The 57671-nt window shown below is 65.6% G+C and carries 41 protein-coding genes (2 of these 41 only partly in view); 24 read left to right on the top strand and 17 right to left on the bottom strand.

Annotated features, from left to right (window positions below; all coding sequences use genetic code 11):
• Positions 1-649, top strand: the end of a protein-coding gene (locus ACEN9O_RS14145; protein WP_495618160.1) for a glycosyltransferase family 9 protein. It extends 1613 nt beyond the left edge of the window; only the last 649 of its 2262 coding nucleotides appear in the window; its start codon lies beyond the left edge, outside the window; it ends in the stop codon at positions 647-649.
• 89 nt (positions 650-738) lie between these two features.
• Here ACEN9O_RS14145 and ACEN9O_RS14140 read toward each other — a convergent pair whose 3' ends face one another.
• Together ACEN9O_RS14140 and ACEN9O_RS14135 are read right to left on the bottom strand one after the other, a co-directional pair.
• A complete protein-coding gene (locus ACEN9O_RS14140; RefSeq protein WP_495618159.1) occupies positions 739-1341 on the bottom strand; it encodes a response regulator transcription factor in 603 nt (200 codons plus the stop codon).
• Positions 1331-2953, bottom strand: a complete 1623-nt coding sequence (locus tag ACEN9O_RS14135) for a sensor histidine kinase (protein ID WP_495618158.1) — start codon at positions 2951-2953, stop codon at positions 1331-1333. Before ACEN9O_RS14135 ends, ACEN9O_RS14140 begins: the two co-directional genes overlap by 11 nt.
• 337 nt (positions 2954-3290) lie before the next feature.
• On the opposite strand from ACEN9O_RS14135, the gene ACEN9O_RS14130 reads away from it, so the two are divergent.
• Both ACEN9O_RS14130 and ACEN9O_RS14125 read left to right on the top strand, forming a co-directional pair.
• Positions 3291-4265, top strand: a complete 975-nt coding sequence (locus ACEN9O_RS14130) for a VirK/YbjX family protein (protein WP_495618157.1) — start codon at positions 3291-3293, stop codon at positions 4263-4265.
• A gap of 41 nt (positions 4266-4306) precedes the next feature.
• Positions 4307-4540, top strand: a complete 234-nt coding sequence (locus ACEN9O_RS14125; protein ID WP_495618156.1) for a DUF6139 family protein — start codon at positions 4307-4309, stop codon at positions 4538-4540.
• A gap of 72 nt (positions 4541-4612) precedes the next feature.
• Here ACEN9O_RS14125 and dnaE read toward each other — a convergent pair whose 3' ends face one another.
• Entirely contained in the window at positions 4613-8167 is a 3555-nt protein-coding gene (dnaE, locus tag ACEN9O_RS14120; RefSeq protein WP_495618155.1) for a DNA polymerase III subunit alpha, read from the bottom strand.
• A 127-nt stretch (positions 8168-8294) separates the two neighbouring features.
• Between dnaE and ACEN9O_RS14115 the strand changes: the two genes are divergently transcribed.
• Both ACEN9O_RS14115 and ACEN9O_RS14110 read left to right on the top strand, forming a co-directional pair.
• Positions 8295-8477: a type II toxin-antitoxin system HicA family toxin gene (locus tag ACEN9O_RS14115; protein ID WP_495618154.1), complete on the top strand. Its 183-nt coding sequence runs from the start codon at positions 8295-8297 to the stop codon at positions 8475-8477.
• A gap of 9 nt (positions 8478-8486) precedes the next feature.
• The gene (locus ACEN9O_RS14110; protein WP_495618153.1) at positions 8487-8780 is read left to right on the top strand and encodes a type II toxin-antitoxin system HicB family antitoxin; all 294 of its coding nucleotides are present in this window, start codon (positions 8487-8489) and stop codon (positions 8778-8780) included.
• A 59-nt stretch (positions 8781-8839) separates the two neighbouring features.
• Here ACEN9O_RS14110 and ACEN9O_RS14105 read toward each other — a convergent pair whose 3' ends face one another.
• On the bottom strand, positions 8840-9469 hold the full coding sequence (locus tag ACEN9O_RS14105) for a BrnA antitoxin family protein (protein WP_495618152.1): 630 nt from the start codon (positions 9467-9469) through the stop codon (positions 8840-8842).
• Between the two features lie 324 nt (positions 9470-9793).
• Here ACEN9O_RS14105 and ACEN9O_RS14100 point away from each other — a divergent pair, with 324 nt between their 5' ends.
• Positions 9794-10684, top strand: a complete 891-nt coding sequence (locus tag ACEN9O_RS14100) for a sulfurtransferase (protein ID WP_495618151.1) — start codon at positions 9794-9796, stop codon at positions 10682-10684.
• 48 nt (positions 10685-10732) lie between these two features.
• On the opposite strand, the gene ACEN9O_RS14095 is transcribed toward ACEN9O_RS14100, so the two are convergent.
• Together ACEN9O_RS14095 and ACEN9O_RS14090 are read right to left on the bottom strand one after the other, a co-directional pair.
• Positions 10733-11020: a type II toxin-antitoxin system RelE family toxin gene (locus tag ACEN9O_RS14095; protein ID WP_495618150.1), complete on the bottom strand. Its 288-nt coding sequence runs from the start codon at positions 11018-11020 to the stop codon at positions 10733-10735.
• Positions 11010-11255, bottom strand: a complete 246-nt coding sequence (locus ACEN9O_RS14090; RefSeq protein ID WP_495618149.1) for a type II toxin-antitoxin system Phd/YefM family antitoxin — start codon at positions 11253-11255, stop codon at positions 11010-11012. The genes ACEN9O_RS14095 and ACEN9O_RS14090 overlap by 11 nt, the downstream gene beginning before the upstream one ends.
• A 270-nt stretch (positions 11256-11525) precedes the next feature.
• On the opposite strand from ACEN9O_RS14090, the gene ACEN9O_RS14085 reads away from it, so the two are divergent.
• Complete coding sequence (locus tag ACEN9O_RS14085; protein WP_495618148.1) at positions 11526-12515, top strand: acyltransferase family protein; 990 nt, start codon at positions 11526-11528, stop codon at positions 12513-12515.
• A gap of 53 nt (positions 12516-12568) precedes the next feature.
• Here ACEN9O_RS14085 and ACEN9O_RS14080 read toward each other — a convergent pair whose 3' ends face one another.
• The 7 genes from ACEN9O_RS14080 to ACEN9O_RS14050 form a co-directional block, all read right to left on the bottom strand.
• Positions 12569-12772, bottom strand: a complete 204-nt coding sequence (locus tag ACEN9O_RS14080) for a DUF6447 family protein (protein ID WP_495618147.1) — start codon at positions 12770-12772, stop codon at positions 12569-12571.
• 31 nt (positions 12773-12803) lie between these two features.
• Complete coding sequence (locus tag ACEN9O_RS14075) at positions 12804-14150, bottom strand: TolC family outer membrane protein (RefSeq protein ID WP_495618146.1); 1347 nt, start codon at positions 14148-14150, stop codon at positions 12804-12806.
• Complete coding sequence (locus ACEN9O_RS14070; protein WP_495618145.1) at positions 14147-15511, bottom strand: HlyD family type I secretion periplasmic adaptor subunit; 1365 nt, start codon at positions 15509-15511, stop codon at positions 14147-14149. The genes ACEN9O_RS14075 and ACEN9O_RS14070 overlap by 4 nt, the downstream gene beginning before the upstream one ends.
• Positions 15508-17292, bottom strand: coding sequence for a type I secretion system permease/ATPase (locus tag ACEN9O_RS14065; RefSeq protein ID WP_495618144.1), 1785 nt, complete (start codon positions 17290-17292; stop codon positions 15508-15510). The genes ACEN9O_RS14070 and ACEN9O_RS14065 overlap by 4 nt, the downstream gene beginning before the upstream one ends.
• 248 nt (positions 17293-17540) lie before the next feature.
• Positions 17541-19085, bottom strand: coding sequence for a class I SAM-dependent methyltransferase (locus ACEN9O_RS14060; RefSeq protein WP_495618143.1), 1545 nt, complete (start codon positions 19083-19085; stop codon positions 17541-17543).
• A 210-nt stretch (positions 19086-19295) separates the two neighbouring features.
• Positions 19296-23912 carry a beta strand repeat-containing protein gene (locus ACEN9O_RS14055; protein WP_495618142.1) on the bottom strand — a complete coding sequence of 1539 codons (4617 nt, stop codon included), beginning with the start codon at positions 23910-23912 and terminating at the stop codon, positions 19296-19298.
• Between the two features lie 479 nt (positions 23913-24391).
• On the bottom strand, positions 24392-25834 hold the full coding sequence (locus tag ACEN9O_RS14050) for a FecR family protein (RefSeq protein WP_495618141.1): 1443 nt from the start codon (positions 25832-25834) through the stop codon (positions 24392-24394).
• A gap of 197 nt (positions 25835-26031) precedes the next feature.
• Between ACEN9O_RS14050 and ACEN9O_RS14045 the strand changes: the two genes are divergently transcribed.
• The 13 genes from ACEN9O_RS14045 (at position 26032) to ACEN9O_RS13985 (ending at position 45552) form a co-directional block, all read left to right on the top strand.
• Positions 26032-27936: a CHASE2 domain-containing protein gene (locus ACEN9O_RS14045; RefSeq protein ID WP_495618140.1), complete on the top strand. Its 1905-nt coding sequence runs from the start codon at positions 26032-26034 to the stop codon at positions 27934-27936.
• Positions 27933-29183: a tetratricopeptide repeat protein gene (locus ACEN9O_RS14040; protein WP_495618139.1), complete on the top strand. Its 1251-nt coding sequence runs from the start codon at positions 27933-27935 to the stop codon at positions 29181-29183. The genes ACEN9O_RS14045 and ACEN9O_RS14040 overlap by 4 nt, the downstream gene beginning before the upstream one ends.
• A 68-nt stretch (positions 29184-29251) precedes the next feature.
• A complete protein-coding gene (locus tag ACEN9O_RS14035) occupies positions 29252-30034 on the top strand; it encodes a Crp/Fnr family transcriptional regulator (RefSeq protein WP_495618138.1) in 783 nt (260 codons plus the stop codon).
• A gap of 303 nt (positions 30035-30337) precedes the next feature.
• Positions 30338-30715, top strand: coding sequence for a GtrA family protein (locus tag ACEN9O_RS14030; RefSeq protein WP_495618137.1), 378 nt, complete (start codon positions 30338-30340; stop codon positions 30713-30715).
• Positions 30712-31584 carry a GNAT family N-acetyltransferase gene (locus tag ACEN9O_RS14025; RefSeq protein WP_495618136.1) on the top strand — a complete coding sequence of 291 codons (873 nt, stop codon included), beginning with the start codon at positions 30712-30714 and terminating at the stop codon, positions 31582-31584. The genes ACEN9O_RS14030 and ACEN9O_RS14025 overlap by 4 nt, the downstream gene beginning before the upstream one ends.
• Positions 31574-32365: a PIG-L deacetylase family protein gene (locus tag ACEN9O_RS14020; RefSeq protein WP_495618135.1), complete on the top strand. Its 792-nt coding sequence runs from the start codon at positions 31574-31576 to the stop codon at positions 32363-32365. Before ACEN9O_RS14025 ends, ACEN9O_RS14020 begins: the two co-directional genes overlap by 11 nt.
• Before the next feature lie 149 nt (positions 32366-32514).
• Entirely contained in the window at positions 32515-33315 is an 801-nt protein-coding gene (locus ACEN9O_RS14015) for an ABC transporter permease (RefSeq protein WP_495618134.1), read from the top strand.
• The gene (locus ACEN9O_RS14010) at positions 33315-34538 is read left to right on the top strand and encodes an ABC transporter ATP-binding protein (RefSeq protein ID WP_495618133.1); all 1224 of its coding nucleotides are present in this window, start codon (positions 33315-33317) and stop codon (positions 34536-34538) included. Before ACEN9O_RS14015 ends, ACEN9O_RS14010 begins: the two co-directional genes overlap by 1 nt.
• The gene (locus tag ACEN9O_RS14005) at positions 34535-35959 is read left to right on the top strand and encodes an FkbM family methyltransferase (protein ID WP_495618132.1); all 1425 of its coding nucleotides are present in this window, start codon (positions 34535-34537) and stop codon (positions 35957-35959) included. The genes ACEN9O_RS14010 and ACEN9O_RS14005 overlap by 4 nt, the downstream gene beginning before the upstream one ends.
• A 2-nt stretch (positions 35960-35961) precedes the next feature.
• Positions 35962-40251 (top strand): glycosyltransferase, encoded by a 4290-nt coding sequence (locus ACEN9O_RS14000; RefSeq protein ID WP_495618131.1) that lies wholly within the window; start codon positions 35962-35964, stop codon positions 40249-40251.
• Positions 40252-40254: 3 nt separating this feature from the next.
• Positions 40255-41247, top strand: coding sequence for a glycosyltransferase family 2 protein (locus ACEN9O_RS13995; protein WP_495618130.1), 993 nt, complete (start codon positions 40255-40257; stop codon positions 41245-41247).
• A gap of 112 nt (positions 41248-41359) precedes the next feature.
• Complete coding sequence (locus ACEN9O_RS13990) at positions 41360-43432, top strand: DUF7024 domain-containing protein (protein WP_495618129.1); 2073 nt, start codon at positions 41360-41362, stop codon at positions 43430-43432.
• 11 nt (positions 43433-43443) lie between these two features.
• A complete protein-coding gene (locus tag ACEN9O_RS13985; protein WP_495618128.1) occupies positions 43444-45552 on the top strand; it encodes a DUF7024 domain-containing protein in 2109 nt (702 codons plus the stop codon).
• A 69-nt stretch (positions 45553-45621) separates the two neighbouring features.
• On the opposite strand, the gene ACEN9O_RS13980 is transcribed toward ACEN9O_RS13985, so the two are convergent.
• The gene (locus ACEN9O_RS13980) at positions 45622-47619 is read right to left on the bottom strand and encodes an acyltransferase family protein (protein WP_495618127.1); all 1998 of its coding nucleotides are present in this window, start codon (positions 47617-47619) and stop codon (positions 45622-45624) included.
• A 130-nt stretch (positions 47620-47749) separates the two neighbouring features.
• On the opposite strand from ACEN9O_RS13980, the gene ACEN9O_RS13975 reads away from it, so the two are divergent.
• Both ACEN9O_RS13975 and ACEN9O_RS13970 read left to right on the top strand, forming a co-directional pair.
• The gene (locus tag ACEN9O_RS13975; RefSeq protein WP_495618126.1) at positions 47750-48913 is read left to right on the top strand and encodes an acyltransferase family protein; all 1164 of its coding nucleotides are present in this window, start codon (positions 47750-47752) and stop codon (positions 48911-48913) included.
• Between the two features lie 73 nt (positions 48914-48986).
• Positions 48987-49838, top strand: coding sequence for a class I SAM-dependent methyltransferase (locus tag ACEN9O_RS13970; RefSeq protein WP_495618125.1), 852 nt, complete (start codon positions 48987-48989; stop codon positions 49836-49838).
• Positions 49839-49857: 19 nt separating this feature from the next.
• On the opposite strand, the gene ACEN9O_RS13965 is transcribed toward ACEN9O_RS13970, so the two are convergent.
• Complete coding sequence (locus ACEN9O_RS13965; RefSeq protein ID WP_495618124.1) at positions 49858-51414, bottom strand: DEAD/DEAH box helicase; 1557 nt, start codon at positions 51412-51414, stop codon at positions 49858-49860.
• A 313-nt stretch (positions 51415-51727) separates the two neighbouring features.
• Here ACEN9O_RS13965 and ACEN9O_RS13960 point away from each other — a divergent pair, with 313 nt between their 5' ends.
• Together ACEN9O_RS13960 and ACEN9O_RS13955 are read left to right on the top strand one after the other, a co-directional pair.
• A complete protein-coding gene (locus ACEN9O_RS13960; protein WP_495618123.1) occupies positions 51728-54856 on the top strand; it encodes a ligand-binding sensor domain-containing diguanylate cyclase in 3129 nt (1042 codons plus the stop codon).
• 8 nt (positions 54857-54864) lie between these two features.
• Complete coding sequence (locus ACEN9O_RS13955) at positions 54865-55074, top strand: oxidoreductase-like domain-containing protein (protein WP_495618122.1); 210 nt, start codon at positions 54865-54867, stop codon at positions 55072-55074.
• 101 nt (positions 55075-55175) lie between these two features.
• On the opposite strand, the gene ACEN9O_RS13950 is transcribed toward ACEN9O_RS13955, so the two are convergent.
• Together ACEN9O_RS13950 and ACEN9O_RS13945 are read right to left on the bottom strand one after the other, a co-directional pair.
• Positions 55176-56879, bottom strand: a complete 1704-nt coding sequence (locus ACEN9O_RS13950; RefSeq protein WP_495618121.1) for an alkaline phosphatase family protein — start codon at positions 56877-56879, stop codon at positions 55176-55178.
• Positions 56880-57671: the 3' end of a TonB-dependent receptor gene (locus ACEN9O_RS13945; RefSeq protein WP_495618120.1), read on the bottom strand. It continues 1452 nt past the right edge of the window; 792 of the gene's 2244 nt are visible here — the last part of the coding sequence; its start codon lies off the right edge, out of view; it ends in the stop codon at positions 56880-56882.

Genomic DNA, 57671 nt, shown 5'->3' with positions numbered 1-57671 from the left:
GCCGCTGCACGAGGCGCAGCTGAACTTCAAGCTGCTGCTGCCGCTGGGGGTGGACGTGGAGCCGCCGCTGGAACAGTTGAAGACCATGTACGGCCTGGAGACGCCGCGCCATCCGGCCGCCGACGCCGTGCTGGCCGGCCCCGGCTTCAAGCTGATCCTGCATCCCAAGTCCAACGGCAACGGCCGCGAGTGGCCGCTGCAGCACTACACGGCGCTGGCGCGCCTGCTGGGCGCGGCCGAGGGCGTGCGCGTGCTGGTCACCGGCAGCGCGGCCGAGGGCGAGCTGCTGGCGCAGCAGGCGCCGGACTTGCTGGCCTTGCCGAATGTGGAGAATCTGTGCGGCCGCCTGGACCTGGACGGCTTCACCGCGCTGATCGGCGGCTGCGACGGCCTGATCGCCAGCGGCACCGGCCCGCTGCACCTGGCGTCGGCGCTGGGACGGCCGGCGCTGGGCCTGTTCCCGCCGCTCAAGCCGATCGACATCGTGCGCTGGGGCGCGCTGGGTCCGCGCGCGCGCAGCCTGTGCACGGCGCAGCCCTGCGGCCACTGCGAAGACGCGGCGCGCTGCACCTGCATGCTGGCGATCACGCCGGAGCAGGTATTGGAAGTGGTGGAATCGTGGCGCGCCGAGGCGCTGGTGCCGGCGTAAGCCGTCGTCCCCGCGCAGGCGGGGACCCATGCTGAGCTGGCGACGGACAGGTTGTATGGATTCCCGCCTGCGCGGGAATGACGCTTGGGCTAGTCCTGCATCGTAATGCGCACCAGGTCGGCGACGTTGTCGACCCCCAGCTTGACCATCAGCCGCGCCTTGTGCACCTCCACCGTGCGCACGCTGATGCCCAGCGCCGGCCCGATCTCGCGGTTGTGCCGGCCCGTAACCACCAGTTGCATCACCTCGCGCTCGCGCGGCGTCAGCTCGCTCAGCAGGCTGACGTTGCGGTTGCGCCGCTGCTGCTCGCTGTGCACGCTGCGCGCGCGCGCCAGCGCCTCGTCGATGGCGGCGATCAGCTTGGCGTCGTCGAACGGTTTTTCCAGGAAGTCCACGGCGTCGGCCTTGAACGCCGCGCGCGCCATGCTGACGTCGCCGTGGCCGCTCATGATGATCACCGGCAGCCCCCAGCCGCGCCGCTGCAATTCCATTTGCAGGCTCAGGCCGTCCATGCCGGACATGCGGATGTCGATCAGCATGCAGCCGCGCCAGGCCGGCTGCCACGATTGCAGGAAAGCCTCGCCGCTGGCGAACATCGCGGTGCGGTAGCCGCGCACGCCCAGCAGCAGGCCCAGCGCGTCGCGCACCGAGGGATCGTCGTCGACGATGAATACGGTCAAATCATGCTGCATAGTTCACCTGCTCTCCATCCTGCTCCGGGTCCAGCCCCGTATTGCGCGCCAAGGGCAACGCCACCCTGAAAATTCCATGCCCGCCCACCTCGGCCCACAGCGATCCGCCGTGCGCCTCCACGATGGCGCGGCTCAGCACCAGCCCCAGGCCCAGGCCGCTGGCCTTGGACGACACGAACGGCTCGAACAGCCGCGCCGCCAGCGCCGCCGACACGCCCTTGCCGCTATCCTCCACCGACAGCTGCAAACAGCCGTCCTTGCGCTTGCCGTCCAGCCGCTGGCCCGACAGCGTGATGCGGCGCGCGCCGGCCGGCCGCTCCTGCACCGCCTCCAGCGCATTGGCCAGCAGGTTGCGCAGCACCAGTTCCAGCTGCAGGCGGTCGGCCAGGATGGCCAGCGGCGGAATCTCGCCCACCACCAGCTCGACGCCGTGCTCGCGCAGCTGGGCGAAGAACTGCTGGCTGATGGCCGACACCAGCTGGCCGGCGTCGACCGGCTCCAGCTTCATCGCGCCGGTGCGGAAGAAATCGCGCAGCCGCCGCACCACGTCGGCGGCCCGGCCCGACTCGGCAATCATGCGCTGGATCGCGCCCTTGAGCACCTCGCCGCCCTCGCCGCGCTCCAGCAAATATTCGCAGGCCTTGCCGTAGGCGCCCAGCGCCGTCAACGGCTGGTTCAGCTCGTGCGCCAGCGCGGCCGCCATCTCGCCGGCCGCCGCCAGCCGCAAGCTCTGTTTGAGCTCGCTGGCCACCTTGCGCAGCTCGTCGACCGCGATGCCGATCGAAAAGCCCACCAGCGCCAGCACCGCGTCCAGCATCTGCAACTCGTGCACGGCGATGTTGACCGCGTGGTTCCATTTGACCAGCGCGCCGATGCCCGCCTGCAGCACAAACACCATCAGCGCCGTGCCGAACAGCCCCTGGCGGAAGGCGGCCCAGATCACCGGCAGGAACAGGAAATAAAAATGCTTGAACTCCGACGTGGCGATGGTGCCGAACACCATGTCGAGCACGCCGATCGCCAGCGCCAGGTAGGCCAGCGTCTCGGCCCGCCACACCGTCGCCCGCAGGCGCTGGCGGCCACCGGCGCTGGCCAGCATCCAGATCAGCGGCATCGACACCAGCACCCCGACCATGTCGCCGATGCCGAAGCGTAGCACCGCCTCGCCCCACTGCCCGGCCGGGATCAGCCCGGCCGCGGCCAGCAAGCTGATATAGCCGACATCGTTGACCAGGGTGCCGAGCACCACGATCAGCACCCACTGGAACATGCGGTCGCGGCTGTCGAACACGCCGCCGTCGCCGAACCGGCGGCGCAGCGCCGCGCCCAGCAGGCCGTAGCCGGCGGTCAGCCACAGCGAGCCCAGCACGCCCACCGTCCAGCCGGCCGGCATGCCGCGCACCAGCAGCTCGCCGCCCAGCAGCGCCAGGCACCACGGCAGCGCCGCGCGCCAGCCGTGCCGCAGCCAGAACACCAGGCCCAGCGCCGGATCCGGATTCCACGGCGTGATGTTCAAGCCATACAAGGGGTCGATATAGGTCGCCCAGTCGAATAGCAGGTACAGCGCTATGAAAGCGGGAAATTCCAGGTAACGCAGACGGGAGGAAGACATACGGGACGCTTTGTATCGTTATGTAGCATTATGCATTGCTGGAATTCATCGCGCATTGCTTTTTACAACTACGCGTTCCCCTTACTCCCGCGCTTTCCCCTCTATGCAACACTTACTTTTTCGAAGCAGTAATTATTAAGGGAAAAACGTAAGCCTTTACCCCAATTTACAATACGTTACACAGGATTTACGATGCCCACATGTCGTAATGGCACCTCCTATTGACGAGAAGACACTAAAGTAGCCGTGCCGCGTTACCCCGTCGGCCGTGAATGATGTCTCCCGTGCAGCTGCCGCCATACACCCCTTGCAGCCCGATTTCCATGAGAGACGTCAGATGTCGCAGTTAATCACCCTCCGCTCCGGCGTGGCCGGCTTCAGCGGCCTGAAACAGCTGCGCGAAACGTTCAAGCTGTCGCTGCGCTCCCTGCTGCACCGCCAGGCCACCGGCGGCTGGCTGCAACTGCTCAACTCCCATCCGCTGTTCATGGACCTGGTCAAGGCCCGCCCGCGCCTGCTCTACAAGATTTACCGTCCCTACCTGAGCAACACGATGAGCTGCGTCCAGCGCGTCGACCTGCTGCAGCAGCACTACCGCTTCATCTTCCGCCAGGGCCTGGGGCCGCTGACGGTGCGCGCCGCGCGCGGTGGCGTGGTGCTGGGCAGCGTCGAGGGCAAGACCGGCCTGCGCTACCAGCTCGAACTGCGCGCCATCGAGCCGATGGAGCGCGAAGGCGAACTGGTGCTGCAACTGAAGCATGATGGGGTGCTGGTCTACAGCTGCGCGTTTTCCTTCCTGCAAGGAGTGCGCGGCATGGTGCTGGGCATAGGCTGCATGCAGGGCTCGAAGAGCGAACAGGGCCTGCAAGTGATCAAGGATGCCACCCGCGAGCTGCACGGCCTGCGGCCGAAGAATATGATGGTCAAGCTGCTGAGCCAGATCGGCCACGATTACGGCTGCGTCGAGCTGCGCCTGGTCAGCAACGCCAACCGCGTGGTGTGCGGCGCCTCGCGCGAGGGCAAGGTGCTGGCCGACTACGACACGCTGTGGCAGGAGCTGGAGGCCAGCCGCCGCGCCGACGGCGACTGGCACCTGCCGTGCGAGGCCATCGCGCCGCCGGACCTGGCGGCGATCGCCTCGAAGAAGCGCTCGGAGGCGCGCAAGCGCCACGAGACGCTGATCGCCATCAGCGCCGCCATCCGCGCCGGCCTGAGCGCGCCGCGCTTCGAAGCGGTGCCGACGCCGCTGGGCCAGAACTACAGCACGCTGCCCACCGTCGCGCACGATGGCGACGAATACGCATTGGCCTGAAAAATCCGGTACCATGGGCCTTTCGTCCAAGGAGAAATACCATGCGTGTGGATATTTATTACCGAGATGAAGCAAAAGGCAAGCACAGCTACCTGGCTGTGCCCGAGGGCAAACCCATCCCCGAGGAAGCCACCAACACCGACTGGCACCCCGAGGCCAGCCACGTCGAAGTCGACGATGGCCGCGACGACCTTTCCCGCTATCACATCGTCCACCCGCTGGAGCAGATAGGCGCCAAGGGCTATGCCATCACCAGCCTCGACGGCCAGATGTGACGTCATTCCCGCGCAGGCGGGAATCCATACTGAGCCAGCGTTCTATGGACTCCCGCCTGCGCGGGAGCGACGTTAGTACTCGATCGCCACATCCCTGGCGCCCAGCACCTGCTGCAGCGCCAGCTGCAACTCGTCCGACGGCGCCACGCGCCAGGCCTCGCCCAGCTGCACCACGCAACCCACGCCCTGCGGCGTGATGCGCGCCGACACCGGCAAGCCGTCCGCGTGGCGGTGCGGCGCCAGCACTTCGGCCATCTTGCGCACGTCCACCGAGGTCGGCAGCGCCATGCCCAGCTGCTTGCCGTAGTTGACGCGCGCCGTCACGATGTCGAACACCTTTTCTGCCGAGATGCGCAGGCCGCCGGAGAAGCGGTCTTCCGACACCTTGCCGACCACGGCCAGGAACTCGTCGTCCTTGAACATGCGCTTGTTCTCTTCGAACACTTCCGAATACACGGTCACCTCGACCACCGCCGTCTTGTCGTCCAGCGTGACGATCAGGATCTTGCCGCGCTGCGTCATCTGCGGGCGGATGCCGGTGATCACGCCGCACAGCATGCGCGGCTCGCGCGACGGCTCCAGCTCGGACAGCTTGGTGCGGGCGAAGCGGCGCGCCTCCGGCGCGTACGAGTCGAACATGTGGCCGGACAGGTAGAAGCCCAGCGCGATCTTTTCCTCGGCCAGCTTCTGGCGGTCGGTGAACGGCGCGGCCTTCACGTATTCGGGCGGCGCCACCAGGTCGGAATCATCGCCGCCGAACAGGCTGACCTGGTTGGCCGCCTTGGCCTCCTGGTCCGCGCATTCCATCGCGAAGCTGACCGAGGCCAGCAGGATGGCGCGGTCGATGGCCAGGCAGTCGAAGGCGCCTGCGCGTATCAGCGATTCGATGGTGCGGCGGTTAATCTGCTTCTTGTCCACGCGCTTGCAGAAATCGAACAGGCTGGTGAACGGGCCGCCGGCGCTGCGGGCGGCGATGATGGCCTCGATCGCGTTCTGGCCGGCGCCCTTGCAGGCGCCCAGGCCGTAGCGGATCTGCGTGACCTTTTTGCCGGTCACCGAAGGCGGCGGGCCGTCCGGCATGAAGCGGAAGTCGGACTTGTTGATGTCCGGCGGCAGGATGGTCAGGCCGCAGATGTCGATCGAATCCTCGACCAGGATCTTGACCTTCTCGGTATCCTCCATCGCCAGCGACATGTTGGCCGCCATGAACGCGGCCGGATGGTGCGCTTTCAGATAGGCCGTGTGGTAGGACAGCAGTGCGTAGGCGGCGGCGTGCGACTTGTTGAAGCCGTAGCCGGCGAACTTTTCCATCAAGTCGAAGATCTCGTCGGCCTTCTGCGCGGACAGGCCGTCCTTGGCGGCGCCGGCGCGGAAGATCTCGCGGTGCTCGGCCATCTCCTCGGCCTTCTTCTTGCCCATCGCGCGGCGCAGCATGTCGGCGCCGCCCAGCGAGTAGCCGCCGACGATCTGCGCCATCTGCATCACCTGCTCCTGGTACACCATGATGCCGTAGGTTTCGGACAGAATCGATTCGGTGCGCGGATCGGGGTAGTCGAACTTCTCGCCGTGCTTGCGCTTGCAGAAGTCCGGGATCAGGTCCATCGGGCCCGGACGGTACAGCGCCACCAGCGCGATGATGTCCTCGAAGCGGTCGGGACGGGCGTCCTTCAGCATGCCCTGCATGCCGCGCGACTCCAGCTGGAACACGGCCACGGTCTTGGCCTTGGTCAGCAGCTCGTACGAGGGACGGTCGTTCAGCGGCAGGCGCGCCAGGTCGAACTCGGCCTCCTTGGGGTCGAGCATCTTGATGTAGCGAACCGCGCGGTCCAGGATGGTCAAGGTGGTCAGGCCCAAAAAGTCGAACTTGACCAGGCCGACGGCCTCGACGTCGTCCTTGTCGTACTGCGACACCACGCCGCCGTCGCCGCCCTGCGTGTACAGCGGGCAGAAGTCGGTCAGCTTGCCCGGCGCGATCAGCACGCCGCCGGCGTGCATGCCGATGTTGCGGGTGATGCCCTCGACCTGTTGCGCCAGGTCCAGCAGCTGCGCCACCTCCTCCTCGTTCTGCTGGCGCTCCTTGAGCATCGGCTCTTCCTCGATCGCCTCGGCGATCGACACCGGCTTGCCCGGCTTGAACGGAATCAGCTTGGAGACGCCGTCGCAGAAGTTGTAGCCGAAGTCCATCACGCGGCCGACGTCGCGGATCGCGCCCTTGGCCGCCATGGTGCCGAAGGTGGCAATCTGCGACACCGCGTCGCGGCCGTACAGGTCCTTGACGTGCTGGATCACGAGGTCGCGCTTTTCCTGGCAGAAGTCGATGTCGAAGTCGGGCATCGAGACGCGCTCGGGATTGAGGAAGCGCTCGAACAGCAGATTGTATTTGAGCGGATCGAGGTCGGTGATCTTCAGCGCGTACGCCACCAGCGAGCCCGCGCCCGAACCGCGGCCCGGCCCGATCGGCACGTCGTTGTTCTTGCCCCACTGGATAAACTCCGCCACGATCAGGAAGTAGCCGGGGAACTTCATGTTGATGATGGTGTTGTTCTCGAACTCCAGCCGCTCCTCGTAGCGCGGGCGTTGTTGCTCGCGCTTGACCGGATCCGGATACAGCTGCTCCAGGCGTTCCTCCAGGCCCTTCTTGGTTTCCGCGCGCAGGAAGTCGTCGATGGTCATGCCAGGCGTCGGGAAGTTCGGCAGCTGCGGCTTGCCCAGGGTCAGCGTCAGGTTGCAGCGCTTGGCGATCTCCACCGAGTTCTGCAGCGCGGCCGGCAGGTCGTGGAACAGCTCGCGCATCTCGGCCTGCGACATGAAGCACATCTGCTCATTGAAGCGGCGCACGCGCTTGTTATTGGCCAGCATCTCGCCCTCGGCGATGCAGGTGCGCGCCTCGTGCGCGATGAACTCTTCCTTGCGGATGAACTGCACCGGATGGGTCGCCACCACGGGCAGGCCCAGCTTGGCGGCCAGCGCCACCGAGTGGCGCACCTGGGCCTCCTGGTTGGGCTGGCCGGCGCGCTGGATCTCGATATAGAAATGGCCGGGGAAGATCTGCGCCCACTTCTCGGCGTTCTTCTCGGCCAGCGCCGGGTTGCCGTTTTCAATCGCCATGCCGACGTCGCCGAAGTGCGCGCCGGACAGCGCGATCAGGCCGTTGGCCGGATTGACGTCGGGCAGCAGCGGATAGGTTTTAGAGGTCAGCTCGACCAGCCACTCGGTGCGGATCTCGGCGCGGCCCTTGTACTGGTTGGTCAGCCAGGCTTGCGACAGCAGCTCGCACAGCTGCAGGTAGCCCATGTGGTTCTTGGCGAACAGCATCAGGCGGTGCGGCTTGTCGCGGTTGTCGTCGTTGGTGATCCAGACGTCGACGCCCACCACCGGCTTGATGCCCTTGCCGCGCGCGGCCTTGTAGAACTTGACCATGCCGAACATATTGGCGAGGTCGGTGACGGCCAGCGCGGCCTGCTTGTCCTTGGCGGCGGCGCCGACCAGGTCGTCGATGCGCACCAGGCCGTCGACGATGGAATACTCCGAGTGCACGCGCAGATGGACGAAGGCCGGTCCCGCGGGGACAGCCGCCGCCGGCGCCACTTCTTGTTCGTTTGCTACCACGTTTGCTGCCATATTCATACGCCGCTCAATGCTGGTTCAATAACCAGCTATTTTACCGTGCGGCGGCCGGGTGCGATGAATCTGATTTGCAGCCCCGTTTGCGCCAGGTCGGCGTCCGGTGTTACGCTGTAAGTACGATAGGCAAATGAACAGTGTAGACCTGATCAGGCAGCTTGAACGAGCGGGCTGGCTACTCCGCAACATCAGGGGTTCCCACCACATCTATGTGCACCCTTTGCGGAGTGGGCACATCAGCGTGCCCCACCCAAGAAAAGACCTTGGAACCGGCTTGGTTCACAAGCTGCTTAAGCAAGCTGGACTGAAATAGGACATCACTATGAGGTATCTGATCGCAATCGAACCCGGTGACGCAACGCATGCATTTGGCGTTGTAATACCCGATCTTCCCGGTTGCTTCTCAGCCGGAGATACTTTGGATGAAGCAATCGACAGCGCTTGCGAAGCCGCGGAACTCTGGCTGACCACAGTGATTGAGGACGGTGGCGGCATCCCGCAGGCACATTCTTTTACGGAACACCACGCAAATCCTGAGTTTTCCGGCTGGATTTGGGCGGTCATATCCATCGATGTGACCGCACTGACACCTAAGAACACCAGCCACGCCGCTTAAAGTCATGCAGTTAAACCATACCCGCTCACACGCAGCAGGAAGTCATCGAACCGCGAACATCACTTGTCCCGGCCACCGCGCGGAACAAACGGTTGCGCCTGCTCACGCGATTCCGCCAATGACGCCAGCGATTCCGCAACGAAGCTGACCGGCAAATCCGGGTTGTCCAAGGCCGCGCGTCCCGAGCTATTGACCGCGTCCCCCTGCTCACCAGGATGCAATACCAACCAGTCCCTCAAGGCTTGGTTGATACGCGTCTGCCAGCCAGGTCCCTCTACCTTGAAAGCAGCGACGATATCACGATCCAGGCGAAGCTTAACTGCGACCTTGGTAACGGCTTGCGGGGGGCGTCCGCGCTTAACCAATACCCCCCCACGATACAGGCTCGCTTCAGCAAACCAGGCTTCACTCAATGCTGGAGCGTCATCCTCGTCAGCCAAGGGATCTTTTGAATAGGGCAACTTCTTTTTCATTCGCATACCTCGCGCACGTCGACGCCAAGTCCACACCAGCACGACAGTCCGGCTACGCAACAACCCTATCGTTATGAAACGATCCTCGCCATATTCAACACGCTCATCGAGCCAAGTGAACGTATCACCATCAAATATCAGAGACGCGTCGGCAAAATCCAGTCCCCGGCTGACCAGGGTCGCAGCGCGCTTTTCAGGATCAAATTCGATCAGCATATTTATTGTACCCCCAATAAATATTGACGGTATTGACGCGGCCTATTTTTCGACACGCATGACTGACAACATACCCCGCCCAGAAAAGCTCACATTGGCGAATCAACATCAGGGACCTCGAAATACCCGTCGTTCCCGCGCAAGCGGGAACCCATACGCCGCATGAGCAGAAGCTCAACATGGATTCCCGCCTGCGCGGGAATGACGAATTGGTGGTTATTCGAGGTGCCCATCAGCATCTGCACATTTTTTAAGCACGAAAGAGTCATTCACAGCAAGCTCGCGTATAATATCGGCTCGTTACTTTTTTTGATCCTGCCCACCATGCACGCTAATACTGCTTTACAAGCTGAAGCGCATGCCGCCGCCGTCGCTGCCGCTGCCGCTCACGTCAACATTGCCGCCTACAAGTTCGTCACCTTCGACGACACCGAAGCGATGCGCCCGCTGTACCAGGACATTTGCCAGCGCCTGGCGCTGAAGGGCACTATCCTGCTAACGCCGGAAGGCATCAATATGTTCCTGTCCGGTCCGCGCGCCCGCATCGACGAGTTCCTGGCCTGGGTCCGCAGCGACGCCCGCTTCGCCGACCTGGAAGTGAAGGAAAGCTATTCGGTCGAGCAGTCGCACAAACGCATGCTGGTCAAGATCAAAAAAGAAATCATCACCATGCGCATGCCGCTGATCAAGCCGGAGGAAGGCCGCGCGCCCTTCGTCGAGGCGCACACCCTCAAGCGCTGGCTGGACAGCGGTGTCGACGACAACGGCCGGCCGGTGGTCATGGTCGACACCCGCAACGACTTCGAGGTCGATGTCGGCACCTTCGACAACACGGTCGACTACCGCATCAAGAAATTCACCGAGTTCCCGGAAGTGATCGCCGCCCACAAGGACGACTTCGCAGGCAAGACCGTGGTCACCTTCTGCACCGGCGGCATCCGCTGCGAAAAGGCCGCCATCCACATGCAGAACATCGGCTACGACAACGTCTACCAGCTCGAAGGCGGCATCCTCAAGTACTTCGAGGAAGTCGGCGGCGCCCACTACACCGGCGACTGCTTCGTGTTCGACTACCGTACCGCCCTCAATCCGAAACTGGAACCGACCGAGACCGTGCAATGCTTCGTCTGCCGCTCGGTGGTCACGCCGCGCCAGCAACTGGCGCCGGAATACGTGTATGAGGTGTCGTGCCCGCACTGCTACGGCAAGAAGTAAGGAAAACGGCGCCCGATGTGGCGCCGGAACCGGCCGGCGACTGGATCCTCAGGCCAGCCGGTCTCTTGCCTCGGCGTACACGCGACCGCGCTCCCGCTTGCCCACCGCGATGACAGTCACGTAGACGACGTCGTCCTCGACCCGATAAATCAAACGGTAGCCTGCGGTCTTGAGCTTAATTTTGTAGCAATCGACCATGCCGGATAACGCCGCGCTGGGCACTCTCGGCTGCTCAAGTCGTTCCGCCAGCTTTTTCTTGAAGGGCTCCCTGACGCTGCCGTCAAGCTTTTGCCATTCAGCCCAGGCCAGCTGATGAAAGCGCAGCTTAAAGGTCATGCAAGGTGACCTCAACAAAGGGGCCATCTTGCCGCTCTCTCACCAGTTGAGCGTCTTCCAGATCCTCCATGCGCGCCAATAACTGCTCATAGTAATCAGCGGACAATAGGTACGCTTCCGGTCGGTTGTGATTGAGGACCGCGACCGGCGTGTTTTCCATTGCTTTCAGAATATTGGAATAGTTGCGCTTCAACTCCGTCACACTAACGGTAATATTGGTAAGTACGGTATCCATCGCCAAATCCCATCACCAAATTAAATGCTGATTAAAACATCTAATATAGCACCGTTTATAGACCCTCTTTTCGACCCCATTGCCTGGACCACGATAAATCCGCATAATCCGCCATCGTCGTCCAAGCGCGGCCATGCCAAAAACAGGCCGCGCAGTAATGCCGTTCAGTTAAGCTTGAGTCGCCCGCCGTCATTCCCGCTTTCGCGGGAACGACCACCCTTAACTGAACGGCATTAGGCCGCGCAGGTCTGTTTTCACGTAGAGGGCAATATGGGTATATATCGGTTGATCCTGGCGATGCTGGTTGCCATTTCGCACGTGGGCGTCACGTTCTGGGGCTACAACCCGGGCGTGGTGGCCGTGGTCTCGTTCTTCCTGCTGAGCGGCTACGTGATGACCATGTTGATCGGCAAATACTACGACAGCCCGGCCGCCGTGCCCGCCTTCTATCTGGACCGCGCCGCCCGGCTGTTCCCGCAGTTCCTGTTCTACATGCTGCTGGCCGCGCTGTGCATCCACTTCCTGCATCTGGAGTCGCCGTCCTTCCTGAGCCAGCTCAACGGCACCAAATGGCTGCTCAACTTCCTGATCCTGCCGCAGGGCTTTTATATGTACTGGGCCGACGGCGCGCTGGTGCTGCCGCAAACCTGGTCGCTCGGGCTGGAGCTGACGTTTTACCTGGCGATCCCGTGGATCCTGATCCAGTGGCCGCAGCGCGGCGTCTACCTGCTGTCGGCCGCCTCGCTGCTGGTGTACTGCTGCGCGTATTCCGGCGTGATCAATTCCGACCACTTCGGCTATCGTCTGCTGCCGGGCACGCTGTTCATGTTCCTGTTCGGCGCCTCGCTCAACAACGCCAGCGCGGGCGCGCGGCGCTACCGCGGCGCCGTCTACGCCGTGCTGGCGCTGCTGTATGCGGGCCTGTTCTTCAGCCCGCGCCTGTACGGACTGAACTTCAACAAAGAGGTGCTGGCAGGACTGTTGATCGGCATTCCGGTGGTCATGGCGATCCGCAGCCGCGCCTTCTCGCGCATCGACGAGTTCCTGGGCAACCTGAGTTACGGCGTGTTCCTGAACCACTTCCTGCTGATCTGGGTGATCCAGAAATTCACCGGCCAGGCTATCGAGCAGACCAGTGTGCCCTTGCTGCTGGCGGCGTCCACGCTGCTGGCCCTGCTGTCCTACCTGCTGGTCGAGCGGCCGGCCTTGCGCTGGCGGCACGGGATACGCCAGGGCAAAGCGGCGCCCGCCCTGGCTTAAAAAAAAACCTCGGTCCGCAATGAACCGAGGTCTTTTTTTATTGCCGGCCGCGCTTATTGCAGCGAACGCGGCAACGCTTCCCGCAGCGCATTCTCGTAGGCGATCTTGGCCGTCGTGTAGACCGCCAGCTTGGCGTTCAAGCGGGCGATCTCCCCTTCGACAAATTGCAGATTGCTGACCTGGCTGCGAGCTTCGTCGCTCAGATCGGCAACCCGGTAGCTGGTGCCATTGACGGTTACTTCAAGGTCCGGTTCCATCGCGCCTCCTGTCATCCCGAATGTGCTCCACTCAACGGAAATACGCGGCCATCGTTCGCACATCGTCGGCAGACAGCGTACCGGCCGCCGCGCGCAATTTCATCTGCGCCAGCACATACGTGTAGCGCGCCTGGGCCAGATCGCGCTCGGTGGCACTCAGCTGCCGCTGGGCGTCCAGCAAATCCAGATTGATGCGCACGCCACCCTTGATGCTCTGCTCGGTCGCCTTGACCAGCAAGCGCCCCGAATCGACGGCCTTCATCAGGGCGTCAATCTTGGCCACGCTGCTGATGACGGAATCGTAATCCTTGCGCAACTCCAGCATTGCCTTGTCCGTTTCCGTTTGCAGGTCGGCCTTGGCTTTTTCGCGCCCGGCCACGGCCTGCCGGGTGGCCGCGTTGACCGACCCGCCCGAATACAGCGGAATGCTCAGCTGAAAACCGATGCTACGCGAGGTGATAGTCTGGTCGATGGTGTTGGTCGAATCCGAGGTGCTCTTGCCGTAGGTGCCCACCAGGTCGAGTCGCGGAGCATGCCCCGCGCGCGACTTGTTGACCTCTTGCTGGTTGATGTCGACGGCAAGCTGTTTGGCCTTCAGGTCTGGATTGCGCTCCAGCGCCACCCGTTTCCACGCATCAAAACTAAGCGTGTCACCCGGGCTGCCACGGAAATCGGGTGCCAATTTTTCCAACTCACCGACATCGCCGCCGATAATGGCTGCCAGGCTTTCACGAGTGGCGGTCAAGTTATCCTGGGCCTCCAGCAGGGCCGCCTCAGCGACGTCGAGGCGGGCACGGGTTTCCAGCATATCGGTGCGCGTACCCTCGCCCTTGGCGAACATCAGATCATTGACCTTCATCCGTTCGACGTAGGTATCGCGCTCAATCCGAGCCAGCGCCAGTTGATCTTCCTTGAACAGCGCCTCGATGTAGGCGCCGACGACGCGTAGCACCACTTGCTGCTGTTCGCTGAGATAGACGGCACCGCTGTAGTCAGTCTGCAGAATTCCTTCCTTGTAGCGCGCCCATGCGTCCAAGTTGAATAGCGTTTGGCGCACCTGTATGTTGGAGGAGCGGCTGTAGTAAATCGGGTATCGTGGTGCGGTACCGGTTTGCAGAATATCGGTGCGGTTCTTACTATCGGAAAAACTGGCCTGTATATTCGGCAGCAAGCCCGACAAACCCAGCTCCTTGTTTTCCTTGCCGCTTTCATTCGCGTAGTAGGCCGCACGGAAGACCGTATCGTTTTTCAACGCCGCGTTGTAGGCTTCCATCAAGCCCAGCGCGGAGGCGCTGGCACCGTGCAGCATGGCGCCGGCGCCCAGCAGCGCCGCCAGCAGCGCCGCCGGTTTCAGACGTGGAATACGCATCGCCATCATTCCTCCGTCATCGAAGTCTTGGCGCGGTCAAAGACCGGCTTCAGCAAGTAGCTCATCATGGTGCGTTCGCCGGTCTTGACGAACAACTCCACCGGCATACCGGCCCGTACCGCCAGTTTCTTCTCCTGTATCATCTTCATGCCTTCAGGAGTCACGCGCGCCTGTACGCTGTAATACGGCGTGCCGTTATGTTCATCCACCAGCCGGTCAGGCGACACTTTGCTAATCACGCCAGCTATATGAGGCGTCGTGTTGGTATTGAAGGCGGAAAAAATCATCTCCGCCTTCAAGCCAACATGGACCTTGTCGACCAAATTCACAGGCAGTCGGCCTTCGACGACCAGGGCGTCATCTTGGGGGACTACATCCATCATACGGAAGCCGGGCTGCACAACGCCACCCCGCGTGAAAACCGCCATACCGATGACTACGCCATCGACCGGCGAGCGCGCTTCGGTGCTGTTGACCGCATAGTTTTCCGCAACCTGACGGCTGCTCAGAGCAGCTACCTCTTTTTGCACGTCCGCCAGTTGAGTCCGTACTTCGCGCTGGTACTCCTGAACACGCTGAGCACGCTTCAAATTCAATTCAGCGATCTGGCGCTGGATACGTCCGATATTACCGACGTCCTCTGCAATCGAACCGCTGATCTGCGAATAGGTACGATCATAGTCCAGCACCTTGCTACGAGCGACATAGCCTTCACGTTCCAGATCGCGTAAATTATCCACTTGCTCCTTCAGGATTTTCAACTGATCCTTCTTGCTGTCGCGCGAAGCATAAAATCCCTCAAGCTGATACTTCAGTCCAGAGACGGTCTCAGCAACCGCAGCCAACTCGGTTTCCAGCGCCGACTGGCGAGATTGCAATAACTGCGTTTGTAAGCTGACGTTCTCGATCACGCGCGGATCGTTCTTCGCCGCTTCAAACTGGGGTGGAATGACCAAGTTTTTCTTATTGTCCCGCTCCGCCAGCAGACGGGCTTCAACCGCCAGATCGGAAATCAGCTGGACATGACTGACAGCGGCCTGCGCTGATACCTGGACGTCATTCATCTTGACCAGGAGTTGTCCCTTTTTAACGAAGTCGCCTTCCTTGACCAAGATGTCCTCTATAGTGCCGCCATTCTGGAACTGGATCGATTTACGATTGCCTTCCTTGGCGACGCTGCCAGACATAGGCACGCCCTTATCCAGAGGCGCGAAACAAGCCCATAACAGGCTGCCTACCACGCCCACCAGCACAATAATCCAACCCAGACGGCTGTATGCCCGCGCATCGGTATTGACCGTCAGCGGCGTAACGTCATGAGTGATGACATCGCTCGCTAATGCTTTAGTGTCTAACAGTTTCATGTTCATTCTTGCTCCATAGTAGCCGCGTCACCTGCTGCCTGTGCCGCAGCCGCTGCCGCCTGCTGTGCCTGCTGCGCTTGCTGTTGTGCCAGGGCCTGTTTCTGATTGTTCTGCTGCAAGGCAGCCAACACCTGGTCGGTCGGTCCGAACATTTCGATCACGCCATCACGCAGCAGCAATAATTTATTCGTGATCCCGATAGCATTAGTCCGGTGAGTAATCAGAACAATGGTCTTGCCCTGTTTCCGCAACTCGGCCAGCGCGTGCAGCAAAGCCTGCTCGCCCACGTCATCAAGATTCGAATTCGGCTCGTCGAGCACGATCAACGAAGGATCGCCGTACAGTGCGCGAGCCAGGCCGAGGCGCTGACGCTGACCGCCGGACAGGCCGGCACCGCCATCACCCAACTTACTGTCGTAACCGCCAGGCATGTGCAAAATCATGTCGTGCACACCGGCGCGTTTGGCGGCCACGACGACTTTTTCCGCGTCGATTTCGCCAAAGCGGGCGATATTTTCCGCTACAGTTCCACCAAACAATTCGATGTCTTGCGGCAGATAGCCGATGTTCGGTCCCAGTTCAGCCTTGTTCCAGCTATAGATATCGGCGCCGTCGAGGCGCACCTTGCCGCTGGCGGCAGGCCAGATGCCGACCAACAAACGGGCCAGCGTCGATTTGCCCGAGCCGCTAGGGCCGATAATGCCGAGTACGTCGCCAGGCGCGATCGCGAAATTCAATCCCTTGAGCAGGGCAGTCTTCGCGCCCGGAGGCGAGGCGATTAACGCTTCAACCGCCAGATGTCCCTGTGGCTTGGGCAGCGCCATGCCGGCGCTGCGGGCGGGGTTCGCTTCCAGCAGGGCAGACAGGCGCAGGTACGCGCTGCGGGTGCTGCTCCAGCTTTTCCATACGCCGATCACCTGCTGCACTGGCGCCAACGCGCGGCCAACCAGTATGGAAGCGGCAATCATCATGCCCGAGGTGATTTTCCCGTCCAATACCAGCAAAGCACCAAAACCCAGCACCAACGACTGCAGGGACAACTGGACGAACTTGGTCAGCGCGCCTACCAGCCCGGCTTTTTCGCTGGCTTCGGCCTGCAGGTGCAGGAATTTGCCATGCAGTTTGAACCAGCGGCCCATCAAATTGGGCAGCATCCCCATCGACTCGATCACTTCGGCGTTACGCAGATTATTGGTGGCCAACTGGTTAGCGCTGATCGACATGGCGTTTGCCTCACCCAGCGGTTTTTTTGAAACCTTTTCGTTGACGTAGGCGAGGATCACCAGCAATACGGTGCCACCCAGAGCAAACAGGCCCAGCATCGGTTCGAAGGCGAAGATTACTAACAGGTAAACCGGGAACCACGGTGCATCAAAGAACGCAAACAGGGCATTACCGGTCAAGAACTGGCGCAGCGAGGTCAGATCCTGCAGCGCTTGGCCTGCATTGCCGCCGGCTTGCTTCAGGTTTTGCTCAAAAGCGGCCGTGTACACCCTGCGATTCAATTCCATGTCGAAGCGCGCGCCAACGCGCACCAGCACGAAGCTACGGATTAATTCCAGTGCGGCCAACAGCACGTAGGCACCCAGCATCATCAGCGTCAACATCAGGAGGGTGATTTCGTTGCGACTCTGCAACACGCGATCGTACACTTGCAGCATGTACAGCGACGGCGCCAGCATGAGCATATTGGAAATCGCGCTGAAAGCACCAACGGTATAAAAGGTGCTCTTAAAACTGAGCAGCGCCTGCTCGATTTCGTTTTTCGGATTCAGTAGTGGTTTCATAGGATCGGACTTACTAAGTACGGCGGGGTGACGCAAGGATATTGACGAATCGGGATAGCGAGACCTCGTCCATGCGGGCAAGTGCGCTGAACATAGTCATGGCGCAATTATTTAAAGACGAGACATTATCGCCGATAAACGGCGAGAAATGTGATGTGCATCACATTTTTTTCAAGGTAACGAAAATTAGAATTGCTATTGCAGCAACAAATCCGCAGAGGGGGGGCATCGCGCCCCGGGCAGGCAATTTAAATCATGTTTAACTGCCGCCAGCGGGGCAGTGTATCACGAACAACGATTTCTATTGCCGACCGCAATTCGGCGATATTTTCGTCCTCGGTCTTTAATGAAACGCCATCCTTCACCATGCAACGCCCCAACGCGTGCAGGACGCCCCAGCCATCTCGCACCATCATGCCGAGCTCCACTTCACACTTATGGTGCACCAACCAGTCGAAGACCAGCAACTCGACGAGCCCCGCCGCAACACCGGTACCCAACAACGGAGAGCACAATGCCAGGTAGTCGTGACCATGCGTTATCCTTGACGCGACAGCGCCATTTATAGCCTTGGCTGTGGCTGGCGGCGTGACACCTCCACCAGCAGGATATAGCGCCACCTGACCCGAGGCGCATAACAAGGCTGCGGTCTGCACCACATCCTCAAAATGACGACCTTGCAGCGCGGGCAGCGCCGCCAGTTCAGCCAGCGTATGCGGTCCTACCGCAAGTGCATCGCAGAACGACTCATAAACGTCGGAGGCGCCAGTAACGCTGCCGATCGCCAAGGACATCGCAAACTTAACTTTCTCACGCGGCACGATTAATGCGACACCGATCTGGCTCAGCCATTCCTTGCGCCGCAAGCTCGACATTTTGCGCGCACCGCGCACGAATACATCTTTCCGGAAACTGGTGTTCTGGAAGTAGTCCTTCAGCGTCTCGCGCATGACCGGGTCAGGCATCTTGGCTAACAGGGCTTTCTTTTCTTCGCTCAAATACAGCTGCGGATAAGCGAAGGGCAGTTCCGCCGCCCCCGCAAACTGGAGCTTGGCGCCAGCCAGATCGCGCGCGACATCGGCATGGTACAAGGGCTGCCAATGCTTGTGCATATACTCATGCACAAGGTAGTTGCGATTGTGCTTTTTCAGGCCATCGAAACGCGTGGTATTGGAAGGGTGGGCATGGAAATAGACCGCACCAAGGTCTGCCATCTCTTGCATGAAACTGGCGGCCTCACCGATCTGAACATCGCTGCGATTGGGGAAGGCATCGCCATATTCGACCAGCAAACGCTGCATCGGCCCCACGGCAGCCCAGCCTGGCATAGCGTTGTAGCTGATGTAGACGATACCCCCAGGCTTAAGGAAACGGCCTATGAAGTCGACGATATGCTGGCGGTTTTCCCCGGTAATCCAAGTGTAAATACCATGCAGGGTAATGAAATCTAACTGTGGCAGGTCCGCAACGGCGCCCTGGGCCAGTTCGGCGAAGCTGTGCTCAAGCAGATGCACGTTTCCCAGTCCAGCATCTCCAGCCAAAGCGCGGGCATCGGCGACATGGGCGGGGTTGAAGTCGGCCGCGTAGAACGTGCCACCAGGGTTCGCCGCAGCCAGAAGGTTCACCGTCAGACCACGCCCAAATCCCAACTCGAAGTAGTTGAAGCCCTCCTCCATAATCACAGGCTCCACCCCGTTCAAGGCGCAGACAAAATTAAGGAAATGCGGACTTTGCTCGGGATAAAACCCAGCGGTGTATTCCACGTCCGATGCATAACCGGAAGTCCAATCCATCTTTGAACCCCTTCTCTTTGACGAGCATCAATGCCCTGACATTTGAGTATAGCGAATTGACATACTATCCGCACAATATTTCAGTCGTATCCGCCATCATTTCTTCCGGACAAAAAAAGGCCCGATTTGCATCGGGCCTTTCTCATACCACTATGGAACTCTCACTTGCCACCTTACTAGCGTAGCTACATGAGAGCGTATTCCAATTTCTTACACGATGGTGATGACGTGACCGCCATTGACCAGGGTGCTGTTGGACAGATCGATCGTACCAACCAGTTTGATGACGGTATCAGCAGCGCCAGTGAAGATTGCAGCAGCCGAATTGTCTTCCACGATGTAGGTGTTGCCACCGGTCTGGAACCAGCTGACAACGCCCACGCCTTGGCTTGCAGCCGAGTTCAGGAAGGTCTGGTAGTCGTCAATGCCGCTCACCAGTTTCGCGCCGAGTTTGCCGGTAGCATTGGCGAACACAGTCGAAGGCAGGGTGATCGTATCGCCAGCACCGATGTCGGTGATGGTGGTGAAGATCGCGCTCGACTGGTTGACTGCGCTCAGCACGAAGCTGTCGGCGCCGGCGCCCAGGGTAACGGTGTTGCTGCCGGTACCCACGGTGACGGTGTCAACGCCAGCACCAGTGCTGATCGTGTTGTTGCCGTTACCAACGGTGATGAAGTCAGCGCCGCTGCCAGTGGTAACGATGTTGTTACCGGAGGAAGCGCTGAAGTACAGACCTTTGGTGCCGGTATCGGTAACGGTGTTGTTACCGGAGAGAACGGTGATTGCACTACCGCTCGCACCGTTGACAACAGCAACTGCGCCGCTCGAAGCCAGGGTGATGGTGTTGTTACCGGTCGAAGCGCCAGCAACGATGCCATCGCCAGCACCCAGGTTCAGGGTGTGGTTTTGAGTCGATGCACCCAGGGTGATCGAATCGGTACCCGAACCGCCGGTGTAGACGTCAGCCTTGGTTGCGTTGGTCAGCGTGATGGTGTTGGTGCCAGTCGCGCTACCTTTAATCGTCGCTGCCGAAGTGGTTGCACCCGAAGTCCAGGTGAAACCGCCAGCGGTGATGCCGCTAGCGTCAACGTTGGTTACGCCAGTGCCGGTGAAGGTCAGGTTCAGACCGTCGGTACCTGCCACGGTGACGTTCTTCGCCGAGTTACCAGCGTCGGTCAGCGTGATCAGATCCAGCACGTTGGTTGCCGTGGTTTGCGTATCGGCCGTGGTGATCGCTACGGTTTCGGTATTGGCAATGGTTACGCCGCCGGTCGCGAAGTTGATAGGTGCGCCGGTGCCGTTGCTGGTAACGATGTTCAGAACGTCAGTGGTGCTTGCAATTGCGGCGCCGATCAGCGACACGTCGTAAGCCGCACCAGCTGCGGTCAGTTCCAGGGTAGCGCCGGTGGTCAGGCCGGTAACCGTCAGAGCAGTTGCGCCTGCGGTCTTGATGTAGTTGTAGTTACCCAGAACGGCAGCTGCAACAGTCAAGGTACCTGGCGTGGTCAGTTGCAGCTTCTCGAAGCCCGAAACTTTACCAGCGAAGGTTGCGTCAGCCGAAGCACCGGTCGACGAATTCGCATCCGCAGCAACCATGATCAGGGTATCAACACCAGCGCCGCCAGCGATCGTGCCGGTCACTGCGGTCGTACCGGAAGCCAGCGTCAGGGTGTCGTTACCAGCACCCAGATCAATCGCCTTGCTAGGAGCAACAGCCGACAAGGTCACTTTATCAACGCCAGCGCCGCCGGTGAAGGTTGCCTTGGTTGCGTCGATCGTCAGGGTCGAAGTGCCGGTGGTGCCAGCAGTCGAAACCGAAGTGACCGAAGCTTGCGACACGGTGGCGGTCAGGCCAGCCGAACCGGTAACCGATACGGTTGCCAGGTTGGTCATGCCAGCAGCCGAAGCCAGCGTCAGGGTCTTCGAACCCGACACGTTCAGGGTCGTCGCAGCCGTATCAGCGATGTTTGCCAGCGTCGAGTCGTTGTTGGCAGTAGCGATGTTCAGCGTCGTGTAGATGTTGCTATCCGACAGGGTGCCACCAGTTACGCCGTCCAGAGTCACGCCCAGAGTCTTGTTGGTCGCGGTGGTCAGGCCGTTGTTGTTGATGGTGATGTTGCCGGAACCGTTGGTAGCGCTCAGGGTGGTCAACGCATTGTCGTTGATCGTCAGCGTGGTGTAGCCGCTAGCAGTCACCGAGGTGATGGTGCCAGCTTTGGTCGTGCTGCCGTTGTTCACGTCAGTGATCGTTACGGTGTTGTCGACAATACCTTGGCCAGAAGCGGCCACACCTTGGACCGAAGTCACAGCGCCGGTTACTTGAGCTGCAGCGGTGCCGGTGAAGTCGCCGACGACGGCGTCGGTAACAGGGCCGGTGGTCTTCTTGGTGAAGGTGACCGTGCCATCGCCGTTATCTACGGCAGTCCAGGTCGCGGCAACGTTGTTATACGCAGCCACGAACGCGCCGGCTTCGGTGATGTTGGTGTAACCACCAGCGCCGGTGAAGGTACGGCCATCAAAGATGATCGTCTGGCCAGCGGTCGAAGCACCACCGAACGTTGCGGTGAACACTTCTGCCGCAGCAGCGACCGAGGTAGCAGCCTTGGTTGCAATTGCCGAAACTGCGGTCGTGTTGGTGGTACCGGTAACCGACACTGCAGCAGCGGTGGTAGCAGTGCCAACAGTTGCTTGGGACAGCGACTGGTTCACGGTAACGGTGCTGCCGCCGGTGACGGAGATGTTGCCAGCAGCGGTAGCGCCAACGCCAGCAACCGATTGGTTAATCGTCACAGCGCCGGTTGGGGCGGTGGTGCCGCCAACGGTGATGGTGCCGGTGGTCGCGCCAGCGGACGACACGGTTACAGCCTTGCCACCGTTGACGGTGATGCCGGCAGCAACTTGTGCGTTGTCGGAAACGGTAACGTCGGTGGTGGTAGCAGCGGTAACGCTCAGCGCGCCCGAACCGGTAGCGGTCAGCGAGGTCAAGCCGGTCCAGCCCGTGGTATCTGCAGTCACGGTCGACTTGGACGACAGTTGAGCGATTTCAATGTTCTTGACAGTGACGCCCGTGGTGTCGATAGCGGCAGTGTTGTCAGCTACGATCAGGGTGTCGACGCCAGCACCGCCGTCGATCGAGTCCAGCGGATTGAAAGTGGCGGTAGCGATTGCATTGAAGGTATCTTCACCTGCGCCGCCAACGAAGTTAGCGCCCAGATCCACGCCAGTGGTCAGGGTGAAGGTCTTGGCAACGTAGAGCGCGCTCAGCGGAGCAGCCGTAGCAACATCGGCGTTGGCAGCGGTAACAGCGGCAGCAGCGACGGTAGCAGCGGTGGTAGCGGCGGCCAGTGCGGTTGCAGCTGCAGCGTCGTCGGCGGTGGTGATGGTTGCTTTGGCGGCGTTGCTGTAGTTGGTAGCAACGACCAGGGCTGCGTCAGCGGAAGCCTTGGCAGTGTTGGCGGCAACCAGCTCGGCAGCAGCGCTGCTGACAGCGGTAGCAGCGGTCGCGATCGAGTTCACAGCGGCGATAGCTGCGGTGGTGGTGCCGTGTGCGGTTGCAGCGGTTGCAGCGTCGGTCGATGCGGTCGCGGCAGCGGTAGCGTACGAAGCCGAGCTTTGTTGCACAACAACGGTACCAGCAGCGTCAGCGGCCGCAGCAGCAACGGTTTTAGCGGTGTTCACAGCGGCGGTAGCAGCTACGTCGTCGGTTACGGTGTTGGTGGTCTTGGCAGCTGCGGCAGCGAAAGCAGCGGCCTTGGCGGTTGCGTCAGCGGCAGCGGTGGTAGCATCGGTTGCAGCAGTGGCGGCTTTAGTGGTTGCGGTGCCAATAGCGGCATCAGCGGCAACAGCAGCGTCGTCGTCGGCCACAGCGGCTTTAGCAGCGGCGTCGGCGGTTGCAGCGGTTGCAGCAGCTTTGGTTGCAGCGGTGGTAGCGAAGGTCAGGGTAGCGTTTGCCAGGTTCAGTTGCTGTTGAGCAGCAACATAGGCAGCGGCGTCGCCAGCAGCGGCAGCAGCGTCAACAGCGGCTTGAGCGGTAACCACGCCTGCAGCGGCGTCGGTCTTGGCGGTAGCGGCGGTAGCGGAAGCAGTAGCAGCGTCGGTAGCGGTAGCGGTCAGAGCGGTTGCATCGGTCAGCGCTTCTTTGGTGTGTGCATCGGCAGCAGCTTTGATCGAATCGGTAACAGCTTGCGAAGCAGCAACAGCGGTGGCAACTTTGGTTGCAGCGACGGTAGCGGCGGCGTCGGACGCGGCCTGAGCAACGACGGAAGCGGCCAGCGTTGGGTCGTTAGCGGTCTGAACGTTGAGGACGGTGTTGGCCAGCGCGGTTGGAGCGATAGCAGCGGCCAGCGATACAGCGTCGGTGACGCTGGTGATGTAGGCTTTAGCAACGGCAGCAGCTGCCGGGGTGGAGTAAGCAACTACGCCGCCTGGGGTTGCCAGCAGCTTGTCAGTGAAGGCAACAGCAGCTTGCGCTTTCGACAGGAAAGCAACGCCATCGGAGTTGCCAGCAGCGCCGTTAGCGATCGTGGTGACGATCTGGGCCAGGGTGAAAGCGTGGCTATCCAACTGAGCCGAGTACAGCAGGGCGCCGCCGTTGTCAGCGTGACGGCCGAACAGGTTCAGGTAGATCTGGTCGATGATCTGCAGGCTGTTCATGCCGGCGAAGGTCGTGGTGTACTCGGCCGACATGCCGAAACTAGCCGAGATGGCGGCCAGGGTGGTGGTGCCAGCGGTCAGGGCGGCTTCGTAGAAAGCCAGGCCACCTGGATCTGCAGGACGGTTGAAGTACGCTACGTACAGCTTTTGCAGATCGAGAGTATGAGTAGCCATGTAGTGCTCCTAATTGGAAATTTGATTGAAGTTAAATTTTGCAGTGCACGGAAATTCGCCACTGCAACCTAACGTACCGAATAATGTCAGAAGGTATTGACCGCTTGATGTGACGCGGGTCACAAAAACGAACAATATCCTCTGAATATTGATAGTTTATTCACCAACATTAATGCGGCGGATCATTATCAGAGAAGATCGCGGCTAAAGCAAGACATGTCGTACAGTCCACTCTGGCGCTGTCCGTCATAGGGCGCAGGCGGTTTTTTGACCTAAAGGATGATTTAAATATGCAAGCTTGTCGGGGCGACCAAATCATCCTATTTATTTAAGGCTATAAAAAAAGGACGCGGCGCGAATACCTGCACAATTGTTGCAGAATTGCATCATTGACCAGACGGGCCGCCAATAGAAAACAGCCCGCGATCCGGCTCGGCGCCGGATCGCGGGCTGTCTGGCACGACTCGCACTGGTCTGCGCTATGGCTTGGTGACCACCGCCGGCTGGCGCCACAGCGTGGCGCCGTAGACCGAGCGGTTGCCGCTGAGGCGGGCGTCAAACAAATAGGCCGCGCTGCCGCCATTTTCCGAGCTGAGCACGCCGTTGACCGCCATATTGGTCGGCGCGCTGAACCGGCTCTCGCCCGAGAAGCGGCCATCGCTGGCGACGTCGCCCTTCGATTGCAGGGCTATCCGCTCGGTTTTATTCACCAGATCAAAGTTGGTGGCAAAGGTACGGTTATCAAAATTAAACTTCAACACCCCGTTTTCAACTTTCGCCACCACTACCGGGATCGCCGTGTTGTCGTTGTGAATATATGCCTCGCTCTGCGTTAATTCGAAGGCCACCGAGCCGCGTTCGGGGATCAGGTAATCCTTGCCCTGGGTACGCATCAGCGCAAAATCGTCATTGGTGGAAATTAGTTCTGTGCCTTTGGTCAGCTCCGCCACAAAGTTCACTTTGACCGGCAGGTCCAGCACCGCCTGCCAGCGTCCCCAGACGATCTGGCGCTCGGGAAGCACGGGCGCCGGCGGCACCACCACCGGTGGCGTCACCACCACGGGCGGCGTCACCACGGGCGGCGTCGGTGTGACCGGGGTCTCCGGCACCACTGGCGGGCTGACCTCGGTCACCGGCGGCACGGTGACGATGCCACTGGCGTCCGGCGCGGCTTTGCCGCCCGTTGTATTTTGCGACAGTTGCTGTATTACAACAGTCTTTTGCGCCTCCAGCCCCGGCAGGCTGGCCACGCCGCCTGCCGGCTTGCCGCTTGGCTCTTCCGGACGCGGCGGCGCGCTCACGTCCGGCGCCAGCGTGGCGTCCTGCAACAGCTGCGGTGCGACCTGGCCGCGGTGGAATTGCAGCAACTGGCCGCGCTGGGTGGCCGACAGCTCGCGGCTGCTGCTGCCCTCGCAGGGGCCGATGCCGTCGGGACGGCAGGCGCCGGTGAAGCCGCTGAGCGTGATGCCGCCCGAAATGACGGCCACGCGCGAGGTATCCTGATCGGTAAACACGGTGAAATCGGTGCCGCGCACGCCGATGGCGGCCACCGGCGTGTTGAAGCGGAAATTCTGGCGCGCCGCCTTGACGGCCTCGCCGGACTGGCTGCGCGCCACGCCACTGAGCAATTCGAGCTTGATGCGGGTGTTGGCCGGGTTGGCGCGGTCGACATGGTAGGCGGCAATACGCGCCTTGGTCGTCGGGCGCAGGATGAACAGGCCGTTGTCGATGGTCTTAATATAGAGGGAGCCGTCCTTGCCGGTGGTGAGCAGCTCGCCCTCGCCGACCGGTCCGTTGAGCACCGCTGCGTGGTCGCCCACCCGGACTTCGCCGGCGACGAAGATAATGGTGCCGGCCTCGCCCGCCTGGGCAAACGGCACGGCCAGCGCGATGGCGGCCATAATCAGTAGTTGACGCAACATGGTATTCCCCTTTTTCGGTCATTATCCTGCCCACAGGATAGTTTTCCGTGACAGCTATCACATTTTACGCAATTCAATTTCCTCCGCTCCTCTAATTACACTTTGTAGCAAAAGGCCGGCCCGGCCGCACCACCCGGGGCCGCGAGCGGCTATACTGTCAGATTATTCCTATTGTTCCATCCCGGCATCTTTTCACCTTGATCGACACCACCCCTCCTCTAGCCTGGCGCTTGCCCACCCTGCCGACCGGCCTGGTTCGCGCGGCAATCGCGGCGGTGGCGATAGGCCTGGCCCTGTGGGCGCAATGGTTGGCGCCGGCCGGCGGCTCGCTCTTCGCCGACGAATGGCTGCGCGATCACTTCATCGAATGGCGCCACAGCGTGGCGCCCGAACCGCGGGTGCTGGTGGTCGACATCGACGAGGCCAGCATGCGCGAGCTGGGCGCCTGGCCGTGGCCGCGCGCCCGCCTGGCCGACCTGGTGGAAACCCTGCTGACCCGATACCACGCGCGCGGCGTCGCGCTCGACATCGTGCTGCCCAACCCGGCCGACGCCGACGGCGACCTGCGCCTGGGCCTGCTGGCGCGCCACGGCCCGCTGGTGCTGGCCCAGGCCTTCGATTACAGCCGCGACCGGCCCGAATGGCTGCGCGAGGGCGTGCTGGCCGGCGCCAAGCCGGCCCCGCCCGGCCAGGCCGACGGCACGCCGGCCACCGGCTACATCGCCAACCAGCCGGTGTGGGCCGATCTGCCCCATGTCGGCAACATCGGCTTCATCCCGGACCGCGACGGCACCCTGCGCCGCCTGCCGCTGCGCACCAGCTTTGACGGCAAGCTGTACCCGGCCCTGAGCGTGGCCCTGGTCAACTGCTGCGGCGGCGGCGGCCTCGAGGCCACGCTGGCGCGCGGCCCGATGCAGCGCGTGTCCTACCGGCGCGACTGGGACGCCTACACGGTGGCGTCGGCAGCCGACATCCTGGCCGAGCGCATCGCCCCGGCCGGCGCCAGCGGCCGCCTGGTGCTGGTGGGCTCGTCCTCGCTCGGCCTGGCCGACCGCGTCACCACGCCGATCGCCGCCAACCGCCCCGGCCTGAGCGTGCAGGCGGCCATGCTGTCGACCCTGCTCGACGAGCAACAGGGCCTGGCGCCGGCGCGCTGGCCGGGCCGCCTGATCGGCAGCGTGGCGGCCCTGCTGTGCGTGATGCTGGCCGGCTACGCGCTGCCGCGCCTGTCGGCCGTGCTCAGCGCCGCCCTGCTGGGCGCGCTGTCGGCCGCCTGGCTGCTGCTGGCCTACACGCTCAGCCCGCACGACCCCGATTTCTCCACCACCGGCCCGCTGGCCAGCACGCTGTTCCTGCTGGCCGTGGCCGTGCCCTACCAGTGGCAGCTGAGCCAGCGCGATTCGCGCCACCTGCTCGACACCCTGCGCCAGTACGTGGCGCCGGCCGTGGTGGCCGAACTGCTGCGCAGCGACATCGCCGACCCGCTGGCCCCGCGCCAGCTCGACGTCACCACCCTGATCGCCGACATGGAGGGCTACACCACCCACGTCGAATCGCTGCCGGTGGCCGAGGCGGCCGAGCTGACGCGCGCCTTCCTGGCCTGCCTGACCGGGCCGGTGATCGACCAGGGCGGCACGCTGGACAAGTACACCGGCGACGGCCTGGTGGCGTTCTGGGGCGCGCCGCTGCCCGACCCGGACCACGCCGATCTGGCGCTCGAGGCCGCCGCGGCCATCGTCGAGCGGGTGGCCGCGCTGAGCGCCCAGCGCCAGCGCGACGGCCGCGCGCCGCTGCGGGTGCGCATCGGCATCGAGAGCGGACTGGCCTTCGCCGGCGACTTCGGCACCACCTTCCGCAGCATCTACACCGCCGTCGGCGACAGCGTCAACACCGCGTCGCGGCTGGAGCAGGCCGCGCGCGAGCTGCCGCACGACATCATCATCGGCGCCGGCACCGTGCGCCGCGCCAAACGCCACCACTTCCTGCTGCTGGGCGAGCGCCAGCTGCGCGGCAAGGAACACCGCACCACCCTCTACACCCTGGAACCGCGTATGGATACCTCCCCCACCTCCCCGGCCGTCGGCCAGGAGTCCGCCGCGTGAGGCCGGCCAGCGCGCTGCTTGCCCGCTTGGGCCTGGGCCTGAGCCTCTGGCTGGGCCTGGCGCCGGGCGCGGCCGCGCAGGAGCAGACCGAGCCCCCCATCGTCAACGACCTCTACCAGGAGGCGCTGCAGTCGATCGCCGAGGGCCGCAAGAACGACGCCAGCGAGGCGCTGCAGCGTGTGATCGACAAGGAGCCGCTGCACGCCGGCGCCTGGCTGGACCTGGCGCTGATCCAGTGCGGCCTGGGCCACCTGGACGAGGCCGAGCGGCTGTTCGCCATCATCGAGCAGCGCTTCGCGCCGCCGCCCGGCCTGCGCGCGCTGATCGCCGACGCCCGCGCCGGCGGCTGCCAGAGCTGGACGCCGCTGAGCCAATACAGCCTGACCGTGGGGCGCGGCATCGACCAGAACGTCAACCAGGGCTCGAACCGGCGCGGCACCGGCCTGTCCGCGCAGGCGCTCGACACCGACTACCAGCTGACCCCTGAATTCCGCCCCAAACACGACCAGTACACCATGCTCTCGGGCGAGTACGTGCGCGACCTGACGCCCAACGGCACCATCGGCTTCGTGCAGTACCAGGGGCGCCGCAACGACCACCTGACCCAGTACGACAGCTCCTCGCTGTTCGCCGGCACCGAGACGCCTTGGCGCTTCGGCAACTGGACCGTACGCGGCAGCAGCCTGGTCGGCCTGATCACCCTGGGCGGCCAGCTCTACCAGCGCCAGCTCCAGCTGCAAGCCCGCGTCGGCCCGCCGCTGCCGCTGCCCTACGGCATCCAGTTCAACGTGGTCACCGGCGTGACCCGGCTGCACTACCTGACCCTCGACAACTTCGACGCCACCACCGGCGAGCTGCGCGCGCAGTTCAGCCGGCGCAGCGGCGACAGCGTGGTCAGCGCCAGCGTCGGCTCGCTGCAGGACCGCGCGGTGGGCGACCGCCCCGGCGGCGACCGCCACGGCATGGCCGCCAGCGCGCAGTGGCGGCGCCGCTTCGACAACGCCCTGACCGCCGACCTGGGCTACAACTGGCAGCGCTGGCGCGGCAGCGAGGTGTATTCGCCCGGCATCATCGACCAGGTGCGCAACCAGAACACCCACACCCTGCGCGCCACCTTCAGCTATCCGCTGAGCAAGAACCAGAGCGTGCAGCTGGAATTGCGCCAGGTCCTCAACCGCGAGAACATCTCGGTGTTTCAATACGACAACCGCCAATTGCAGCTGAGCTGGCAATGGCAGGGGCCGTGAGGGGCTTGTCATCCGGGCGACAGGCGCCATCTGCTACACTATCGATGCCTTTCCACTCCCACGCACGCATGAAGTCGACCAGTTCCTCCCTTCCCGCCGCTGCCGCGCCCGACACGGCCGTGGCCGACAACGCCGCGCCGCCGCCGGCGCCGGGCACCAACACGCCCAGCGAAGAACGCAATGTCCAGGTCCACCTGCGCAAGATTCCGCTGCTGTCCCAGCTGTCGGACGAGGAAATCCTCCAGATCAAGGGCGATTTCCGTTTCCGCCAATACCAGAAACGCGACGTCGTGCTGCACAAGGGCGGCAGCGGCGACGGCCTGCTGTTCCTGCTGGCCGGCCAGCTGCAGGTGATCGACGTCACCGAGGACGGCCGCGCCATCGGCCTGCGCCTGCTGGTGCCGGGCGACTTCTTCGGCGAGATCGCCCTGATCAACAATTCCACCCGCTCGGCCTCGGTGGTCGCCACCAGCGAGGCGCTGGTGGCCTTCCTGCCGGCGCCCACCGCGCTGCACCTGTTCTCGCACTCGCCGTCGGTGGCCAAGCAGATGCTGCAATACCTGGCGCAGAAGATCCAGCGCGACTCGGAATTCCGCGCCCTGCTGAGCATCAACAACACGGCCAAGCGCATCTATTCCTTCCTGGTGCTGATGCAGAAGAAAAACCCGGACGGCACCGTGGTGGAAAACCTGCCGACCCACCAGGACATCGCCAACATGATCAACACCAGCCGTGAGACCGTCACGCGCGCGCTGCTGACCCTGGTGCAGCAGGGCATCGTGGAAAAACAATCGCACCGCCTGATCATCCTGCAGCCCGACGCGCTGCAGAAACTGGTGCAGGCGCCCTGAGGGAACCTCGATCGTCATTCCCGCGCAGGCGGGAATCCATGCACTGCATGAATTCCCTCCATGCTTCGCCTCTGACCATGCGGTCTATGGGTTCCCGCCTACGCGGGAACGACGGGTATTTCGGCTTGCCCCTGAGCGGCGCGCAGTCCGCACCGCTTACAAGCGGTGACGCCCCTGCCAGGCCGGTGCGGTATAATCGCCGCCGCCACGCCTGTCCGTCAGCGCGCCAACCCTCACTTTTGCACGCCATGTCCCTAGCCTCGCCCCGCACCGCCGCCGTCCTCTCCCCGCAGCCGGATCGCCGTGCTTAAGCGGGCCCTGCTGCAACCGCAGTTCCTCGTGTTCGTCGCCGGCGGCGTGCTGTGCGCGCTGATCGATATCGGCCTGATGCAGCTGCTGATCCGCGGCGGCGCGGCGCCGGTCTCGGCGGCCTCGGCCGGCTTCGTGGCCGGCCTGGTGGTCAATTACGCGTTTCACGCCAAGGTCACCTTCAAACAACTCAGCAGCAGTGCCACCATCGCCCGCTACCTGTGCGTGGTGGCGGCCAACTACCTGATCACGGTGGCGCTGGTGGCGCTGGCGCAATCGCTGCTGGGCTGGGCGCTGGCCGGCAAGCTGGCCTCGCTGCCGCTGGTGGCGGTCAACGGTTATCTCTTGAGTAAATACTGGGTCTTCAAATGATCACATTCGCTCCCCTGCGCACCGACGCGCAAGCCCTGGCCCGCTACGGCGCCCTGTTCGCCGCCTGCTTCCCCGGCGCCACCAAATTCACCCCGGCCTATCTGCAATGGCTGTACGCCGACAACCCGGACGGCCCGGCGGTCGGCTACGACGCCTGGGACGGCGACACCCTGGCCGCCCACTACGTCTGCGTGCCGGCGCGCGTGCGGCTGGAGGGCGTGGAGGCGCGCCTGCTGCTCTCGCTCAACACCGCCACCCACCCGTCCTACCAGGGTCAGGGCTTGTTCACCAAGCTGGCGCAACAGACCTTCGACGCCGGCCGCGACGCCGGCTACGACGGCGTCTACGGCGTGGCCAACGCCAACAGCACGCCCGGCTTCATCCGCAAGCTGGGCTTCCAGCTGGTGCGTCCGCTGGAGGCGCGGGTCGGCCTGGGCCCGGTCGGCCAGCCGGCGCCGGCGCGCGATCCGGCGCCGTCCTTCCAGCGCCTGTGGAGCGCCGACAGCCTGGCCTGGCGCTGCGCCAATCCGGACAACCCGGTGCACGCCCGGCGCCACCGCCGCCGCTGGCGCTTCGACGCCGCCGCGGTGGGCCCGGCCCGCGCCTACGCCGAGCTGGAACTGGACCTGCCGGCCGCCGCGGGCAGCGCCGCGCAGCCGGTGTCGGCCGCCGCCGGCAACCGGTCGCCGCTGCGCCTGTACCTGGGCCTGCTGCCGGACAGCCAGCGCAGCTTCCCCTTCTATCCGAGCATACCGCAGCGCCTGCGGCCGTCGCCGCTGAACCTGATCTACCGCTCGCTGTCGGGCCGCGTGGCGACGCTGGACCCGACCCGCATCCACTTCACCTTCCTTGATTTCGATGCCTATTGAACACCAGCCGGTCGCGCTGTTCCTGTTCGCCCACCAGGACGACGAGTTCGGCGTGTTCCAGACCATCGAGGACTGCCGCCGCCAAGGCTGGCGCGTGGTCTGCGCCTATCTGACGCACGGCGCGCACGGCAGCGCCGAACGGCGCAACCAGGAATCGCGCCGGGTGCTGGCGGCGCTGGGCGTGGAGCACGACGACATCGTCTTCGCCGGCGACGCGCTGGGCATCGTCGACGCCAGCCTGCCGCGCCAGCTGCAGGCTGCCGGAACCTGGATCGCCAGCTGGCTGGCCGGCCACGCGGCCGGGCTGCGCCTGCTGTGCGCGCCGGCCTGGGAAGGCGGCCACCACGACCACGACGCCCTGCATTTCCTGGCGGTGCAGACCGCCGCCCGCCTCGGCCTGGGCCCGCTGCTGCGCCAGTACGCGCTGTACAACGCCTACCGCTGCCCCGGCCCGCTGTTCCGCGTGCTGTCGCCGCTGGCCGCCAACGGCCCGGTGGAAAGCCGGCCCGTCCCGTGGCGCGCGCGCCTGCGCCATCTGCGCCTGTGCCTGTGCTACCCGTCGCAGCGGGTCACCTGGATCGGCCTGTTCCCCTTCGTGCTGGCGCACGCCCTGCTGAACGGACGCCAGGCGCTGCAGGCGGCCTCGCCGGAGCGGCTGGCGCAGCGCCCGCACCCCGGTCCGCTGTACTACGAGAACCGCCGTTTCTACACCTGGCAACAGCTGCGGGCCGACATGGCCGAATGGCTGCGCGGCGCCGCGCCGCCGCCACCTGCCCAATAAGCGCCGGCCCAGTGTGACAAGCTGTAACATGTTACTTGCATAACAAGGGGTGGGGTATAATCGCCGTCTCCTAATTTCCGTGCCCGCTACCTGTACATGATGCAAGCCCGCCGTCCAATTTCTCGTTCACCGCGCCGCGCACGGGCCGCATGATGTCGCTCGCCATGCTCCACGGGCTGTGGCGTTACCGCGGCTTCGTGCTTGGCAGCGTCAAGCGCGAATTCCAGTCCAAATACCGCAACACCATGCTGGGCGCCGCCTGGACCGTGCTCAGCCCGCTGGCCATGATCCTGGTCTACACCCTGATCTTTTCCCAGGTGATGAAGAACCGCCTGCCCGGCAACGCCAGCGAGTACGGCTACAGCATCTACCTGTGCGCCGGCGTGCTGGCCTGGGGCATGTTCGCCGAGATCACCTCGCGCGCGCAGAACATGTTCCTCGAACAAGCCAACCTGCTCAAAAAAATCAGCTTCCCGCGCATCTGCCTGCCGCTGATCGTGGTGCTCAACGGGCTGGTCAACTTCGGCATCATCTTCGGCCTGTTCACCATATTCCTGCTGGCCTCCGGCCAGTTCCCCGGCGCCGTGTTCCTGGCGCTGCTGCCGGTGCTGCTGATCCAGGTCGCGCTGGCGATCGGGGTCGGCATGGTGCTCGGCGTGCTCAACGTGTTCTTCCGCGACGTCGGCCAGTTCTTCCAGATCTTCATCCAGTTCTGGTTCTGGTTCACGCCCATCGTCTACCCGGCCACCATCCTGCCGCCCGAGGTGCGCGCGCTGCTGGTGTGGAACCCGATGGCGGCCGTGATCGAGGCCTACCAGACCATCCTGGTCAGCGGCCAGCCGCCGCACTGGCCGGCGCTGCTGCCGGCGGCCATCGCCGCGCTCGTGACCTGCTGGCTCGGCCTGCAATTGTTCCGCAAGCGTGCGGGTGAAATGGTGGATGAACTCTGATGGGCGCGATTACAGTCAGCAATCTGGGCAAGGCCTACAAACTCTATCCCAACCGCTGGTCGCGCCTGGGCGAATGGCTGCTGCCGTTCAACGGCCCGCGCCACCAGCTCAAGTGGATCCTGCAGGACGTCAGCTTCCAGGTGGCGCCGGGCGAGGCGGTCGGCCTGATCGGCATCAACGGCGCCGGCAAGAGCACCCTGCTCAAGCTGATCACCGGCACCACCCAACCCAGCACCGGCGCCGTCACCATGCAGGGCAGCGTGGCCGCGCTGCTGGAGCTGGGCATGGGCTTCCATCCCGACTTCACCGGCCGCCAGAACGTCTACATGGCCGGCCAGCTGATCGGCCTGACGGTCGACGAGATCAGCGCGCTGATGCCCGACATCGAAGCCTTCGCCGAGATCGGCGACTACCTCGACCAGCCGGTGCGCGTGTACTCTAGCGGCATGCAGATGCGCGTGGCGTTCGCGGTGGCCACCGCGCGCCGCCCGGACATCCTGATCGTCGACGAGGCGCTGTCGGTGGGCGACACCTATTTCCAGCACAAGAGCTTCGAACGGATCCGCCAGTACCGCCGCGCCGGCACCACGCTGCTGCTGGTCTCGCACGACAAGCAGGCCATCCAGTCGGTGTGCGACCGCGCCATCCTGCTGGACGGCGGCCGCCTGGCGCGCGAGGGCAAGCCGGAGGAAATCATGGACTACTACAACGCCATGATCGCCGAACGCGAGAACAGCACGCTGCGCCTGAACCAGCGCGACGATGGCAAGCTGCAGGTCACCTCCGGCACCGGCGAGGCCACCGTGGCCGAGATCGTGCTGCTGAACGACGCCGGCGAGGCGGTCGAGGTGGTCGACGTCGGCCAGGAAGTCACGCTGCGCATCACCGTGGCGGTGCATGACGCCATCCCGCGCATGGTGCTGGGCTATATGATCAAGGACCGGCTGGGCCAGGCCATGTACGGCACCAACACCCACCTGAAGGAACTGCCGCTGGAAGACATGCAGGCCGGCCAGCGCGTCACCTACAGCTTCCGCTTCGCCGCCAACCTGGGCGCCGGCAGCTACTCGGTGGCCACCGCCATCGTCAGCACCGCCACCCACCTGGTCAACAACTACGAGTGGCGCGACCTGGCGCTGGTGTTTACCGTGGTGAACATGCAGCGTCCCCATTTTGAGGGGTCGGCCTGGCTCGACCCCGCCATCGAGATCACCCGCACATGAGCTTTATTTCCTACGCCCAGAATTTCGAGGACGTGCTGCTGTGGCGCGCGCTGCGCGACGTGCCGGCCGGCTTCTACATCGACGTCGGCGCCAACGATCCGGAACTGCACTCGGTCACCAAGGCCTTCTACGACCAGGGCTGGTCCGGCATCAACGTCGAGCCGATGCCGTCCTACGGCCCGGCCTTCCGCGAGCAGCGCCCGCGCGACACCAACCTGAACGTGGCGGCCGGCGCCGCCAGCGGCAGCATCACGCTGTTCGACGTGCCCGAAGTCAACGGCTGGGCCTCGACCGACAGCAGCGTGGCAGCCGCCCACCGCGCCCACGGCCACCAGGTGGTCGAGCACACGGTGCCGCTGCTGACCCTGGCCGAGATCTGCCGCGAGCACGTGCGCGGCGAGGTCCACTTCCTCAAGATCGACGTCGAGGGCTTCGAGGGCGACGTGCTGCGCGGCATGGACTTCACGCTGTGCCGGCCGTGGATCGTGGTGGTCGAGGCCATCATGCCCAACAGCCGCGACAGCAACCACGGCGACTGGGAGGCGCTGGTCACCGGCCACGGCTACCGCTACGCCTGGTTCGACGGCCTGAACCGTTACTACGTCGCCGACGAGCACGCCGAACTGGCCGAGCGGCTGCAGCTGCAGCCCAACGTGTTCGACGACTTCATCACCCACCACCTGGACAAGGCCTGGCGCCGCGGCAAGGACCTCGACCAGCAGATCGAAACCACCTGGCAGCTGGCGCGCAACGCCGACGCCCGCAGCAGCGCGCTGGAGCAGGACGTCACGCGCGCGGTGCAGCGCGGCGCCGAGCTGGAACAGGCGGTGGCGCGCGAGGCGCAGGACGTGGCGCGCGCCGTGCAGCGCGGGCTGGAGCTAGAGCAGGAAGTCCAGCAGGCCGTGCGCAGCGGCGCCGAGCGCGCGCGCCAGCTCAGCCACCAGCTGCAACAGCGCCAGGACCAGGTGCTGCAGCTGCAGGCCGAGCTGCGCCAGTCCGAGACCGCCGCGCGCCAGGTGGAGAACCAGTTGCACCAGACCGCCGAATGGGGCACCCAGCTGGAGCAGCGCCTGATGGCGGTGTACGCCAGCAGCTCGTGGCGCCTCACCGCGCCGTTGCGCGCGCTGGCGCGGCGCGGCGACAACAGCCTGCCCAGGCTGGCCGTGCGCGCCGCGCATGGCGGCGTGCGCCGCGGCGTGCGCTGGCTGAGCTCGCGCCCGGCGCTGCGCCGCGTGCTGATCCCGCTGATCAGCCGCTCGCCGCTGCTGAGCAGCACCATCAGCCGCAGCCTGCAGGCGATCAAGCAGGGCGACCCGGCCGCCGGCGCCGCCGACGTGCCGCACCTGCTGCGCGAACTGCCGCTGTCGGCGCGCAAGGTGCTGGACGACCTGCGCCGCGCACAACACCCTACCGACCACTGACCATGCGCCTTGTAATCGATCTCCAATCCTGCCAGAACGGCGCCGCCCGCGCGCCGCAGGCCGTGCTGGCGCTGGCCCAGGCGCTGCTGCGCCAGGCTGCCGCCCGCCCCGTCCCGCACACCGTCCTGATCGCCCTGGCCGCCGGCCAGACCGAGCACATCGACCGCCTGCGCCACGCTTTCGCCGGCCTGGCGCCGGCGCAACTGCTGAGCTATCAGGTCCCGGCCGGCCACGGCTGGAGCCACCACGCCGCCACGCTGGTGCGCGACGGCTTCCTGGCCAGCCTCAATCCGGACGCGGTGTTCGCCCCCGGCCTGTTCGACCTCGCCCTCAACGACAGCGTGTTCGGTCCCGGCCCGGCCGGCGTGGCCATGGTCTACACCGAGGCCGGCGCCACCGCCGAGGCGGCGCTGGCCGAGCGCCAGCAGGCCAGCCTGCGCAACGCCGCGCTGGTGCTGCCGGCGATCACCGCCGAGCTCGACGCCGAGGCCGCCGCCGCCGCGCTGTGGACCGCGCTCGAGCAGGCGCTGGCGCGCCGCGCGCCCGCCGCAGCCTCTACCGAAGCCGGCCGTCCGCGGCTGGCCTACATCTCGCCGCTGCCGCCGCAAAAATCCGGCATCGCCGACTACAGCGTCGAGCTGATCGCCGAACTGGAAACCTATTACGACATCACGCTGGTGGTCTCGGCCGCCAGCGCCGGCGGCGTGGCCGCCACCGCGCTGGGCGGCCGCCTGCCGCTGCTCACGCCGGAACAGTTCGAGCAGCAGGCGCCGCACTTCCAGCGCCTGCTGTACCACTTCGGCAATTCCAACGCCCACCAGTACATGTTCCCGCTGCTCGAGCGCCACCCTGGCATCGTCGTGCTGCACGACTTTTTCCTCAGCGGCGTGATCGACAACATGGAGCGCGAGGGCGTGCAGCCGCTGGCCTACATGCGCGCGCTGTACGCCTCGCACGGCCACAGCGGCCTGCTGGCGCACAAGGAACTGGGCCACAACCCGTCGATCTGGGCCATGCCGAGCAACAAGACCGTGCTGGACCAGGCCGAAGGCGTCATCGTCCACGCCGATTTCTCGCGCACGCTGGCCGAACAATGGTACGGCCCCGGCAGCGCCGACAACTGGCGCACGCTGCCGCTGCTGCGCGGCCTGCCGCCGCAGGCCGCCGGCCACAGCGCGGCCGAGCTGCGCGCCGCCGCGCGCCGCCAGCTGGGCATAGGCGAGCACGAGTTCCTGGTGTGCAGCTTCGGCATGCTGGGCCCGACCAAGCTCAATCACCGCCTGCTGGACGCCTTCCTGGCCACGCCGATGGCGCAGCAAGCCCACTGCCGGCTGCTGTTCGTCGGCGAAAATGAAGGCGGCCAGTACGGCGCCGAGCTGGCGCGCCGCATCGCCGCCAACGAGCTGCCGGCCAGCATCGCCATCACCGGCTTCGTCAGCACCGACGATTACCAGCACTACCTGGCCGCCAGCGACGTCGCGGTGCAGCTGCGCACCCAGACCCGCGGCGAGACCTCGGCCTCGGTGCTGGACTGCCTGCTGCACGGCGTGCCGGCCATCATCAACGCCCACGGCGCCGCCGCCAACCTGCCCGACGCCGTGCTGGTCAAGCTGCCCGACCTGTTCGAGGACGCCCAGCTGAGCGAGGCGCTGGCCGATCTGTACGCGCAGCCGCAGCGCCGCGCGCAGCTGTCGGTCGCCGGCCGCGAGCATGTGCGCGCGCACCACGCGCCGGCCGCCGTCGGCCGCCAGTACCACGCCGCCATCGAGGAGCTGGCGCGCACCAGCGCGACCGCCCACTACCGCCAGCTGGTGGCCGCCGTCAGCGCCATCCGGCCGGCGCCGGACGACGGCGAGCTGATCGCCGCGGCCGCCGCCATCGCCGCCAACCAGCCGGCCGCCGCGCCGCGCCAATTGCTGGTCGACCTGTCGGCGCTGGTGCAGTCCGACTACAAGACCGGCATCCAGCGCGTGGTGCGCAGCATCGTGCTGGCGCTGATCGCGGCGCCGCCGGCCGGCTACCGCGTCGAGCCGGTGTACAGCGAGGGCGGCAACCGCAGCTACCGCTACGCGCGCCGCTTCACCGCCGAGATGCTGGGCGTGCGCTCGCCGCAGCTGGAGGACGCGCCGGTGGAAACCGCCGCCGGCGACCTGTTCCTCGGCCTCGACCTGGCCTCCAACATCACCTCGCAAAACCAGCCGCAGCTGCTGGCCATGCGCCGCCGCGGCGTCGCCGTCTGGTTCGTGGTGTACGACCTGCTGCCGGTACTGCGGCCCGAGTGCTTCACCTTCGCGGCCGACAAGTACTACGCCGACTACCTCGACACCATCACCTACGCGGCCGACGGCATCGTCACCATTTCGGCCGCCGTCGCCGACGAGCTGGCCGCCTGGATGGCGAACCGGCCGAACCGGCGCCAGGCGCCGCTCAAGCTGAGCCACTTCCACCTGGGCGCCGACCTCGAGGCCAGCGCCCCCAGCACCGGCCTGCCGGACAACGCCGAGCGCGTGCTGCAGGCGCTGCAGGAGGCGCCCACCCTGCTGATGGTCGGCACGCTGGAGCCGCGCAAGGGCCAGGCCCAGGCGCTGGCCGCCTGCGAGCTGCTGTGGGCGCAGGGCGTGGCGGTCAACCTGGTCATCGTCGGCAAGAACGGCTGGCTGGTCGACGCCCTGGTCAAACAGCTGGAGCAGCACCCGCAGCGCGAGCAGCGCCTGTTCTGGCTGCCCGGCGTGTCGGACCAGATGCTGCAGCAGTTGTACCAGCACAGCTCGGCGCTGCTGGCGGCCTCGGAGGGCGAGGGCTTCGGCCTGCCGCTGATCGAGGCGGCCCAGCACCGCCTGCCCATCATCGCGCGCGCCATCCCGGTGTTCCGCGAGGTGGCCGGCGAGCACGCCTACTACTTCGACGGCAAGTCGCCGCAGGAACTGGCCGGCGCCATCGAGGCCTGGCTGGCGCTGCACGCGGCCGGCCAGGCGCCGGCCTCGGCCGACATGCCGTGGCTGACCTGGCAGCAGAGCGCGCAGCAGTTGCAGCGGGCGCTGCTGTCCGACGAGGGCGGCCACGCCAGCGTGGGTGGCGGCGGCGTCGCCCCGCAGCTGCTGGTCGACGTCTCGGCCGTGGCGCGCGAGGACCTGAAGACCGGCATCCAGCGCGTGGTGCGGGCCCAGCTGTCCGAGCTGATGGCGCTGCACAGCACGCGCTACCAGGTGCTGCCGGTCTACCTCAGCGACGAGGGCGGCCGCTGGCACTACCGCTACGCGCGCCGCTACCAGCACACGCTGACCGGCACCGACAGCTACGGCGCGATCGAGGACGAGGTGATGGTGGCGGCTGGCGACGTGTTCTACAGCCCGGACTTCTTCCCCGGCGCCGTCACCGAGGCCGGCCGCATCGGCCTGTTCCGGCGCTGGCGCGACGCCGGCGTCAGCGTCAACTTCCTGATCCACGACCTGCTGCCGGTGCTGCGGCCGGAGTTCTTCCCGGCGCGGGTGGACGACGTGTTTGAGAAATGGCTGCACACCATCAGCAGCAACGCCGACCGCCTGATCTGCATCAGCGGCGCGGTGGCCGACGAGACGCGCGCCTGGCTGCGGCAGCAGGCGCCGCAGCGCGCGCTGCCGCAGTTCGCCGTGCTGCACCACGGCGCCGACATCGCCGCCTCGCTGCCAAGCACCGGCCTGGCCGACGACGCCGCCGCCGTGCTGGCCGACATCGCCGCCGCGCCAAGCTTCCTGATGGTCGGCACCATCGAACCGCGCAAGGGCCACCTGCAGGCGCTGGACGCCTTCGAGCAGCTGTGGGCCGCCGGCGTCGACGTGCGGCTGGTGGTGGTTGGCGGCGAGGGCTGGAAGGGCCTGCCCGACGGCCAGCGCCGCACCATCCCGGCCATCATGGCGCGCCTGCGCGGCCACCCGGAGCTGGGGCGCCGCCTGCACTGGTTGCAGGGCATCAGCGACGAATACCTGGAGCGGGTCTACCGCGACTGCGCCTGCCTGCTGTTCCCCAGCGAGGGCGAGGGCTTCGGCCTGCCGCTGATCGAGGCCGCGCGCCACGACCTGCCGCTGCTCACGCGCGACATCCCGGTGTTCCGCGAGATCGCCGGCGAGCACGCCCAGTATTTCAGCGGCGACGACGGCGCCGCGCTGGCCGCCGCCGTGCGCGAGTGGCTGCGCCTGCACGCGGCCGGCCAGGCCCGGTCCTCGTCCGGCATGCCCTGGCACACGTGGGCCGACAACGCCCGCAACCTGACCGCCATTTTGTTCCCCGGCCCCGCCGCTACCCCGAATCGATAAGCCATGTCCAATCCTATTCCCCGCATCTCCGTGGTCATCCCCAGCTACAAGGTCACGCGCCACATCCTCGGCGTGATCGCCGGCATCGGACCGGAAGTGAGCCGCATCTACGTGGTCGACGACAAGTGCCCGGACCGCTCCGGCCAGTTCGTGCGCGAGCAATGCCACGACCCGCGCGTGGTGGTCATCGAGCATGAGGAAAACCAGGGCGTGGGCGGCGCCGTGATGACCGGCTACCAGGCCGCCATCGCCGAGGGCGTCGACATCATCGTCAAGGTCGACGGCGACGGCCAGATGGACGCCAGCCTGATCCCCGACTTCGTCGCCCCCATCGTCAACGGCGAGGCCGACTACACCAAGGGCAACCGCTTCTTCGACCTCGAGCAGATCAACCAGATGCCGGCCATCCGCCTGTTCGGCAACGCCATGCTGTCGCTGCTGACCAAGCTCTCGTCCGGCTACTGGGATTTGTTCGACCCCACCAACGGCTACACCGCGATCCACGTCAACGCCGCGCGCCACCTGCCGCTGCACCGCATCAGCAAGCGCTACTTCTTCGAGACCGACATGCTGTTCCGCCTCAACACCATCAACGCCGCCGTGGTCGACGTGCCGATGGACGCCAGCTATGGCGACGAGGTCAGCAACCTGAAGATCTCCAAGATCATCACCGAGTTCATGGCCAAGCACCTGCGCAACTTCGGCAAGCGCATCTTCTACAACTACTACCTGCGCAATATGTCGCTGGCCTCGATCGAGCTGCCGCTGGGCCTGGTCATGCTGTTCGGCGGCGCCGGCTACGGCATCGTCCACTGGCTGCAGTCGGCGCACGCCGGCACCGCCACCGCGCCGGGCACCGTGATGCTGTCGGCGCTGCCAATGCTGATGGGCCTGCAACTGGTGCTGGCCTTCCTGGCGCACGACATCGCCGCCGTGCCGCGCCGGCCCATCCACCGCATGACGCGGGCGCGCGCCAAGCCGCCCGCGCGCGGCTGAAACATTGCCGATTTAATAAACCGAGGCTATCATCGGGGGTCCGTCCGGACCTCCCCAGCTCTTTGAAAGTATCCGCTCCATGATTCCATTCCGGCTCGCTCCCCGGCAACGCTTGGCGTTAACCACCTATGGCTTCCCGCTGGCGCTGCTGGCCGTGCTGTTGTACCTGGTGCTGCGCAGCACCGGCGCCTATCCCGTCGTGTTTGCCGACGAATGGTTCTACAGCAAATTCGCCCGGCTGCAGCCGCTGGCCGAGTCGCTGGTGCCGTCCTGGCTGTACCTCAAGCTGTTCGGCCAGACCAACGCCTGCGGCAGCGGCTTCCTGCAGTGCGCGCGGGTGCTCAACGCCACCCTGTTCGTGGCCGCCGCGCCGTTCATCTACCTGGTGGCGCGTCCGCTGGCCGGCAAGACCGCGGCCAAGCTGATCGCGCTGCTGGCCGTGCTCTCGCCGATCAGCCTGTACACCGGCTATTTCATGCCGGAGGCGATGTACTTCCTGGGTTTCTGGGTGCTGAGCTGGGCGCTGCTGGGGCGCGCGGCGCCGGCGCCGCAATGGCGGCCGACGCTGGCCCACGCGCTGCTGGGCGGCGTGCTGCTCGGCGTGCTCAGCCTGATCAAGGTGCACGCGCTGTTCCTGCTGCCGGCGCTGTGCCTGTTCCTGCTGCACAGCCGCCGCAGCGCCGCGCGCCAGGGCTGGCTGGCAGCCGGCCTGGCGGCCGCCGCGCTGGCCGCGGCCGCCACGCTGGCGGTCAAGCTGGCGCTGGGCTACCTGCTGGCCGGCCGCGCCGGCCTGGGCCTGTTCGGCAGCTTCTACGGCAACCAGGCCAGCAACACCGGCCTGGGCATCGCGCGCCTGCTGGCGCCGTTCGCGCACAACGCGCTGGGCCACGCGATGGGCCTGCTGACCCTGTTCGCCTTCCCGCTGGCGGCGCTGGCCGCCGCCGCCCTGAGCGCGCCGCTGCGCGAGGCGCTGGGCCGCCAGGGCCGCGCGCTGCTGGCCTACACCGTGCTGATGCTGGGCGCCGCGCTGGGCATGGCGGTGGCCTACACCGCCACCATCGCCGACGCCGGCCCGCAGGAAATCCTGCGCCTGCACCTGCGCTACTATGACTTCACCTTCCCGCTGCTGATGATCGCCGCGGTCGCCGTGGCGCGCCACAGCGAGCGCCTCGGCCCGCGCCTGCGCGCGGCCGTCGCCGCGCCGCTGGCGCTGCTGGCGCTGGCGGCCGCCGCCAGGCTGCTGCCGGCCTACCAGCTGTCCGCGGTCGACAGCCCGGAACTGTTCAGCCTGACCGTGGTGCGGCCGGTGTTCTACGCGCTGGTGCTGCTGCAGCTGGCGCTGCTGGCGCTGTGGGCCTGGCGGCCGCGCCGCGCCCAGCCGGCCTACCTGCTGTTGCTGGCGCCGCTGTTCGCGCTGGTCGGCGAAAGCGCCAACACGGTGCTGATGCACCACGCCCGCCAGCTCAATCCCTACGCCGCCGCCGGCCAGCTGGCGCACGACTACCTGGACGACCGCCAGCGCGCCCGCCTCAGCATCGCCGGCGACAGCCTGAGCGGCCTGACGCGCGCGCAATTCCACGTCGACCATCCGCTCACGGCCATCATTGAACTGCAGCCGGGCGCGCCGTTCGACCCGACCCAGACGCCGGCGCGCCAGCAATGGCTGCTGGTGGTGGGCCAGCACGCGCTGCCGCCCAGCCTGAAACCGCTGCTGGCCACGGCCGACTACGCGCTGATCCCGCTGAGCCAGGGCGGCCGCAGCCTGTACCGGGTGGACCTGGCGGCGCCGCTGGCCGGCGGCCACCTGAGCGCGGTCGACGGCCTGGCCGACGCCGAGCACTGGGGCAGCTGGTCGAACGCCAAGACCGTCACCCTGCACACCCGCGACGCGCTGCCGCGCCACCTGACCGTGATGCTCAACGGCCGCGCCTTCGGCCCCAACGCCGGCCAGCCCTTCGTGCTGCGCGTGGGCGAGGCCAGCACCCGCTTCAAGCTGCCGGCCACCACCCAGGAACTGTTCCTGCAGCTGGAAACCGACGGCCAGCAGCACGCGCTGAGCATCGAGGTGCCGCAACCGACCTCGCCGGCCACGCTGGGCGGCGGCGACGATACCCGCCTGCTGGGCATCGGCCTGGTCGGCATCGAAATCGGCGCGGCCGACGCCGCGGCCCTGTCCACGCCCTGAACACCCGACACATGACCATGACTTCGATCCGCCATTTCTTTTCCGATGCGCGCCGCGCGCCGCCCTTCCTGGTGGGCGCGCTGGCGCTGATCTTCATCTTCCTGCTGATCCGCAACGCCGGCATCTACCCCATCGTCTTTGTCGACGAATGGACCTACAGCAGCAACACGCGCCTGATGCCGCTGTCGGCCGCGCAAGTGCCGTCCTATCTGTACTTCAAGCTGTACCAGCTGACCACCTTCTGCGGCGACGGCTACCTCGATTGCAACCGCATGCTCAACAGCGCGCTGTACGTGCTGGCCGCGCCCTTCGTCTACCTGCTGGCGCGGCGCGTGGCGCCGGCCTGGGTGGCGGTGCTGGTCGCGCTGGCCGCCACGCTCGCCCCGAACAATGCCTACACGCCGTTCTTCATGCCGGAGGCGATGTATTACTTCGGCTTCTGGTGCTTCAGCTGGATGGCCTTCGTGTTTGCCGACCGCCCCGGCGCGGGCCGCGCGCTGCTGCTGGGCGTCGTGCTGGGCCTGCTGATGCTGGTCAAGCTGCACGGGATCTTCCTGATACCGGCGCTGGCGCTGTTCCTGCTCTTCCTGGCGTGGGACCGGCGCGCCGCCGATCCGGCAAACCAGCCGCCGCACTGGCTGCTGCAGGGCGCGCTGTGGGCGGCGCTGGCGCTGGCGGCGGCGATGGCGGTGCGGCTGGCGATCGGCTACTGGCTGGCCGGGCCGGACGGCCTGTCGCTGTTCGGCAGCATCTATTCGGGCCAGGTGGCCTACACCGCCAAGAGCCACTATCCGCTGGACCAGCTGCTGATGTTCGCCTGGCATAATATGCAGGGCCACCTGATGCTGCTGGCGCTGCTGTTCGGCGTGCCGCTGGCGGCGCTGGCCGGCTCCTTCAACCGCCTGCGCCCGGCCGGCCTGCCGGCGCGCCGCCTGCAGGCGGTCAGCGTGTTCAGCGTGCTGATGCTGGGCACCGTGCTGGGCGTGACCGTCATGTTCACCGCCTCCATCACCGGGCTGGCGGCCAGCGACAGCGCCGCCCGCATCCATACCCGCTACTACGATTTCGCGCTGCCGCTGATGCTGCTGTGCGCGGCGGCGGCGGCCTATGCGCCGGTGCCGCCGCTCAAGCCGCTCACCCGCGCCGTCATCGCCGCCGTGGTGGTGGCGCTGATCTGGCACGGCCGCGCCCACCTGCTGCAGTCGTTCACGCCGTCCATCATCGACTCGCCGGAACTGCGCGTGCTGTCGATGAGGCTCAAGCTGTTCAACCTGATCACCGCGGTATCGCTGGTGTCGCTGCTGCGCTGGGCCTTCGACCAGCAAAAGGGCCTGCGCCTGTTCTTCGTGCTGGCGCTGCCGGTGATCGTCGGCTGCTGCGTCTGGAACACGGCGCACGAGGTGCGGCTGTCGATCTGGCCGGACGCCGCCTCCAAGGCCGGCCTGTTCGCGCGCCACTACCTGGACCGCAGCCAGAGCGACCACCTGGTGATCGTCTCCCAGGACCCCGGCGTCCTGCTGCGCAGCCGCTTCTTCATTGAAAACCCCAACGCCCAGTTCATGCAGGTCGAACCGGGCCAGGAGGCCGACTGGTCCAAGCTGCCGGCCGGCTACAAGTGGGTGCTGGCGATCGGCGCCTACGTGCCGCCGGACGGCGCCCGCGTGGCGGCCCGCAAGGACGACCTGCTGCTGTTCCAGCCGCCGGCGCTGGACGCGCGCGGCCAGCGCCTCGATTTCACGCAGGAGCTGGAAGGCTATGTGCGCATCAACGGCCTGGCCGGACACGACACCTGGGGCGCCTGGTCGGTGGAATCAAAGGTGGAGATGGAGTTCGGTCGGCCGCTGCCCAAGCGCCTGGGGCTGCGCGTCGAGGGCCGCGCCTTCGGCCCGAACGCCGGCCAGGACATCGTGGTGACGGTGGGCGGCCAGGACCGCGTGATGCGGCTGCCGGCGCTCAACGGCGACGTGACCCTGCATTTCGACACCGACGGCAGCGCCACCCGGGTGCGCTTCAAGGTGCCGCAGCCGACCTCGCACAAACAGCTGGGCCTGGACGAAGACACCCGCACGCTGGGCATCGGTTTCGAGCACCTGACGGTGATCGACGAAGCCCAGCCCTGAACCCCGCAGGCCAATAAAAAACCCCGCCGGTATCGCACCGGCGGGGTTTTTTTATGGGCCCGCGGCGGCTTAGTGCGCGGCCTTCAGGGCTTCCATCTGGCGCGCGTAGCGCTCGCCCATGAACAGGTCGCCTTCATGGCTGAGGTGGTCATGGTCGCGGTACATCAGCTTGTTGTCGCGCATCGCCACGCAGCGCTGTGCGTCGCACAGCTGGGCCGCGGCGTCGAACACCCGCACCATCGGCAGGTCGCGCAGCACGTAGGCCTCGGCCACCTTGTGGCGCGCCACCTTCTGGTCGTGCTGCGCGCGTGGCAGCGAGCATTCGTGCGTCTGCGAGCTGGCGATGCCGACCCGGCGCAGGCAGGCGCGAGGATCGAAATCAAGCTCCGGCACGTCGCTGACATAGACAACGGTGCGGCCGCTGTCGACAAACATGCGCAGCGTGGCGCGCAGCGCGTTGGTGCGGATCTTGCCGCCCTCGTCGTCGATGTTCAGCAGCACGTGCGAGGAAATGATGACGGTCTTGACGCTGGCCGTGTGCAGCGCCAGGTCCAGCATCATCGGCACCACTTTCTGGTAGGGATCGTCGCCGACCGGCAGGCCGACGAAGGGCACGCGCGTGCCCAGGTACCACAGGTTCTCGCCAAGGCCGTGGTAGTAGCGGGTCAGGCCGTTCACGATGTGGAAGGCGTGGCTGTCGCCCAGCATCACCACGGTCGGCTCCTTGCTGACATCGTCCAGGCGGCAGTACTCGTAATCGCTGGCGAAGCCGTAGCGCTGCTTGCAGGCCGTCGCGTTGGCGACGTCCTCGACCAGGATCAGCTGCTGCTGCTGGGCCGCGCTCTCGACCACGGTGGCGCGCAGCGGCAGGCCCTGGGCGCGGTACAGCGCGCCGCCGGCGGCGGCCAGCGCCAGCATCGCGGCCGACAGCGCGATCACCTTGCGGCGGCCGTGCGCGGTGCCGCGCAGCGGCCGCTCGAGCAGGCGGTAGGTCAGCCAGGCCAGCACGATGGCGGCCAGCACGGCGGCGCCGCGGATCTTCGAGGACGGCAGGCCGGACTCGATGATGCGGGCAAAGGTCAGCAGCGGCCAGTGCCACAGGTACAGCGGATAGCTGATCAGGCCGAACCATACTGCCACCGGATTGCCCAGCAGCACGCGGTTGCACCAGGCTTGCGGGCCGGCCGCGATCAGCAGCACCGCGCCGGTGGTCGGCAGCAGCGCCCACCAGCCGGGGAAGTGGCGGTCGGCGCGCAGCAGCGCCAGCGTCCCCAGCAGCATGGCCAGGCCCAGCGCCGACTTGATGTTGCGCGCGCGCGGGCTGGACCAGTCGATCACGCTGTCGGCGCCCTGCTCGCGGCGCACGCCGGCAAACAGGCCCAGGCCGTTGACCGACATATACGCCAGCACGCTGCCGTACAGCAGTTCCCAGACCCGGCTGGCCGGCGAGTAAAAGGTCGCGCTGGGGAATTTGTGCAGGCCGCCGACGTTGACCAGGAAGGACAGCGCGCCCACGCCCAGCGCCAGCGCCAGCAGGCTGAAGCGGCGCTTCCACGCCAGCAGCATCAGCACCGGCCAGAAGATGTAGAACTGCTCCTCGATGCCCAGCGACCACAGGTGCAGCAGCGGCTTGGTCTCGGCGGCCTTGTCGAAGTAGCCCACCTCGTTCCACAGGAAGATGTTGGACAGGAAGCCGGCGCCGCCAAACACGTGCTTGCCCAGCATCTTGTATTCGTCCGGGAACAGCGCGAACCAGCCGAACGCCAGGCAGGCGCCCATCACCAGGATCAGCGCCGGGAAGATGCGGCGCACCCGGCGCGCATAGAATTCGGCGAAGCTGAAGGCGTCCTGCTGCATGCCGGCGATCAGGATGCTGCCGATCAGGAAGCCGGAGATGATGAAGAAGATGTCGACGCCGACAAAGCCGCCCGGCAGGCGCGACGGGAAGGCGTGGTACAGCACCACCGACAGCACGGCCAGGGCCCGCAGGCCGTCGATGTCGCGGCGGTAGGCCGGATGCAGGGCCGGCGCGGTGCCGGCGGGCAGGGGCAGTTTTTCTATGCGCATTGGGGCAGGTCAGTGATCAAAAACCGCTATTGTAACCGCCACCGCCGTGACAATTGGATAGATGGTCACGGCGACTCGCGGTTAAAATAGCGCCGCACTTTTGCATTGCAAACCGATCAAGCTAAAAACAATGGCAACACACGAAAAAAACCTGGACTGGGTGCAGCTGCTGCGCGGCATCGCCGCGCTGCTGGTGGTGCTGACGCACGCCCGCTACGCGCTGGTCAACACGCCCGACATGCCGCTGGCCGACCACCTCTTCGTGCCGGGCGCGATGGGGGTCGACCTGTTCTTCATCATCAGCGGCTTCATCATGCACTACTCGACCACCAGTTTCGACGGCAGCGTCGGCTACGTGGCGCGCTTCGCCGTCAAGCGCTTCGCCCGGGTATGGCCCATGTACGCGGTGATCACGCTGCTGTCGGTGTTCGTCCTCAGCGGCGGCGTCGATTACTTCCACCAGGCCGTCAACCGGCAGGCATTCTGGCATTCGCTGGGCATGATCCCGGCCAACCCCCGTTACGTCCCGTATTTCTCGCTGACGCTGCTGCCCGGCTGGACGCTGGAATTCGAGATGTATTTCTACCTCACCTTCGCCGTCAGCATGCTGTTCCAGCGCCTGCGCTGGTTCGTGCTGGCGTCCTGGGTGCTGCTGACGGTGATCCTGATACCGCTGGGCGACCGCGGTTTCGACATGAACATCAGCCGCGACCTGGGCTACCAGTTCGGCTATATGTCCATCGTCACCAGCCCGTTCGTGCTGGAATTCGCCGCCGGCGTGCTGATCGGCTGGCTGTACCATCAGGACTGGGCCCGCTTCCGCAGCGCCTATGTGGCGTGGCACGCCGCCGCCCTGAGCGTGGCGTTCGCGCTGTGGGCCAGCTACAGCTATGCCGCCTACTTTCACGGCCCGACCCTGTGGGGCTGGCCGCTGATGCTGATGGTGCTGGCGCTGGCGCTGGCCAGCAAGACGGTGCAGCTGCGGGTGCACCCGGTGTTCCTGTGGCTGGGCTCGATCTCGTATTCGCTGTACCTGACCCATCTGCTGTCGCAGGGGCTGGTGAAGCGGGCGCTCAACGCCACCGGCCACGGCGCCTTCGCCCAGACCTGGAGCTTCATCTTCCTGTCGACCGCGGTGGCGCTGGTGTTCGCCTCGCTGTCGCAGCACTATCTGGAACAGGGCTTGTCCAACAAGGTGCGCGACGCCCTGCTCAAGCTGCTGCCGAAGCGGCCCGCGCCGGTGGCGCCGGTGGCGCAGGTGGCGCCGGCGGTGCCGATCAGCCGCCGGGCCTGAAAGGACTGGCCGCCGATCCAATATTGCTATATATTTAATTTCCCCATTTCATTTTCACGTACCAGGGAGTTAAATGAATTGCATCGTCTGCCAGCAAACCACCGCGCCGGGGCTGTCGCCCTGGCACCACATCTGCCCGGCCTGCCGCTATGAGAGCGCCTCGCTGCTGCCCACCATCAACGACGCCGAGGTCCACCTGCAGGTGGACGAGGCGCAGCGCGAGGCCGGGCTGAAGGCCATCCGCCAGGAAAACTTCCAGACCATCGTCGGCTACGCGCGCGAGCTGGCGCCGCCCGGCGCGCGCCGCCTGCTGGACGTGGGCGCCGCGCACGGCTGGTTCCTGGAGGCGGCGCGCGGCCATTTCGACGTGCTGGGCATGGAGCCGGATACGGCGGTGGCGGCAAAGACCGCGGCCCGCGGCCTGCCGGTGCGCAACGGCTTCTTCCCCGACGCGCTGACGGCGGACGAGCGTTTCGACGTGATCGTGTTCAACGACGTGATCGAGCACATCCCCGACATCCGGTCGGCGCTGGCCGCCTGCCGCGAACGGCTGACGCCGGGCGGCATCCTGATCCTCAACCTGCCCAACAGCCGCGGCTTCTTTTACCGCCTGTCCAAGCTGTTCGCGCGCGCCGGCTGGCGGGCGCCGTTCGAGCGGCTGTGGCAGAAAGGCCTGCCGTCGCCGCACGTGCACTACTTCGAGGCCGGCAACTTGAGCAAACTGGTGGGGGAGCAGGGACTGGAACTGCGGCTCAAGGCCGAACTGCCGGCGGTGCGCGCCAAGAGCATGCTGGAGCGGCTGCGCTGCGCCGGCCAGGGCACCTGGCTGAGCATTTACGCGCAATACGCCGCCGTCATGATGACGATCCCGGTACTGCGCGCCTTCCCCAGCGACATCGTGGTCTGCGTCTACCGCAAGCCCTGAGCGCCGCAGGGGCTGACGCTTACTGCTTGGGCGCGCCGCCCAGCAGGAAGGCGATCTTCTGCTTGGGCTTGGCCGCGGCCGCGCTGCCCAAGGTGGCGGCAGGCGCCGGGGCCGGCGCCTTGGCCGGCTCGTACGGCTTGAGGAACCACGGGTCGACCTTCTCGCGGCGGCTGCCGTAGGACGGCGCACCGGCGGCGCGCGGCGGACGCTCGCTGCGCTCGCCACGCTCACCGCGGCCGGCCGGCGCCGACGACGACGGCGCGCCACGGCCGCCATCGTCGCGGCGCGCACGGCGTTCGCCGCGCTCGTCGCCGCCATAGCTTGGCGCCGGGTTGAAGCCGTCCAGTTCGCCACGGCGGATGGTCTGCTTGATCAGTTTTTCGATGTCGGCCAGCAGGCGCTCATCCTTGTCCGAGTAGATCGACAGCGCGTCGCCCGAGGCGCCGGCGCGGCCGGTGCGGCCGATGCGGTGCACATAGTCCTCGGCGTTGTACGGCAGGTCGTAGTTGATCACGCACGGCAGGTCGGTGATGTCGAGGCCGCGCGCGGCGACGTCGGTGGCGACCAGGATGTCGATCTCGCCCTTCTTGAACGATTCCAGCGCGGCCATGCGCTCCTGCTGGGTCTTGTCGCCGTGGATGGCGACCGCCTTCATGCCCTCCTGCTCCAGCCCGCGCGCCAGGCGCGAGGCGCCGATCTTGGTGTTGGAGAAGATGATCACCTGCTTGAGCTCGCGCTGGCGCAGCAAGTGCGCGGTCAGGGCGTGCTTCTGGTTCTCCGGCACCTTGTAGACCACCTGGGTGACCTTGTCGGCGGTCTGGTTGCTGCGCGCCACCTCGATCGTCACCGGGTTGGTGAGGAAGGTGTTGGCCAGCTTCTTGATCTCCGGCGAGAAGGTGGCCGAGAACATCAGGTTCTGGCGCTTGGCCGGCAGCAGGTTGATGATGCGCTGCAGGTCGGGCAGGAAGCCCATGTCGAGCATGCGGTCGGCCTCGTCCATGACCAGCATCTGCACCTGGCCCAGGCTGATGTTTTTCTGCTCCACGTGGTCCAGCAGGCGGCCCGGCGTGGCGATGACGATCTCGACGCCGGCCTTGAGCACCACGGTCTGGCCCTTCATGTCCATGCCGCCGAACACCACGGTCGAGCGCAGCGGCGTGTGCTGGGCGTAGGCCTTGACGTTCTCGGCCACCTGCACCGCCAGTTCGCGGGTCGGCGTCAGGATCAGCGCGCGCACCGGGTGGCGCGCGGGCGAGGTGCTGGCGCTGGCGTGGGCCAGCAGCATCTGGATGATGGGCAGCGCGAAGCCGGCGGTCTTGCCGGTGCCGGTCTGGGCCGCGCCCATGACGTCGCGCCCCTGCAGCAGCACGGGAATGGCCTGGGCCTGGATCGGCGTCGGGTGCACATAGCCCTGGTCGGTCAGCGCGCGCAGGATGGCCGGCGACAGGCCGAAGTCGGCAAAGCGGACTTGGGCGGGCTCGGCGGCTGCGGCAGACAAGGTCTCGGCCTCGGCGGCGACGGCTTGCTGGGCGGCGGACTCAATAACGGTCGGGGTGATGATCTCGGTTTCGGACATAATGTGTGCGGCGGCCCTGCGGCGGACAGCCAAGCTTTCTTCAATTAACAACATCTCTGCGCTGCCGGCCCGGCTGAGGTACAACTTGGAGGAAGGACGTAAGAAGCAAGCGGCGGGCGGACACGCGGTGAGCAGGATACAATGAGCGCCGTAAACTATACCCTAATTTCCGGCAACTGCGCTAGAAACCGCCGGCTTTTATATCGAAACCCTTGCATCAATGGTATGTATAATAGCCAATCTGACCAGAATACCTGATTAAATCGAGCGCTGCTCCGCACGCGCAACCCGTTACGCCACCGGATACTCCTACATGCACGTGCTTCCGCCGGTCCTGCGCCGCCGCCCTTCCCTATTCCGCATCGCTTCCCTATCGCTGCTGTTGTTGCTGACCACCCTGCTGGCCTGGCTGCCGTCCGCCGACGTTGCGGCGGCGCCGGCGCCGTCGCTGCGCTTCAAGAAGCTGGGGCCGCTCGGCGGCGACGAGCCGTCGATGCTGTCGCTGCTGCAGGACCGCAAGGGCTATATCTGGGTCGGCACCCACACCAACGGCCTGTACCGCTACAACGGCTACCAGGCGGTCAAGTACACCAACAATCCGGCCGACCCGCGCAGCCTGCCGCACGACCGCGTCTCGGCTATCTACGAGGACCAGCAGGGCCGCATCTGGGCCGGCACCCAGAACGGCCTGGCGCGCTTCAACCCGGAGAGCAACGACTTCACCCTGTTCGCGCCGCCCGGCAAGGCGCCCAAGAACCACCGCATCATCAAGAACATCATTTCCGACGGCAAGAACGGCATGTGGGTGGGCAGCTGGGGCGGCCTGCAGCACTTCGATCCCAACAGCGGCAAGTTCACCATCTACGCGCACGACGACGCCGACCCGGCCAGCCTGGCCAGCAACGACCTGAACGCGCTGGCGCTGGACGCCCGGGGCGGCGTCTGGATCGGCACCTGGCCCGGCGGGCTGGACTACCTGGCGCCCGGCGCCACCCGCTTCGAGCACCACCAGGTCGACCCGGCGCCCAAGCCGGACGCCCGCGTCAACATCGTGCGCGCGCTGCAGTTCGACCGCAACGGCATGCTGTGGATCGGCACCGAGTCCGGCGTGATCCGCTGGGACGGCAAGCGCGGCTGGGACAGCCGCCAGGCCATCCCCTCGCCGTACAGCCGCATCACCAACTTCAACCTCGACAACAAGGGCACGCTGTGGTGCACCACCCTGTCGGCCGGCCTGCTGCGCTGGAACGAGGCCAACGGCGAGTTCGACCAGTTCGTGCACGCGGCGGACGACCCCTACAGCCTGCCCGGCGACAACCTGCGCGCGGTGCTGCAGGACCGCGGCGGCATGCTGTGGATCGCCTCCTTCACCGACGGCATCAGCCTGGCCAACCTGTCGAGCGAGGGCTTCACCCGCCACGTGCCGTTCCGCATCGACAGCCGCTCGGCGCCGGCCAGCAACGCGCTGCTGAGCCTGGCCCGCGCGCCGGGCGGCCGCATCTGGCTGGGCGGCAATGTCGGCATGAGCTTGTACGATCCGGCCACCAGCACCGTCGTCAAGAGCTACCACGCGGACGACAAGCAGCCGGGCATGCTGAGCCACTCCATCGTCTACAGCATGTACCAGGACGAGGCCGGCAAAGGGCCGCTGTGGCTGGGCACGTCCAACGGCCTGAACCGGCTGGACACGCCGGACAGCCCGTTCCAGGTCATCCACTTCGGCAACACCGCCAGCGACTACATCAACGCCATCGCGCCCGGCGCCGGCGGCGTGCTGTGGCTGGCCACCGGCAACAGCCTGATCCGCTACGAAACCAGGACCGACGCCCGCAAGATCTACTACAACGATCCGCAGGACCCCAGCACGCGCAGCGTCAACGGCACCTCGGCGGTGCTGGAGGACCGCAGCGGCCGGGTGTGGGCCGGCTCGGAATGGAACGGCGGCGGGCTCGACCTGCTGGACCCGGCCAGCGGCAAGTTCCGCCACTACCGCCACGCCGGCAACGACCGTGCCAGCCTGAGCGACGACAACATCGCCAGCCTGCACGAGGACGCGCAGGGCCGCATCTGGGTCGGCACCAGCAAGGGCCTGGACCTGGTGGTGTTCGCGGCGGACGGCCAGGTCAGCTTCAAATCGTACGCGGCGGCCATGCGCGCGCCCAAGATCCTGTCGATCGAGCACGACCGCGACGGCAAGATCTGGTGCAGCACCATCGCCGGCCTGTACCGGCTGGACCCGGCCACCGGCCAGGCCAGCCACTTCAGCGCGTCCGACGGGCTGACCGAGGGCTACACCGTCAACTCCTCGTCCATGGGCGAGAACGGCGTGCTGTACTTCGGCGGCGTGCACGGCATGACGGCGGTGACGCCGTCGGCCGTGCGCACCAGCTCGGTGCCGCCGCAGGTGGCGATCACCGACATCACCGTGTTCAACCACTCGCTGCAGGACGGCAAGCCGGGCGAGAACGTCAAGGCCGACGGCCCGGTGACCTCGCCCACCGCGCTGACCTTGTCGTCGCAGGCCTCGGTGTTCTCGCTGGAGTTCGCGGCGCTGCACTACACCGAGCCCAGCGAGAACCGCTACGCCTACCAGCTGGTGGGTTTTGATCCGGACTGGGTGGTGACCGACGCCGCCCACCGCAGCGCCAGCTACACCAACCTCAACCCCGGCCACTATGTGTTCCGGGTCAAGGCCGCCAACCACCTGGGCGTGTGGAACCCGGAGCCGGCCACGCTGGCCATCACCATCACGCCGCCGTTCTGGCAGCGCTGGTGGTTCCGCGCCGGCGGCGCCGCGCTGATCCTCGGCTCGCTGCTGCTGGCCTACAAGGTCCGCATCCACCGCCTGACCCGCCACCAGGCCAAGCTGGAGCAGCTGGTGGCCGCGCGCACCGGCGAGCTGGAGGAATCGAACCGCAAGCTGGCCGCGCTCAGCACCACCGACGGCCTGACCGGCGTCAGCAACCGGCGCGGCTTCGACCTGGCGCTGGAGGCCGAATGGCGGCGCGCCGCGCGCACCGGCCAGACGCTGGCGCTGTCGATGCTGGACGTCGACTACTTCAAGAAGTACAACGATCACTACGGCCACCTGGCGGGCGACTCGACCTTGCGCACCGTGGCCGAGCTGATCACCTCGCACGGGCGCCGCACCACCGACCTGGTGGCGCGCTACGGCGGCGAGGAGTTCGCGCTGCTGGCGGCCGCCACCGACGCGGCCGACGCTTTCGGCGTGGCCGAGGAAATCTGCGCCGAGCTGGCGCGGCGCGCGTTGCCGCACGAGCAGTCGCCGTTCGGCATCCTGACCATCAGCATCGGCGTGGCGGTGATGGTGCCGACCGAGGACAGCTCGCCGGAACTGCTGGTGCAGATGGCCGACCGCGCGCTGTACCGCGCCAAGGAAAAAGGCCGCAACATGGCGCTGCTGGCCATGCCGCCGGCGTAAGGAAGCCGATGGACGCGAAGCCAGGCAACGCGCCGGACGACGACGCCATGCCGCTGCCGCCGCAAGCGCCGGAACCGGGCGACTGCTGCCACAGCGGCTGCACCTTCTGCGTGGAAGACATGTACCAGGACGAGCTGGACCGCTACCACGCCGCGCTCAAAGCTTGGCGCGAGCGGCATCCCGGCGCCGGTCGTTCCCGCGCAGGCGGGAACCCATAGACCGCCTGCGTTCAGGCAAAGCATGGAGGGAATTCATGCAGTGCATGGATTCCCGCCTGCGCGGGAATGACGTTGCAGCGTTTCCCGCTCAGCGCCAGACATTATTTGCGTAGCGCGCCAAAATCGAACAGGTTCATCAGGTCGCCGATGGCCGGACGGTTGCGCGGCACGTAGGGCGCGGCCTTGTCGTGCACTGGATTGGGCAGGTTGTCGCGGCTGCGCGCCGACAGCGGCGGCAGCGACCAGTTGCGCTCGATGAACTTGGCAATCGACGCGTGATCGTAATACGTGTGGTCGACCGCGCCCTGTCTGGCCCACGGCGAAATCGCCAGCAGCGGGATGCGGGTGCCGTCGCCAAAGAAGTCGATCGCCTGCACGTAGCCCGAATCGTAGTAACCGCCGCCCTCGTCGAAGGTGACCAGGATGACGGTGTTCTTCCACAGCGCCGGGTTGGCCTGCACGCGTTCCAGCACGCCCGCCACCAGTTCGTCGAAGCTGGTCTCCATCGCATAGCCGGGATGGCCGGAGATGCTGTCGTACGGCGCGATCACCGCCACCGACGGGAACGTGAGGGCGTCCTTGACGTCGACGTAGAACTGCATCAGGTCGACCAGCTTGTCCTTGTCCGGGCCGTTCATCGTCGAGCTGAAGAAGGTCGGCGTGTCGCACATGCCGCAGTATTCCTTGTCGACTTTCTTGCCGTCGTTGCGCCCGCCGCTATACCACTTCCATGACACGCCGCCGGCCGTCAGCGCGTCGCCGATATGCGGCATCGGCTGCGGCGGCAGCAGGAATTTGTCCGGCCCCAGCGGCAGCGGCTCGCCCAGCGGACTGAACGCGGGATCGAGATTGTTGACCATGTAGTAGTGGCCCGGCGCGCAGTTGCCGTCGTTGAAGGCCGGGTACGGCAGCTGCGCCAGCAGCGCGCGGATGCCGGCCACGCCGGGCTGCTGCGGATCGGAACAATTGACGTAGGTGCCGCCGCGATAGCCGTCCTCGGTGTACCAGTTGTTGGTGCCGGGCTGGGCGTCCGGGTTCTCGATCTGCTTGGCCGGCGGCACGGCGGCCTGGCCGTCCTGCGTGTAGTAGCCGACATCGGCCGTGGCCAGCGCGAAGTAGTTGGCGGTGGTGCCGCCCATGATGGGTTGATGGTAGTTGTCGGCGATGGCGTACTGGTCGGCCAGCTTCTTGAACAGCGGCGCGTCGCCGCGCGCCATATTGTAGAAGCCCATGGCCACCGCGCCCTGCCCGGTCCTGCCGGGCGCCAGCGGCGCCGGGTTGCTGGGGCCGGGGCCGGTCTGGTCGGCCACCCAGACGAACAGGTCGTTCTTGCCGCCGTCGACCTGCTGCCACATCTGGAAGAAGCGATGGGTCGGGTCGCCGGTGTGAGCGCCGTAGCCGACGTGGTGGGTGATCTGGAACGGGCCGTTGGGCAGGTTGGACGGGAAGCGCGCGTCGGCCACGTCCTGCCGCTGGCCAAAGGCGCCGCCGGCCCACGGCTGCGGCAAGGTGCCGTAGACGCCGTTGAATTCCGGCGTCGGCGTGTAGGCGCCGGCGGACAGGCCCAGCTTCTGCGCCGCGTCCGCGAAGCGCGGGCCCGGCGTGCCATCGCGGTTGACGATTTTCTTCGACAACAGGTTGGACACCGTCTGGCCTTTACGTGGCTCGTAGACGCCGTACAGATTATCGAAAGTGCGGTTCTCGCCGACCAGCACGATCACGTGCTGGATCGGCGTGGTGGCCGCCCCGCTGGCCGCTGCGGCGGCCGAAGATATCAACGCGCCGCAGACCAGCGAGCGGACCATTTACAGCTTGCCGTTCAGCGTGATGAACACCTGGCGCGGCGCGCCGGTCAGCAGCGTCTGCGCGGTGCCGGCGACGTCGCTGGCCTGGAAGCCGTTGGTGCCGATCGAGCTGATGTACTGCTTGTCGAACAGGTTGGTGACGTTCACTTGCAGCGACAGGTCTTTCAGCATGCCCAGCGACTTCATCTTGTAGCCGGCCGACAGGTTGGCCAGCCAGAACGATGGCACGCCGCCGTCGTTCAGGTAGGTGTAGTAGCGCTTGCCGGTGTACTTGCCGCCGACGCGGGCGAACCAGCTGCCGCTTTCATACGAGGCCTCGGTGTTGAACAGCGAACGCGGCGCGTCGACCACCTGCTTGCCGCTGACGGCCACCAGGTTGGCGCCATCCTGGTAGTTCGACTTGTACTTGGAATCGTTGAAGGTGTACGAGTTGAACCAGCTGATTTCGCGGTTGAACTTCCACACGGCGATCGCTTCCAGACCCTTGGTGTCGACCTTGCCGACGTTGACGAAGGTCGACGGGCAGCCGACGATGCCGGCGCAGGTGGCCACGCTCAGCTGGCGGTCGTCGAAGCGGGCGTTGTAGACCGCCACCGAACCCTGAATGTCGGCGCGCTTGAAGCGGTAGCCGAGGTCGATGTTGACCGAGGTCTCGGGCTTGAGCTTGGCGATGCCGGCGTTGTAGGCGGCCTGGGTCTGCGAGAACGGACCGCTGACGCCCGGCTGGAAGGCGCGCATGTTTTTCGATGCGGAGGCGAACACCTCGTCGTCGGCGCTGATGGCGTAGTTGAC

This window comes from Duganella sp. Dugasp78 (assembly GCF_059491455.1).
The sequence above is the reverse complement of the archived record's forward strand: the minus strand, read 5'-3'. Positions and strand labels throughout refer to the sequence as shown.

Excerpts from the sequence above, each read along its gene's own strand:
- ACEN9O_RS14015 (WP_495618134.1), top strand. The coding sequence starts at position 32,515 with ATGATGTCGCTCGCCATGCTCCACGGGCTGTGGCGTTACCGCGGCTTC.
- ACEN9O_RS14050 (WP_495618141.1), bottom strand. The coding sequence starts at position 25,834 with ATGTTGCGTCAACTACTGATTATGGCCGCCATCGCGCTGGCCGTGCCG.
- ACEN9O_RS14065 (WP_495618144.1), bottom strand. The coding sequence starts at position 17,292 with ATGAAACCACTACTGAATCCGAAAAACGAAATCGAGCAGGCGCTGCTC.
- ACEN9O_RS14140 (WP_495618159.1), bottom strand. The coding sequence starts at position 1,341 with ATGCAGCATGATTTGACCGTATTCATCGTCGACGACGATCCCTCGGTG.
- ACEN9O_RS14060 (WP_495618143.1), bottom strand. The coding sequence starts at position 19,085 with ATGGATTGGACTTCCGGTTATGCATCGGACGTGGAATACACCGCTGGG.
- ACEN9O_RS14070 (WP_495618145.1), bottom strand. The coding sequence starts at position 15,511 with ATGAACATGAAACTGTTAGACACTAAAGCATTAGCGAGCGATGTCATC.
- ACEN9O_RS14090 (WP_495618149.1), bottom strand. The coding sequence starts at position 11,255 with ATGGATACCGTACTTACCAATATTACCGTTAGTGTGACGGAGTTGAAG.
- ACEN9O_RS14055 (WP_495618142.1), bottom strand. The coding sequence starts at position 23,912 with ATGGCTACTCATACTCTCGATCTGCAAAAGCTGTACGTAGCGTACTTC.
- ACEN9O_RS14025 (WP_495618136.1), top strand. The coding sequence starts at position 30,712 with ATGATCACATTCGCTCCCCTGCGCACCGACGCGCAAGCCCTGGCCCGC.
- ACEN9O_RS14115 (WP_495618154.1), top strand. The coding sequence starts at position 8,295 with ATGAACAGTGTAGACCTGATCAGGCAGCTTGAACGAGCGGGCTGGCTA.
- ACEN9O_RS14105 (WP_495618152.1), bottom strand. The coding sequence starts at position 9,469 with ATGCTGATCGAATTTGATCCTGAAAAGCGCGCTGCGACCCTGGTCAGC.
- ACEN9O_RS14130 (WP_495618157.1), top strand. The coding sequence starts at position 3,291 with ATGTCGCAGTTAATCACCCTCCGCTCCGGCGTGGCCGGCTTCAGCGGC.
- ACEN9O_RS13965 (WP_495618124.1), bottom strand. The coding sequence starts at position 51,414 with ATGTCCGAAACCGAGATCATCACCCCGACCGTTATTGAGTCCGCCGCC.
- ACEN9O_RS14110 (WP_495618153.1), top strand. The coding sequence starts at position 8,487 with ATGAGGTATCTGATCGCAATCGAACCCGGTGACGCAACGCATGCATTT.
- ACEN9O_RS14125 (WP_495618156.1), top strand. The coding sequence starts at position 4,307 with ATGCGTGTGGATATTTATTACCGAGATGAAGCAAAAGGCAAGCACAGC.
- ACEN9O_RS14000 (WP_495618131.1), top strand. The coding sequence starts at position 35,962 with ATGCGCCTTGTAATCGATCTCCAATCCTGCCAGAACGGCGCCGCCCGC.
- ACEN9O_RS13955 (WP_495618122.1), top strand. The coding sequence starts at position 54,865 with ATGGACGCGAAGCCAGGCAACGCGCCGGACGACGACGCCATGCCGCTG.
- ACEN9O_RS14035 (WP_495618138.1), top strand. The coding sequence starts at position 29,252 with ATGAAGTCGACCAGTTCCTCCCTTCCCGCCGCTGCCGCGCCCGACACG.
- ACEN9O_RS14095 (WP_495618150.1), bottom strand. The coding sequence starts at position 11,020 with ATGACCTTTAAGCTGCGCTTTCATCAGCTGGCCTGGGCTGAATGGCAA.
- ACEN9O_RS14075 (WP_495618146.1), bottom strand. The coding sequence starts at position 14,150 with ATGATGGCGATGCGTATTCCACGTCTGAAACCGGCGGCGCTGCTGGCG.
- ACEN9O_RS13950 (WP_495618121.1), bottom strand. The coding sequence starts at position 56,879 with ATGGTCCGCTCGCTGGTCTGCGGCGCGTTGATATCTTCGGCCGCCGCA.
- ACEN9O_RS14005 (WP_495618132.1), top strand. The coding sequence starts at position 34,535 with ATGAGCTTTATTTCCTACGCCCAGAATTTCGAGGACGTGCTGCTGTGG.
- ACEN9O_RS13970 (WP_495618125.1), top strand. The coding sequence starts at position 48,987 with ATGAATTGCATCGTCTGCCAGCAAACCACCGCGCCGGGGCTGTCGCCC.
- ACEN9O_RS13985 (WP_495618128.1), top strand. The coding sequence starts at position 43,444 with ATGACCATGACTTCGATCCGCCATTTCTTTTCCGATGCGCGCCGCGCG.
- ACEN9O_RS14135 (WP_495618158.1), bottom strand. The coding sequence starts at position 2,953 with ATGTCTTCCTCCCGTCTGCGTTACCTGGAATTTCCCGCTTTCATAGCG.
- ACEN9O_RS13960 (WP_495618123.1), top strand. The coding sequence starts at position 51,728 with ATGCACGTGCTTCCGCCGGTCCTGCGCCGCCGCCCTTCCCTATTCCGC.
- ACEN9O_RS13980 (WP_495618127.1), bottom strand. The coding sequence starts at position 47,619 with ATGCGCATAGAAAAACTGCCCCTGCCCGCCGGCACCGCGCCGGCCCTG.
- ACEN9O_RS14020 (WP_495618135.1), top strand. The coding sequence starts at position 31,574 with ATGCCTATTGAACACCAGCCGGTCGCGCTGTTCCTGTTCGCCCACCAG.
- dnaE (WP_495618155.1), bottom strand. The coding sequence starts at position 8,167 with ATGAATATGGCAGCAAACGTGGTAGCAAACGAACAAGAAGTGGCGCCG.
- ACEN9O_RS13995 (WP_495618130.1), top strand. The coding sequence starts at position 40,255 with ATGTCCAATCCTATTCCCCGCATCTCCGTGGTCATCCCCAGCTACAAG.
- ACEN9O_RS14100 (WP_495618151.1), top strand. The coding sequence starts at position 9,794 with ATGCACGCTAATACTGCTTTACAAGCTGAAGCGCATGCCGCCGCCGTC.
- ACEN9O_RS14085 (WP_495618148.1), top strand. The coding sequence starts at position 11,526 with ATGGGTATATATCGGTTGATCCTGGCGATGCTGGTTGCCATTTCGCAC.
- ACEN9O_RS14010 (WP_495618133.1), top strand. The coding sequence starts at position 33,315 with ATGGGCGCGATTACAGTCAGCAATCTGGGCAAGGCCTACAAACTCTAT.
- ACEN9O_RS14080 (WP_495618147.1), bottom strand. The coding sequence starts at position 12,772 with ATGGAACCGGACCTTGAAGTAACCGTCAATGGCACCAGCTACCGGGTT.
- ACEN9O_RS13975 (WP_495618126.1), top strand. The coding sequence starts at position 47,750 with ATGGCAACACACGAAAAAAACCTGGACTGGGTGCAGCTGCTGCGCGGC.